The organism is Frigidibacter sp. (assembly GCF_030695035.1).
GTDB lineage: Bacteria > Pseudomonadota > Alphaproteobacteria > Rhodobacterales > Rhodobacteraceae > Frigidibacter.
Genome location: NZ_JAUYTT010000010.1, coordinates 56,564 through 113,177, shown reverse-complemented (window position 1 = coordinate 113,177; position 56,614 = coordinate 56,564). Strand labels below are relative to the sequence as shown.

Here is a 56,614-nt window from a genome sequence, read left to right as displayed (position 1 = left end):
CCTGCGTGGCCGGATCGGTGCCGGCGCCCACCACCAGCGCCGCCATCCGCGCGGTCAGCCCCGCGACAAAGGCGTCATGGATCCCCGCCTGCACATAGAAGCGGTTGGCGGCGGTGCAGGCCTCGCCCGCGTTGCGCATCTTGGCGATCATCGCGCCGTCGAGCGCGGCCCCTAGATCGGCATCGTCGAACACAAGGAAGGGCGCGTTGCCGCCAAGCTCCATCGAGCAAGAGACCACGGTCTTGGCAGCCTCGGCCAGCAACGTGCGGCCCACCCCGGTCGATCCGGTGAAGGACAGCTTGCGCACCCGTGGATCGGCCAGCATGGCGCTGACCACCGGCCCGGGCTGGGTGGTAGTCAGCACGTTGACGACGCCGGGCGGCACCCCGGCCTCGGCACCAAGCCGGGCCATCGCATAGGCGGTCAGCGGGGTCTCCGAGGCAGGCTTCAGGATCACCGTACAGCCAGCCGCCAGCGCCGGGCCGATCTTGCGCGTCGCCATCGCGGCCGGGAAGTTCCAGGGCGTGATCAGCACCGCAATGCCGATGGGGTCATGGTCGACAAGGATGTGGTGCGCGCCGGACGGGGCATGGCGGAACTCGCCGGGAATGCGCACCGCCTCTTCGGCATACCAGCGGAAGAACTCGGCGGCATAGGCGACCTCACCCCGCGCATCGGGCAGCGCCTTGCCGTTCTCCAGCGAGATCAGGCGGGCAAGGTCTTCGGCATGGTCGGTCATCAGCCCGAACCAGCGGCGCAGGATTTCCGCGCGCTGGCGCGGCGGTGTGGCGCGCCAGCCGGCCGCGGCGGCCTCGGCCGCATCCACGGCGCGCATCGCATCCTCAACCGAAGCATCGGGCACCTCGGCCAGCACCCCGGCGGTCGAGGGGTTCGTTACCGGGATGCCGCCACCCGGCAGCCAGTCGCCGCCGATGAAGAGGCCGCGGGCGTGCAGGCCCGGATCGGCAAAATCGGCGCGGGGGGAATCGAGGGTCATGTCCGGTCCTTCCGGTTACTGGATCAGGCTGCGGTCGCCGGTGAAGGCGGCGTTCAGCAAAAGCGTCATGTCGCCGCGGCCTATCGGGCGGGGGTTGTTCTGGATCAGCCTCTCGATCCCGCAGGATTGCTCGGCCACCCAGTCGATGCGGTCCTCGGCGAGGCCAAGCGCCGCCAGGTTGGGCGGAATGCCGATCCGCCCGAACAGCGCGGCGATGGCGGGGATCACCTCATCGGCCGAGGCCATGCCGATGGCCGCCGCAATCTGCGCCAGCTCGGGGCCGATCTCCGGGCGGTTCCATTCCATCACATAGGGCATCAGGCAGGCCACGCCCTGCCCGTGCGCGGTATGGGTCAGCGCGCCCACCGGATACTGGATCGCATGAGCCGCCGCCGTGCCCGCCACGCCAAAGGCCAGCCCCGCGAAGGTCGCGCCCTGCATCACCTGCGCGCGGGCGGTGGCATCACCGCTGGTGCAGGCCACCTCCAGCCCTTGCCACAGCAGCGAGATTGCCGTCAGCGCGAACTGGTCCGACAGGGCGTTCTTGCCGATGAACACCCGCTCTTGGCTCAGCGAGGCCGTCACCTCGCGCCGGGTGGCGGTGAAGGCCTCGATGGCATGGGTCAGCGCATCGGCCCCGGCAATGGCGGTCAGCCCCGGCGGGCAGGTCAGCGTCAGGTCCGGATCGCAGATCGCCGCGATGGGGATCAGATGGGGGCTGGAGATGCCAACCTTCAGGCTGCGGTCGGCATCCGACAGCACCGCAACCGGGGTGACCTCGGACCCCGTTCCCGCCGTGGTCGGAATGGCGATCAGTGGCAGCACCGGGCCGGGCACCTTCAGCTCGCCATAGTAATCCTGCGGCCGCCCGCCATGCGACAGCAGCAGCGCCACACATTTCGCCATGTCGAGGCAGGATCCGCCGCCGATCCCGATCACCAGATCGGGCGCAAAGCCCCGCGCTGCCTCTGCCGCCGCAACCGCAGTCTCCACCGGCACATCGGGCAGCGTGCCGCTTTCGACGCGGAGCGTCAGGCCCGATGCCTCCAGATCCGCGACCATCCCGAGGAAATCCGCATCCGCCGCAAGCCGCGCATCGGTGACGATCAGCGCCCGCCGTCCCAGCCGCGCGGCGATGGCGCCAAGCGCCCGGCGCTGGCCGGATCCGAAAAGCAGCTCTCGCGGGGCCCTGATCGTGCCGAAATAGTCCATGTTTCCGTTTCCTCCGGTTCGGTTTCAGGCGGCCCGCAGGGTCCGCAAGTCGTTCAGCAAGCTGCCTTGTATGTCGATGCCGTCCCGCTGCGCCCTCGCGCGGCGGGCGCGCATCCCGGCGGCTGGCGGCGCCTCCAGCAGGTCCACCGCCAGCCGCCGCAGGACTTGCTCAGCAACCCGCATCATAAATCCTATATCAGATCGTATATGATATTGTGTTTGACATTCGATATCGTATTTGCGAGTCATTGCCTCGTGTCAAGTCGAAGATGCAGGAGTGGTTGAATGGGTATCGCAGCGGATCGCACAGCAGATAGGGCGCAGTCCGTGCGCCCGGCCAGCGTGGTGGATGGGGTCTATGACAACATCTACGAACGCCTGATGTCGCTGGAGATTCCGCCCCGCGCCCGCATCCCGATCGACGTGATCGCGCGTGACCTGAACGTCTCGCAGACCCCGGTGCGCGAGGCGCTGTCGCGGCTGGAGCGTGAGGGGCTGGTAGCCAAGGCGCATCTGATCGGCTACTCGGCCGCCCCGCAGCTGTCGCGCAAACAGTTCGACGATCTCTACACCTTCCGCCTGCTGCTGGAGCCGGAAGGCGCGCGGCTTGCGGCCCTGAACATGACGGCGGAGTCGCTGAAGTTCCTCGAGGATGCCGCGGCCGACATGGGGCACGGCGAACAGCCGGTGGACCGCACCAGCCGCTATTCCCGCTTTGCCCGCGCCGACGGCCATTTCCACGACGCGATCCTGACCGTCGCCGGGAATGAGGTGATCCGCTCCACCCTCTTCAACCAGCATGTGCATCTGCACATCTTCCGCCTGATGTTCCACACCCGCGTCACGCAAGAGGCGCTGGAGGAACATGAAAGCCTGCTGGCCGCCTTCCGCGCCGGTGATGCCGTGGCCGCCGAGGCAGCGATGCGCGAACATATCCTGCGCTCGCAGGGTCGCCTTCTGTCCGCCTTCGAATGACGATGGCCGAGGCCCTGCCCATACCCGGCCCATCGCCCGTGCAGCCGGCCCTGCCGCTGCCGGCGATGCAGGCCATGGGCCTGTGCAAGGCCTATGGCCCGATCACGGTGCTTACCGATATCGCGCTCGATATCCGGGCGGGTGAGGTCCACGCGATCATCGGCGAGAATGGCGCGGGCAAGTCCACGTTGATGAAGCTGCTGTCGGGGCATGTGCTGCCCACGGCGGGGCAGCTGACGATGGAAGGGCAGCCGGTCGAGTTTGCCGATGCCGTTGCGGCCGAGGCGGCGGGTGTGGTGCTGGTGCATCAGGAAATCCTGCTGGCGGGCGACCTGACCGTTGCCGAGAACCTGTTCCTTGGCCGCGAGCTGACCCGCGGCCCGATGGTCGATGACCGGGCGATGAACCGCCGCGCGGCCCAGATCCTCGCCTCCATCGGCGCCCATTGCCATCCGCGCGACCCGGTCGGCGGGCTGCCGCTCGCGCAGCGCCAGCTGGTACAGATCGCCCGCGCGCTGCTGGAGCCGCGCAAGGTGGTGATCTTCGACGAGCCGACCGCCGTGCTGGCCAATGACGAGGTTGCGGCCCTGCTGGCCGTCGTGCGCGGGCTGCGGGATCAGGGGGCCGCGGTCCTTTATATCTCGCACCGGCTCGATGAGGTGGAGGCGCTGGCGGACCGCATCACCGTGCTGCGCGATGGCCGGATGATCGGCACCTGGCCTGCCCGCGGCCTGTCGCAACGCGACATGGCCGAGCTGATGGTGGGGCGCAAGCTGGACATGCTCTATCCGCCCAAGCGCCCGGCGGCGGCAGCTGATCCGCTGCTGAGGGTGGAGGGCCTGTCGGTCGATCACGGCGCAGTGCAGGGCAGTTTCGCCGTCCGTCCCGGCGAGGTTCTGGGCATCGGCGGCATGATCGGATCGGGCCGGACCGAGATGTTCGAGGGGCTGATGGGCCTGCGCCCGGCCACCGGCAGCGCCGTGCTGAACGGCGCCGCGATGGCGCATCGGTCGGTCGGTGCGTGGCAGGCGGCGGGGCTGGTCTACCTGACCGAGGACCGCAAGGGCAAAGGCCTGCTGCTGGACGAACCTCTCGGCCCCAACCTGACCCTTCAGGCGCTGGTCGAGGTGCATCCCCGCCTGACGCTGGACCGCAAGGCCGAGGGCGCAGCCGTGGGCAAGGCGGTGGCGGACTATGACATCCGGGTCCGGTCTGTACATCTGGATGCGGGGCAGCTGTCGGGGGGCAATCAGCAAAAACTGTTGCTGGCCAAGGTAATGCTGACCGATCCTCAAGTGGTCATCATCGACGAGCCCACCCGCGGCATCGATATCGGCAACAAGAACCAGATCTACGATTTCATCGACCAGCTGGTGCGTACCGGCAAGGCCTGCATCGTCATCTCCTCCGAATTGCCAGAGCTGGTCGGCCTGTCCGACCGCGTGCTGGTGATGCGGGGCGGGCGGATCGTGGCCGAGCTGACGGGCGATCAGATCACCGAGCAGAACGTCGTCTATGCCGCCACCAGCGGCGAGGGACACGGCCCACAAGGAGCCCAGCCATGACAGCCGCCGTCGCATCCGAAAGCGCGGGGCCGCGCCGCATCCGCCTGGCCGACATGGGGCCGTTCATCGCGCTGGCCGTCGTGATTCTGGCGGGGGTGATGATCAATTCCAGCTTCCTCAGCGGCACCAACATCGCCAACGTCGTCACCCGCTCTGCCTTCGTGGCAATCATCGCGGTGGGGGCGACCTTCGTCATCTCCTCGGGCGGGCTCGATCTGTCGGTGGGCTCGATGATGGCCTTCGTCACCGGCATCATGATCCTGGCGATGAACCGGCTGGAGCCGTCGATGGGCGGCTATGCCATCGTCGCCGGCGCGGGGATCGGGCTGGTGGTGGGCGCGCTCTGCGGGCTCTTGAACGGGCTGATCGTGACGGTTGGCAAGATCGAGCCCTTCATCGCCACCCTTGGCACGATGGGGATCTTCCGCGCGCTGATCACCTGGATGTCGGATGGCGGGTCGATCCCGATCGAGCGCACGCTGCGCGAGCCCTATCGCCCGGTCTATTTCGGCAATGTCATGGGCATCCCGGTGCCGGTGCTGCTGACGCTGGTCGTGGTTCTGGTCGGGGCCTTCGTCCTCTACCGCACGAAATACGGCCGCCGCTGCATGGCGGCTGGCTCGAATGCCGATGTCGCGCGCTTTTCGGGTGTCTCGGTGGCGAAGGTCCGCACGATGGCCTTCGTGATCCAGGGGCTCTGCGTCGCCATCGCCGCCATCTGCTACATCCCGCGCCTTGGCGCCGCGACGCCCACGACCGGGCAGCTGTGGGAATTGCAGGTCATTACCGCCGTGGTGATCGGCGGCACCGCGCTTCGCGGTGGCAAGGCCCGGGTCTGGGGCACCGTTGCCGGTGCGCTGATCCTCGAGGTGATCGCCAACCTCATGGTGCTGTCGAACATGGTGTCCGAATACCTCGTCGCTGCCGTTCAGGGGGTGATCATCATTCTGGCCATGCTTGCGCACCGGTTCATCAAATAGCCGCCGGGAGGGGCGGAGATTTTCAAAAGGGAGGACTACCAATGACAACCATCACAAGACGGGCCCTCGGCCTTCTCACCGCCGCCAGCTTCACGGCGCTGGCCGCCACCGGGGCCCTGGCGCAGGAAAAGCGCGTCATCGCCGTGTCGATCCCCGCCGCGACCCATGGCTGGACCGGCGGCGTGGTCTATCACGCCGAGCAGGCCGAGAAGGAGATCGAAGCCGCGTTCCCGAATATCGACGTGATCGTGAAGACCTCGCCCTCGGCCACGGCCCAGGTTTCGGCGCTGGAAGACCTTGCCGCCGCGCAGACGCTGGACGCGCTGGTGATCCTGCCCTTCACGTCCGAAGAGCTGACCGGCCCGGTGGAGCAGGTCAAGGCCGCCGGCACGTTCATCGCCGTGGTGGACCGCGGGCTGACCGATCCGGCGATCCAGGATCTGTACGTCGCCGGCGACAACATCGCCGTGGGCGCCAACACCGCCAAATGGCTGGCCGAAAAGCTGGGCAATGAAGGCAAGGTCGTCGTGCTGCGCGGCATCCCGACGGTGATCGACGATGAGCGGATCCAAGGCTTCACCGACGTCATCGCGGCCACGAACATCGAGATCCTCGATATCCAATATGCCAACTGGAACCAGGATGAAGCCTTCACCCTGATGCAGGATTATCTGGCGAAGTATCCGCAGATCGACGCGGTCTGGGCCAATGATGACGACATGTTGCTGGGCGTGCTCGAGGCGATCCGGGAATCGGGCAGGACCGAGATCAAGTATGCCCTCGGCGGCAACGGCATGAAGGACGTGATCGAGATGGTGATGGCGGGCGATCCCGTCACCCCGATCTCCACCCCCTATCCGCCGTCGATGATCAAGTCGGCGATCTACATGGTGGCCGGCCAGTTCACCGGACAGGCGCCGATGCGCGGCAGCTTCAAGCTCGATGCGCCGCTGATCACGCCCGAGAATGCCGATCAGTTCTACTTCCCCGACTCGCCGTTCTGATCCCTTGGGCGCCCCTTGCCGGGCGCCCCTTTCTGCCATCTCAAAGGAGAAGCCAAATGCCTGGCAAGAAGATCCTGATGCTCTGCGGTGAGTTCACCGAGGAATACGAAATCTTTGTCTTCCAGCAGGGGATGGAAGCGGTCGGGCACACCGTCCACGTCATCTGCCCCGACAAGAAGAAGGGCGAGATGATCCAGACCTCGCTGCATGATTTCGAGGGCCACCAGACCTATATCGAGCGCTTCGGCCACCTGGCCGAGATCAACAAGACCTTCTCGGAGGTGGTGCTGGACGACTATGACGCCGTCTATTGCGCGGGCGGGCGCGGGCCGGAATACATCCGCACCGACAAGCGCATTCAGGCGATGGTGCGGCACTTCCACGAGACGGGGAAGCCGATCTTCACCATCTGCCACGGGGTGCAGATCCTCGTTGCCGTCGATGGCGTGATCCGCGGCAAGAAGGTCGCTGCCCTTGGCGCCTGCGAGCCCGAGGTGATTCTGGCAGGCGGCACCTATATCGACGTGAAACCGCATGAGGCTTTCGTCGATGGCACAATGGTCTCGGCCAAGGGCTGGACCGGGCTGGCGGCGTTCATGCGCGAATGCATGAAGGTTCTGGGGACGCAGATCACTCACAGCTGAGGCTGCTGGCCCGGCGTCAGCCCGGCCTACCAACAGAGGGCACGGAAGCGTTCCGTGCCCTCGGCCGACCCGTCCTAGTGGTTATGCCGCGGCAGGGTCCGCGCAATCCCGCGGAAGTCGTCGGCGCCCTCGATGATCGCGCCATCCGACAGCTGCGTCACCGTCTGGCGATAGAGCCGCTGCCAGGGCGTCGCATCCGCCGGGATCGGCGGGGCCGGCTCGCTCTTGCGCCGTGCGATCTCGGCGTCACCCACCAGCATGTCGCAACGGCCCTTGTTGAAGTCGATGCGGATCACGTCGCCGCTCCGCAGCAGCGACAGCCCGCCGCCCACCGCGCTTTCGGGTGAGGCGTTGAGGATCGAGGGGCTGTCGGCGGTGCCGGACTGGCGCCCATCACCGATAGTAGGCAGCGACTGGATCCCGCGCTTCAGAAGCGCATCAGGCGGTTGCATGTTCACCACCTCGGCCGAGCCCGGCCAGCCCACGGGGCCCGCGCCGCGGATCACGAGGATGGTGCGCTCGTCGATGCCGAGTTCGGGATCGTTGATGCGCTTGTGGTAGTCTTCGGACCCGTCGAACACCACCGCCTTGCCCTCGAACACGCCCTCATTGCCCGGCTCGCTCAGGTAGCGGTCCCGGAACTCGGCGGACACCACGCTCATCTTCATGATGGCGAAATCGAACAGGTTGCCGCTGAGGACCAGGAAGCCCGCCCGCTCTCGCAGCGGCTGCGCGAAGGGCAAGATCACCTCGCGGTCCGTGGCCTCGCGCCCCTCAAGGTTGTCGCCCATGCTCTGCCCGGTTACCGTGCGGCAGGAGGGGTCGATCAGCCCGGCCTGCAGCAGCTCCCACATCACCGCGGGCGTGCCGCCGGCGCGGTGATAGCGCTCGCCGAGATAAACCCCTGCGGGCTGGACATTCGCCAGCAACGGAATGTCGAGCCCGTGGACCTGCCAGTCTTCGGGATGCAGCTCCACCCCCGCATGTTTCGCCATCGCCGCCAGATGTGGCTGCGCATTGGTGGACCCGCCAATGGCCGAATTGACACGGATGGCGTTCAGGAAGGCCTCGCGCGTCAGGATGTCGGAAGGCTTGAGGTCCTCCCACACGATCTCCACCGCCCGGCGCCCGGTGCGATAGGCCATCTGGCCGCGCTCGCGGTAGGGCGCGGGGATCGCGCCGCAGCCGGTCAGCGACATGCCAAGCGCCTCGGCCAGCGCGTTCATCGTGGAGGCGGTGCCCATCGTGTTGCAATGGCCGACCGAGGGGGCGGATTCCAGCGCCGCCTGCAAGAACTCCTCGCGGTCGATCTCGCCCGCCGCATATTTCCGCCGCATCCGCCAGATCACGGTGCCCGATCCGACCAGATCGCCATCATGCCAGCCATCCAGCATCGGCCCGCCGGACAGGACGATGGCCGGAATGTCCACGGTGGAGGCCGCCATCAGCGCGGAAGGCGTGGTCTTGTCGCAGCCGGTGGTCAGCACCACCCCGTCCAGCGGGTAGCCGAACAGCACCTCCACCAGCCCCAGATAGGCCAGGTTGCGGTCCAGCGCGGCAGTCGGGCGCTTGCAGTTCTCGAAGATCGGATGGGTCGGAAACACGATCGGAATGCCGCCCGCATCGCGGATGCCGTCGCGCACCCGCGTCACCAGATCCATATGCACCCGGTTGCAGGGCGTCAGGTCGCTGCCGCTTTGCGCAATGCCGATCACCGGCTTGCCGGAGCGCAGCTCCTCGGGCGTGATGCCGTAGTTCATGAACCGCTCCAGATAGAGCGCGGTCATGTCGAGATGGTCGGGATTGTCGAACCAGTCCTGCGAGCGCAGACGGCGTTTGGGGGGGTGGGCCATGATCTATGCTCCGGTTTTCGGGTTCTGCGCTTCAAGGTGAAGCAGAAGGGCACTGTGATCCAACTCTGCGCCGCCGGTGGCGACGAAGCCAGCAAAGGCCTCGCGCACGTCAGCAGTCAACGGAAGGGTCAGGCCAAGGTCTGCGGCAAGGGCCAGCACCGTGTCGAGGTCTTTCAGCTGCAGCCGCGATGGCCCGCCCGGCTCGAACCGACGCTCCACCATGCGGGCGCCATGCAGGTCGAGGATCCGGCTTTCGGCAAAGCCGCCGCGGATGGCATTGCGGAAGGCGGCACGCGAGGCGCCGCCCGCCTCGACCAGCACCATCGCCTCGGCCAGCGCGCCGATGGTGACGGCGACGATCTGCTGGTTGGCCAGCTTGCAGACCTGCCCGGCCCCGCTTGGCCCGACATGGGTGACGCGGCCGAGCGCGGCGAAGACATCGGCGAGGCTGTCCACAACGCCCGCATCCCCGCCCGCCATGATCGCCAGCGTGCCGGCCTCGGCCCCAACCGTGCCGCCGGAGACCGGCGCATCGAGATGGGCAATGCCGCGTTCGGCCAGCTTTTCGGCGTGGGCGCGCGCCAGCTTCGGCGCGATGGATGAGGTATCCACGACCACTGCGCCGGCCTTCAGCGCCTCAGCCGCGCCTTGGCCGAACAGCACCTCGCCGACTGCGTTGCCATCGCTGAGCATCGTGAAGACGATCTCTGCGCCCTGCACCGCCTCGGCCGCCGTCATCGCCACACGGGCACCGTCCACGGCCAGCGCCTCGGCCTTGCTGCCGTCGCGGTTCCACACGGTCACGGCAAAGCCAGCGCCCAGCAGGCGGCGCACCATCGGCGCGCCCATCAGGCCGGTGCCGAGAAAGGCTATGGCGCGCGTCACAAGGCACCCCCGAGTTCGTCTTCGATATGGACGCGGATGATCTCGTCAAAGCTGCTCTCTGCGGTGAACCCAAGCGCGAGGGCGCGCGTCGCCTCGAACCCCGGGGCCCAGCCGTCGCACATGCGGGTTATCATCGCATCCGGCTCGCGCCGGATCAGCGCAACCGCCTTGTCACCAGCCACGCGGCGCAGCGCCTCGATCTGCTCGCCCACCGTGGCCGACAGACCGGGCATGGAGAGGTTGCGGCGCGGGCCGACACCCTCCACGTCAAGCGTCGCTGCGTGCAGCAGGAAGCCCACCGCCGAGCGCGGCGAGACATGCCAGTGGCGCACCGTGTCGGGCACCGGCAGCACGGCCTCTTGCCCCACCAGCGGCTCGCGCAGGATGTTGGAGAAGAAGCCCGAGGCCGCCTTGTTCGGCTTGCCCGGGCGGATGCAGACGGTGGGCAGGCGGATGCCGATCCCATCGAAGAAGCCGCGGCGCGAATAGTCGGACAGCAGCAGCTCGCCAATGGCCTTTTGTGTGCCGTAGCTGGTCAGCGGCGTGGTGTGGAAGTCATCCGGGATCGGGTAGGGCAGCGGCGCCCCGAACACCGCGATTGACGAGGCGAAGATCACGCGCGGGCGGTAGCCGTCCTCCTGCGACGCAAGGCGGATCGCGTCGAACAGGAAGCGCGTGCCATCGAGGTTGATGCGGTAGCCCTTGTCGAAATCCAGCTCTGCCTCGGCCGAGACGATGGCTGCCAGATGGAAGATCATGTCGGGGCGGGCAGCGACCAGCGCCTCTGCCTCGCCGGGAGTTGAGAGATCGGCAGCGCGAGTATCCACTTGGCCGGCAAAGCCCCGCAGCGGCTCGGGGGCGATGACGTCGAGCAGCGTCAGCCGGTCGATCTCGTGACCCGCGATTGCACCATCCGCTACGATCCGCCCGATGAGCTTGCGCCCCAGCATTCCGGCGGCGCCAATTATGGCTACATGCATACCATTCCCTCCCTCGGGCAAAGCAGCCTCCCCGGCCGCCTCGAAACAACTTGTAGGGTTGTCTGATAACCTTGTATCGATGTTTTGAAAACAGTAAACTGGCGAAATCTCTGTGGGGCGGCGGTGACCGGACCGCATTGGCCTGCCAGATCCCGGTTGCCAGATCGGGTCGCTGCCGCGAAGCTGTGACCCGTTCATGAAGGATAAGTGATGTCATTCCAGCAGCTGTCGCGCACCGAGCATCTGCCCAAGCGCATCGCCGAAGAGATCGGCCGCGGCATCGCCGGGGGGCGGTTCGCATCGGGTGACAAGCTGCCGACTGAGCATATCCTTGCCCAGACCTTCGGCGTCAGCCGGTCCGTCGTGCGCGAGGCCATCGCGCAGTTGCGCAACGAAGGCATGGTGGAAACCCGCCAGGGCGTCGGCGCCTTCGTGACCGACCCGCAGCGCCGCGCGACGATTCGGGTCGAGCAGGCGAGCCTTGCTGACCCGGTCAGCCTGCGCAACTTCTTCCAGCTGCGCCTGCCGCTGGAGATCGAGGCCGCACGCCTTGCCGCACGGCACCGCACGCCCACTGAGATCGCGGCACTGGACGAGGCGCTGGACGGCATGGTGAAGGCGCGCGACTGGCTGGACGAGGGCGTGAAGGCGGATCTGGCCTTCCACCGCGCGCTGGCGGCCGCCACGCAGAACGAGTTTTACGCCATCTTTCTGGGCTATATCGCCGAGAAGACCAGCACTTCGATCAACACCTCTTTCCCGCGCGAGATGGGAGCCGAGATCGTCAAGGTCACCATCGGCGAACATGCGGCGATCCATGGCGCCGTGGTCGCGGGCGATGCGCCGCGCGCTGGCGAGGCGATGCGCCAACACCTGATCAATTCGGCGGCGCGGCTGGGGATCACGCTCGAAACCAGCTGACACGGGCCAAAGGTTAATCGCAGCGCTGGACAGGTCCGCGCGGCGCCGGTATAGACATTTCACGGATTTAGTTGTCAGACATCCGACAAGCAGGTTTCTGGGGAGGGACGCATGGCCGAGACGCAGGGATTGACCGCGCGAGACATCCTGCCTGAAGACAGCGCCACCGCGCTGCTGGTCGGCCGCGTCTGGTCAAACGCTGCGGGCGGCCCCTGCCCCGTCTTGCTGCAAGGCGGCCGCGTCCTTGACCTTTCGAGCCTCGCCCCGACGCTCTCGGCGCTGCTGGAGCTTCCGGGCCTGTCCGATCTCGCTCGCCTTGCCCAAGGCTGCGCCGACCTTGGCCCACTTGATGACTTCCTGTCCGGCACGGCCGGGCAACTGCTCGCCCCGGTGGACCTGCAGGCCGTGAAGGCCGCCGGCGTGACTTTTGCCGACAGCATGCTGGAGCGGGTCGTGGAAGAGCATGCCAAGGGCGATGCCGGCCGCGCGCAGGAGATCCGCGCGCGGCTTGCCCCCGCCCTCGGTGACAGCCTGCGCGGGGTTGAAGCCGGGTCTGCAAAGGCGGCCGAGGTCAAGGCGCTGCTGCAGGGCCTTGGCCTGTGGTCGCAGTACCTTGAGGTCGGCATTGGCCCGGATGCAGAGATCTTCACCAAGGCCCAGCCAATGTCGTCCGTCGGCTGCGGGGCGGATATCGGCATCCACCCCAAATCCGAATGGAACAACCCCGAGCCCGAAATGGTTCTGGCCATCACCTCGGATGGCCACATCGTCGGCGCCACGCTTGGCAATGACGTCAACCTGCGCGATTTCGAAGGCCGGTCGGCCCTGCTGCTGTCGAAGGCGAAAGACAACAACGCCTCTTGCGCCCTCGGCCCGTTCATCCGGCTGTTCGATGCGGGCTACACGCTGGATGACGTCAAGGGCGCCGAAATCGCGCTGCGGGTGGAGGGAGAAGACGGCTTCGCACTGGACGGCCTCAGCCCGATGCGCGCGATCAGCCGCAGCCCGGAAGAGCTCGCCGGCCAGCTTCTGAACCGCAACCATCAATACCCCGACGGCGCGGTGCTGTTCCTCGGCACGATGTTCGCGCCGACCAAGGACCGCCGCGGCCCCGGCCTCGGCTTCACGCATGAGATTGGCGACCGGGTCGAGATTTCCTCGCCGCGCCTTGGCCGCCTGGTGAACTGGGTGCGCCGCACCGACGAGTGCCCGGAATGGACCTTCGGACTTGGCGCCCTGATGGCCAACCTTGCCCGGCGCGGAGTGCTACGCGCCGATTGAAACCGCGATCAAGGGGAGGGAACAGTCATGGCCGACAACAGCAGCTCACCCCGCCGCGCGGACCCGGCCCGCCCCGCGATCCGTGCTTTCGCGCGGCATCAGCCGGCAACCCAGATCGACATTGCCCGGCTCGGGCCGCTGCCCCCTCGCCGCCGCCGCGATCATCTGCACGGCGCCCTGCCCCATCTCGTAGCACGGCGTCTTGATGGACGAGAGCGAGGGCGCGCTGGCGGCGGCATATTCGATATTGTTGTAGCCCATGATGCCGAACTGCCCCGGCACCCGGATATGCCGGCGCTGGCATTCGAACAACGCACCAAGCGCCATGTCATCGTTGTTGCAGAAGACGGCATCCGCATCCGGCGCCATCGCCAGGAACTCACCGAACATCCGGCTGCCCTGCGCGACCGAGGTGGGCTGCGGCGAGGTCAGGATCAGCGCATCATCGAAGAGGTTCGCCTCGGTCAGCGCGTCGATATAGCCGTCGAGGCGCTTCTGGCTGCGGGGGTCCATCCGCGCGCCGATGAAACCGATGCGGCGATAGCCCTGATCGACCAGATGCCGCGTGGCCGTATAGGCCGCCCGGCGATGGTCAAAGCCGATCATCATGTCCACGGGATCGGCGCTGACATCCATGATCTGCACCACGGGGCAGCCAAGGCCGGACAGGATCGCCCGCGTCTCGGGGGATTGATCGACGCCGGTCACGATCAGCCCCGCGGGGCGCTGCGCGGCGAAGACCTTCAGCAGCTCCTGCTCCTTGCTGTCCCGGTAGCGGGTATTGGCGATCTGCACATGATAGGGCGTCTCTTCCGCGGCATCGTAGATCCCGCGCAGAACATCCACGAACACCAGGTTCGAGATCGAGGGAATCAGCACCCCGATGGTCGAGCTGGTGGCCGAGACAAGCGCCCGCGCCGCCTCGTTCGGGGAATAGCCAAGGGCTTGAACCGCCTCGGAAACCCGGGCCCGCATCTTGGCGGACACCCTGTCGGGCGTGCGCAGGGCGCGAGAGGCCGTCATAACGCTAACATCGGCAAGGGCGGCGACATCCTTCAAGGTTACAGACCTGTAATCACTACTTATTTTCTTCATTTTACCCCCATGCCCTGCGGCAGCCGATACGCGAGCAGTTGACAATGTTATACGTTACCAAATATGAACCACCCAAGGGACATCGGCAAGGGAGGAGACCTTCCGATATCCGGAACAATCGCCGCACCCGTGCCGCGATGCCCTTTGCGGGAGGAGACCCGATCATGAGCCTGGCGCTTTGGACGGAAGGTGTTCGCACATGACCAGATTTTCCGACACCGCCGTGAAGCTTGTCGAACTCGTGCTGGCCGCGCTGCTGGCGGGCATGGTTCTCATGGTCGCGACCAATGTGGTCCTTCGCTACGGCTTCAACAGCGGCATAACCTTCTCCGAGGAAATGTCCCGCTATTTCTTCGTCTGGCTGACCTTCATCGGCGCCGTGCTGGCCTTCAAGGAGCATGGTCATATCGGGGTCGAGACCATCGTGCGGCTGTTCGGTCGGCGCGGGCGTGTCATCTGCATGTTCATCTCGAACCTGATCATTCTGGGCTGCGCCGGCGCGTTCTTCCACGGAACATGGGTCCAGCACCCGATCAATGCGACGATGAGCGCTGCGGTAATCGATCTGTCGATGATCTGGGTCTATGGCATCGGCTATTTCACCGGCGGCGGCGTCGCCCTGATCGCGCTGGTGCGCCTCTTCCAGATCCTCACCGGCCGCGTGACCGAGGCCGAGATCGCCCGCTTCGTCGGCGAATACGAAGAATCCACTCCTGAAGGGCGCGCATCGTGACCATTCTCGTCTTCCTCGGCACGCTGTTTGCCACCCTTGCGATCGGCGTTCCCGTCGCCTTCGCGCTGATGGCAACCGGCATCGTGCTGATGTCCTACATGGGCATCTTCAACACCCAGATCATCGCACAGCAGATGATCACCGGCGCCAACACCTTCACACTGCTGGCGGTGCCATTCTTCTTGCTGGCAGGCGAGCTGATGAATGCGGGCGGCCTGTCGCGCCGCATCGTGGACTTTGCGGTCACCTGCTGCGGCCATATCAAGGGCGGGCTCGGCTATGTGGCCGTCATGGCCGCGATCATCATGGCCTCGATGTCCGGTTCTGCCGCGGCCGACTCCGCTGCACTGGCCGCCATCCTTGTGCCGATGATGCGCGAGGCCGGCTATAACGTGCCACGCGCGGCGGGCCTGATGGCTGCCGGCGGCATCGTGGCGCCGGTCCTGCCGCCCTCGCTGGCCTATATCATCTTCGGCGTCGCCGCCAACGTGTCGATCACCGGGCTGTTCCTGGGCGGCATCGTCCCCGGCCTGATGATGGGCGCAGCGCTGGCGCTGATGTGGGGCTTCGTCGCCCGCAAGGAAACCGTCATCCCCCTGCCGCGCAGGTCTGGCAAGGACCGCCTGAATGCAGCGGGCGCCGCGATCTGGGCGCTGTTCATGCCGGTCATCATCCTGGCCGGTATCCGCTTCGGCATCTTCACCCCGACCGAGGCGGCGGTGGTCGCAGCGGTCTATGCCCTCTTCGTCGGCGGCGTGATCTACCGCGAGCTGACCTGGCAAAGCCTCTACCGCGTCTTCGTCAATGCCTCGAAAACTACGGCCATCGTGATGTTCCTCGTCGCCTCGGCGCTGGTGACATCCTGGCTGATCACCTCGGCGAACATCCCCAACGACCTGATCGGGCTGGTAGAGCCGCTGATCGAAAGCCCGCAGCTGCTGATGCTCGGCATCGTCGCGCTGCTGCTGGTCGTGGGCATGGTTCTTGACCTTGCCCCGACCATCCTGATCTTCGCCCCCGTCCTGATGCCGGTCACCCGGGCCGCCGATATCGACCCGGTCTATTTCGGCATCATCTTCGTGATGACCACCTGTATCTCGCTGATCACCCCGCCTGTCGGTGTCGTGCTCAACGTGGTCAGCGGTGTCTCGCGGGTGCCGTTTGGCAAGGTGGCGCAGGGCGTGTTGCCCTTCATCGCCTCTCAGCTCTTCGTCCTCGCCTTGCTTCTTATCTTCCCGCAGATCGTGCTGGCCCCGCTGGCCTGGATGCGGTGACCCGACACTCTCAAAATAACCCGCAAAATCGGAGGAGTTTGCACATGAAGACCCTTATCACCACCTCAGTGGCCGCCGTCTTGGCCCTTACCGTCGCCATCCCGGCCAGCGCCGAGATTTCCGAACGTACGATCCGCATCGCCAATGGCGTGGCCGAGGATCACCCGGTCGGCGACGGCGTCGAAGCAATGAAGGCGTGCGTGGAAGAGCGCACCGGCGGCGCCTGGACGATCAATGCGTTCTGGAGCTCGTCGCTTGGCGATGACCTGCAATCGGCGCAGTCGCTGCGCTCGGGCACGCTGGAAATGGTCGTCTCCTCGACCTCGCCGCTGGTCGCCATCGAACCGGCGCTTGGCGTGTTCGACCTGCCCTTCCTGATCTCGAGCGAGGCAGAAGCCGACGCGCTGCTGGATGGCGAGTTCGGCAAGATGATGTCCGACAAGATGACCGCGCATAACCTTGTGAACCTGTCCTATTGGGAAAACGGGTTCCGCAACCTGTCGAACTCGCTGCGCCCGGTCGAGAAGCTTGAGGACTTCAGCGGCATGCGCGTGCGCGTGATGCAGAACAACATCTTCCTCGACACGTTCCAGACGCTTGGCACCAATGCAACGCCAATGGCCTTTGGCGAGGTGTTCACCGCCCTGGAAACCGGCGCCATCGACGCGCAGGAAAACCCCTATGTGACCATCGACACCTCGCGCTTCTACGAAGTGCAGGACTATGTGTCGAACACCCGCCACGCCTACACGCCGTTCATGATCCTGTTCTCGAAGCCGATCTTCGACACCTATTCGGAAGAAGAGCAGCAGATCCTCTATGATTGCACCGCCGCCGGTCAGACCGTTCAGCGCGAATCCGGGCGGGCCCTGTCCGAGCAGTCGCTGCAGCGGATCAAGGATGCCGGGCTGGAAGTGAACGACATCTCGGAAGAGGCCATGGCCGAAATCCGCGAAGCCGTTGCCGGCGTGTACGAGCGCGGCGCAGACTCGATTGGCGCCGACGTCATCGAGCAGGTGCAGGCCGAGCTGGCGACCATCCGCGGCCAGTAACTCTGCCCCGTTGAACAGAGGGGCCGGGGCCATGTGCCCCGGCCCTTCCGGTTCAGGAGCTCCCGGACCCATCACGATTATTGTCGGCACATGCGAGGGCGCCGAGCCCTCGATGCCGCCTATGACGGACGCACAGACATGAACCATCCCGTCACCACCTTCCGCGGCATCGCGATCAGCCCGGCCCGGCTTGGCATGATGGTCATGCTGCTGGCAATGTTCCTGTTCGTCGCCAATGACGCGATGGGCAAATGGCTGGTCTCGACCTATTCGGTCGGGCAGGTGCTGCTGCTGCGCTCTGCCGTGGCCCTGCTGATCCTTGCGCCCTTCCTGTGGCGCCTGGGACTGGCGCCCATCCGCCATGTTCAGCGCCCGCTGCTTCAGCTCGCCCGTGTGGTATTTTCCACCGCCGAGGTGTTCTGCTTCTACTGGGCCGTCTATTACCTGCCGCTGGCCGATGTGATGACCTACTGGCTGGCCGCCCCGATCTATGTGGCCGCGCTCTCGCCCGTCTTGCTGGGCGAGAAGGTGGGCGCCCTGCGGTGGGCCGCCATCGCACTCGGCTTCGTCGGGGTGTTGGTCGCGCTGACGCCCTCGGGCGAGGTGCATCCCTTTGCCATCGCCGTGTCGGTCATCGGCACCCTCGCCTTCGCGCTGATGATGCTGACCGGCCGCAGCCTGCGCGGCACGCCCGACACGGTGCTGGTCTTCTTCCAGATCCTCGGCGCGCTGGCCGCGGGACTGGTCCTGGCCCCGGTGGGCTGGGTGACCCCGACGGGCTCTGACCTGCTGCTTCTGGGCACACTCGGCGTCGTTGCGATGCTGGGCCATATCTGCGTCAACCGAGCGGTCAAGCTGGCAGACGCGGCAACGGTGGCGCCGTTCCAGTACACCCTGCTGCCTTGGGCGGTGCTGATGGGCTGGATGTTCTTCGGCGACCTGCCGACCGCGACGATGCTGGCGGGCGCGGCGATCATCGTGGTGTCCGGCCTGATGATCTTCGCGGCCGAGACGCGGGGGAAGACCCCGGCACCCAAGGGATGAGCGAGGGGCAGCACGGGGCCTGTTATGCCCTGCTGCCCCCAAGGCCCAGGTCAGGCGCGTTTGATCAGCCGTATCACGAACAGCAAGATCACCGCCCCGATGGTGGCGTAAACGATGGAGCCGGCAATGCCGCCGCCGATATTCAGGCCCAGACGGGGCAGGATGAGGCCGGCCACAAACGCGCCGACGATCCCGATGACGATGTTGCCAAGCAGGCCATAGCCATAGCCCTTGACGATCAGCCCTGCGAGCCAACCGGCCACGGCGCCAACAAGGAGAATGATGAGCAGACTTTCGAGCGCCATTTTGGGTCCTTCCCATTGAGCGTAAGCCCCGCCGAAAACCTCGGGGCAAACGGGCCGCAGGGACGCCGCAGGATGCGGCCTGACCCCTGTGGACCGGGCCGTGCCTAGGGCATGGGCCGTCCGGAGCTATCGCATATTATCCGCCAAAGGGATAGCGACTCGCCGCCGGTTCAGAACCCGCTGACCCTTGGTAGCCACGTGGACAGGACCGGCACGAAGGTGATCAGCAGCAAGGCCGTGGCGAGGGCCAGAAAGAACGGCGGCATTTCCTTGATCAGGGTCGAGGGCTTCAGGTTGGCGGTGGAGGCGACGACGAAGATCAGGCTGCCGACGGGCGGGGTGCAGAGCCCGAAGGTCAGGTTCACGATCACCACAATGGCGAAGTGGTTGGGGTCGATGCCAAGGGCAAGGCTGATCGGGGCGAGGATCGGCACAAGGATCATCACGCCGGGCAGCGGGTCCATGAACAGGCCAAAGACCAGCAGCAGCAGGTTCACCGCCAGCAGGAAAACGATGGGCGACAGGTCCCAGGCGATGATGGTTTCGGCCAGGAACTGCGGCAGCCCCTCGATGATCAGCACCCAGGCGAAGGCACGGGCCGCGCCGAGGATCAGCAGCACCGCCCCCGCGACCAGCGCCGCGCGCAGGATGATGGCGGGCAGGTCGCGGATGCGCAGCGAGCGGTAGACGAACATCCCCACGAACAGCGCGTAGAACACCGCGATCACCGAAGCCTCGGTGGGGGTGAAGATGCCAAAGCGGATGCCCCCCACGATCAGCAGGATCAGCAGCAGTGCCGGGATGGCATGGACAGCAAGGCGCAGGATCTCGGCAAAGGGCGGCATCGCATCGCCGCTGACATAGCCGCGGATATGGCTGACACGGGCATTGGCGATCATCACCAGCGCGGTGATCAGCAGGCCCGGCAGCACCCCCGCCATGAACAAGGACCCAACGGAAACCTCCTGATCCTGCATCGCATAGATGATCATGGTGATCGAGGGCGGGATGATCGGCCCGACAACCGCGCTCGCCATCGTCAGCGCGCCGGCATAGGGGCGGTCATAGCCGCCCTTTTCCATCATCTTGATCATCATCGAGCCGGGGCCGGCCGCATCGGCCAGCGCGCTGCCCGAGATCCCCGCGAACATCGCCGAGCTGAGCACGTTGGCATGGCCGAGCCCGCCCTTCAGATGCCCGACCAGCGATTGCGCCAGACGCAGGATCGCCAGCGTCACGGCGCCCCCGGTCATGATCTCTGCCGCCAGAATGAAGAACGGCACGGCCAGCAGCGGGAAGCTGTCGAGGCCGGTGAACATCTCCTTCACCACCACAAGGCTGGGATAGGAGGACCCGAAGTTCAGCGCGACGAAGACAGAGATTGCCATGGCGAAGGCCACGGGCACGCCGAGCGCCAGCAGGATGAACAGGGCCGGAAACAGGATTTCAGCCACGGGCGCCTCCGGGCATGGGGGCGGAGGCGTGCGCGTCATCCATCGGCTTGAAGGCGCCGGCGGTGATGAAGGGCCGGGCGATCAGCAGCAGATGCACGATCAGCAGACCAAAGCCCACGGGCATGGCGGCATAGACATAGAGGAACGGGATGCGCAGCGCGGGCGTCACCTGGAACTGCATCCGCTGCGCGTATTGGACCCCGACATGGACCATGAAGCCGAAGAAGATCAGCAGCCCGACCACGAGGCAGGCGCGCAGGATCTTTTGCCCCAGCGCCGGCAGCGCATCCTGCAGGTTGGTGATGGCGACATGGCCGCCGATGCGCAGGATCAGGCCGGCACCGCCGAAGGTCATCCAGATCATCAGGTAGCGCGCCGCCTCATCCGCCCAGGACAGCGAATGCGAGGAGGTGTAGCGCAGCGTGATGTTCGCGCCCACGATCAGCGCCATCGCCGTCAGCATCAGGATCAGGGCCCAGCTGTTCAGCGTGACGAAGAGGGTTTCCAGCTTTTTCAAGGAGTGGCCTCTGGAAGGGGGCCGGCGCCATTGAGGCGCCGGCGTCAGTCGTTACTGGAAGTTGACGATCGAGTTGACGAAGTCTTCGCCATAGGTCTCGTAATAGCCGTCATAGGCGGACTGGATCGAGGTCTGGAATGCGGCTTTCTCTTCGGCCGAGAGGGCGTTCACTTCCATGCCGCGCTCTTTCAGCGTCTCGACGCCATTCGCCTCGACATCATCGACATAACCGCGCATCGCGCCCACGGCCTCGGTCGCGGCCTTCTCGAAGGCGGCTTTCTGCGTGTCGTCCAGCCCATCCCAGAACGGCTTGGACACCAGCAGCATCGCCGGCGAATAGACGTGGCCGGACAGCGTGAGATACTTCTGCACCTCGTTCAGCTTGGCCGAAACGATCACCGACAGCGGGTTTTCCTGCCCGTCGATCACGCCCTGCTGCAGCGACGAGATCACCTCGGGCCAGGCCATCGGCGTCGGCGCGGCGCCCATCGCGTTGAAGGCGGCCAGGTGGACCGGGTTTTCCATGGTGCGGATCTTCAGGCCCGCCACGTCTGCCGGCGTCTGGATCGCATTGCGGTTGTTGGTGATGTGGCGGAAGCCCTGTTCACCCCAGGCAAGGCCGACGAGGCCCACATTGTCGAACTCGGCCAAGATGTCCTGGCCGATGGGGCCGTCCAGAACCGCGCGGGCATGGGCCAGGTCGCGGAACAGGAACGGCACGTCAAAGACGCCGGTCGCGGGCACGAAGTTCGCCAGCGTGCCCGATGACACGATGGTCGCCTCGATGGTGCCAAGCTGCAGGCCTTCGATGACCTCACGCTCGCCGCCCAGACCCGATGAGGGGAAATGGGTGAAGGTGAACTGGTCGCCGGTTTCGGCGGTCACGACCTCTTCGAACTTGTCGGCGGCGACGCCGTAATGGCTGTCAGGCGCCAGCGCGTAGCCGATCTTGACTTCGGTCTGCGCGGCGGCCGGAAGGCCAAGCGCGACGAGGGCACCGGTCGCAGCCAGCGCACGGAAATGAAGTTTCATGGTAGTCCTCCCCTTTGGTTTTAACTTGCTACAGGCGCCCCATTTGGGTTGCAACCCGTTCGGGACAGGGCGTCTCGCCTCAGGGCTTGCGGAACAGCGTGACCAGTTCCGGCACATAGGCCTGGGCATGGCCGCCCTCGACTGCAGCACCAAGCGCCGCCGACACAGCGTCGGCAATGATCTGCTGCCCGCCCGCGTCTGCCGCCATCGCCCGGTAATAGTCGATGTCCTTCTGCGCATTGCCCACGAAGAACGGCAGGCCCTCCCGGTCCCCGGCCACGATATAGGGCGCCAGCCGGTCCAGCGCCGCGCTGGCACCGCCGCCGCCCGCCAGCACATCGACGAAAATCTGCGGGTCGACATCGGCATCCGCCGCCTGCGCCGCCGCCTCGGCCAGCAGCGACATGAAGCCGATGGAGACATAGTTGTGCAGCAGCTTCAGCCGGTGGCCATGCCCCAGCGGGCCGACATGCTGGACGGAGGCGGTGAAGGAGGCCAGCACCGGGCGGACCTTCTCCAGCACCTCGGCCTCGCCGCCGACCAGCAGGTTCAGCGTGCCGTCATGGGCGTGCTTCGCCGTGCGCGTCATCGGCGCATCCAGATATGCGCCGCCCGCGGCCGCGATGATCGCCCCCATGCGCAGGGTCGAGTCCGGCAGGGCAGTCGAGCAGTCGACGACCACGGTGCCGGGGGTGATTGCGGTCCCCAGACCATCCTCACCGCCCACGATGGCCTCCACCTGCGGCGAGCCGGTGACGCAGAGGATCACCACCTCCGACGCTGCAGCAACCTCGGCCACGCTCGCGGCAGGGCGGCCGCCAAGGCCGGTGATCTCGTCCACCGGCTGGTTGCCGGGGTGGTCGAGGAAGGTCAGCCCGAACCCGCCCCGTGCCAGCACATTGCGGGCGATCCCGTGGCCCATGAGGCCAACGCCGATAAGTCCGACACGCATGGTTCTCTCCCTTTGATTTTCGTCGCCAGCAAGCGGCACGCCCCTGCCCCGCGTCAGTCGGTGTTGATCCAGATCGCCTTGGTGTCGAGATATTCGTCCAGATGCTCGGTTCCGCCCTCGCGGCCATAGCCGGACATCTTGACCCCGCCAAAGGGCACCGCCGGGTCGATGGCGTGGTACATGTTGACCCAGACCGACCCCGCCTTGATCCGATGCGCCAGCTTGTGCGCCGTGCCCAGATGCGTCGAGAACACCCCCGCCGCGAGGCCGTAGGGCGTGGCATTCGCGCGTTCTACCACTTCGTCCAGCGTGTCGAAGGGCAGCGCGGAGATGACCGGGCCGAAGATTTCCTCGCGGGCGATGGTCATGTCATCGGTCACGCCGCCGAACACCGTGGGGTGGATGAAATGCCCGCCCTCGAGCCCGGCTCCCTCGGCCCGCAAACCGCCCGTCAGGACCTCGGCACCCTCGTTCGGCCCGGCAGCCAGATAGCCCGCGATCCGCTCCGCCTGACGGGCCGAGATGATCGGGCCGACATCGGTGCCCTCGTCGATCCCGTGCCCGATCCGCAGCTTCGCGGCAAAGTCAGCGACCCGCCGCACGAACTCGTCATGGATCTCGCGCGCCACGAACAGGCGCGAGCCGGCAATGCAGATCTGCCCCGAATTGGCGAAGACCGCCATCGCCGCAACCGGCACCGCCTTGTCGATATCGGCATCGCGGCAGACGATGACCGGCGACTTGCCCCCCAGCTCCAGCGACACGCGCTTGAGGTTGCCGGTCGCCGCGCGGGCAATGGCCTGGCCCGTGGCGGTGGACCCGGTAAAGACGATCTTGTCGACGCCCGGATGCGCGGCCAGCGCCGCCCCCGCCTCGGCCCCGAGGCCGGTGACGATGTTCAGCACCCCGTCCGGCAGCCCGGCCTCTTGCATGATCCGCGCGATCATCAGCACAGTCAGCGAGGCCTCTTCCGACGGTTTCAGCACCACCGTGCAGCCGGTCGCCAGCGCCGGCGCGATCTTCCAGACCGACCCGGCAATGGGCGCGTTCCACGGGATGATCGCCCCAACCACGCCCACCGGCTCGCGCACGGTCTGCGAGTAGATCTCGCCGGGGAAAGAGTTCGGGATGGTCTGGCCGTGAATGCTGACCGCCTGCCCGGCATAGAAGCGCAGCATCCCCAGCACCCGGCGGCTGTTGGCCAGCGTGCGCTGGATCGGCATCCCCATGTCGAGCGTGTCCGACAGGCAAAGCCGCTCCCACGCCGCCTCGAACCCGTCGGCGATGCGCAGCAGCAGCGCCTGCCGCTCGAAGGGGGTGAACCGGGACCAGGGCCCCTCGAAGGCCTTGCGGGCCGCGGCGACGGCGGCGTCGACATCCGCGGCATCGCCCTGCGGGACGCTCGCCAGCAGCGAGCCGTCAGCCGGGTTGCGGGCGTCCATCACCTTGCCAGAGCGAGCCTCGCACCACGCGCCACCCACGAACATCGGGCGGAAGCTGCCGTCATACAGCTCTGCCGCCAACGCTTTCCAGTCTGTCATCTCGTCTCCTCCGGCTTAGGGCGCGGGTCGCCCCGCGCTCTGGTCCCGGGGGATACCTAAGCCAGTCGGCGGGGGCCCCGCAACCTCCCGCGGCCGCTCTCAGCCTCCCAGCATCATGTCCGCCACGTTCTCGGCAATCATCATCGTCGGGGCATTGGTATTGCCCGCAATGATCGACGGCATGATCGAGGCATCGATCACCCGCAGCCCCTCCACCCCGCGCACCCGCGCCTGCGGATCGACGACAGAGGCCGCATCCGCCCCCATTCGGCAGGTGCCGACCGGGTGATAGATGGTCTCGGCCCGGGCGCGGATGTCAGCGATCAGCTCTGCATCCGACACCACCCCCGGCCCCGGCAGCACCTCGGCCCGGATCTTTGAGGCGAGCGCGGGCGCGCCCATCACGCGCCGGGCGATCTTCAGCCCTTTCAGCAGCACCCCGATATCCTCGGGATGGCCCAGATAATTCGCCTCGATCCGGGGCGGAGCCGTGGGGTCCGCGCTGGCCAGCCCGATACGCCCGCGGCTTTGCGGCAGCAGGTCGCAGACATGCAGCGTAACGCCATAACCCCAGGAAATCTGCCGGCCGTGATCGCGCAGATAGGCGGGCAGGAAATGGAACTGCAGGTTGGGCCGGTCGCGCCCGGCATCCGAGCGCACGAAACCCCCAGCCTCGGCGACGTTCGAGGTCAGCTCGCCCGTGCCCCTGGTGGCGAAGCGCCACGCGGCCCGCAGGGCGCGCGGCAGGAAGCTTGGCGCGAGCCCGATGGGTTCGCGGCCTCTGGTGCAGGACATCACCGTGATGTCGAGATGGTCCGCCAGATTCTCCCCGACCTCGGGCGCATCGTGCACCAGCTCGATGCCGTGCCGTGCCAGCTCTGCCGCCGGGCCGATCCCCGACAGCATCAGCAGTTGCGGCGACTTCACCGCCCCCGCCGCAACAATCACCTCGCCGCCCTCCCTCAGCAGCAGGTCGCGGCCCCGGAGCCGCACACCAATGGCGCGGCGATCCTGAAACAGCACGCGTTCCACCTGCGCGCCGGTCTCGACCGTCAGGTTCGCCCGGGAGCGTATGGGCGCCAGAAACGCCCGCGCGGCGCTCAGCCGTCGGCCATTGCGCTGCGTCACCTGATAGAGGCCGACGCCCTCCTGGCTCTCGCCGTTGAAATCCCCGTTCTCGGGAAACTGGCACTCCACCCCCGCCTGCACGAAAGCGCGGCTCATCGGGTTCACCTCACGCAGATCGCTGACCGTCAGCGGCCCGTCCGTGCCGTGATGCGCATCCGCAAGGCCCGTGTTCCCCTCCATCCGCAGGAACAGCGCGCGGGCCCGGTCCCAGCCCCAATGCGGCCCTGCGGCGGCGGCCCAGCCTTCATAATCCGCCGGGTGCCCGCGCATGTAGATCATCGCATTGATCGAGCTCGACCCGCCCAGAACCTTGCCCCGCGGCCAATAGAGCCGGCGGCCGCTCAGCGCCAACTCGGGCGCTGTGTCGAAGGCCCAGTTGATGGTCCTGTTGCGCGCCATCGCGGCAAGGCCGAGGGGCATGTGGATCAGCGGGTTGCGATCCCGCCCGCCCGCCTCGATCAGGCAAACGCGTGTGCCCGGATCGGCGGACAGGCGGTTCGCCAGCACACATCCGGCCGACCCCGCCCCGACGATGATATAGTCGAACATGCGCTACCCCAAGAACCGCTTCACCAGCCCGATCAACCGTTTCACCCGCGCCGTATAGGGCGGGAAGACCAGCGGCAGGGCCGATCCGTGATTGGTCAGGATCGCCCGCTCATGGCTGAAGGCGCGGAAGCCATACTCGCCATGCGCCGCGCCGATGCCCGAGTGATTCACGCCGCCGAAGGGCAGCCCGGTATGGGTGAACTGCGCCACCGTCAGGTTCACGCCGACGCTGCCCGAGCTGGTGGCGGCGATGATCCGCTCCGTGCCCGCGCGGTCCTTGTCGAAGACATAGAGCGCCAGTGGCTTGGGGCCGGCGTTGATCTTGGCGATCACTTCGGCGATGTCGTCATAGGCGATGACCGGCAGGATCGGGCCGAAGATCTCCTCGGAGGAGATCCGCATCTCGGGCGTCAGCGCCTCGATCAGGGTCGGGGCCATGCGGCGGCCTTGCATCTCTCCCCCGAGCGTCAGTTGCGCCCCTTTGGACAGCGCATCGCTCAGCAGCCCCGACAGCCGCTCGGCGTGCCGGTCACTCACGATCTGCGCCAGATGCGGGCTTGCCCCGGCCTCGCCATAGGACTTGGCGATCCGTAAGCGCAGGGCGGCGGTGAAGTCATCCTTGACGGAGCGGTGGACGAACACATGATCCGGCGCGATGCAGGTCTGGCCGGCATTGGCGAACTTGCCGAAGGTAATCCATTTGGCAGCCTGCGTCAGGTCGGCCTGCGATCCGACGATGGTCGGCGACTTGCCCCCCAGCTCCAGCGTCACCGAGGCAAGCGTCTTCGCGGCGGCGGCCATCACGATGGACCCAACGGCCGGGCTGCCGGTGAAGAAGATATGATCAAAGGGCAGCGCCAGCAGCGCCTCGGACGCCTCCACCCCGCCCTCGACGACCGTCACCAGGTCCGGCGAGAACGCCTCCCCCATCATCCGCGCGATCAGCGCCGAGGTGGCTGGCGTCATCTCTGACGGTTTGAGGATCGCGCTGTTGCCCGCCGCAAGAGCCGAGACCAAAGGCCCGAGGCACAGGCTGAACGGATAGTTCCACGGCGCGATGATCAGGCACACGCCCCGCGCCTCGGGCCGGATGCGGGCGGAGGTGCCCAAGGTAGCAAGCGTCGGCAGGGGCCGCCGAGGCCGCATCCAGCGGCGCAGGTTGCGCCTCGCGTGCCGCAGTTCCTGCATCACCGGCAGCAGCTCGGTCAGGATCACCTCGGCTTCGGGCTTGCCGAAATCCGTCGCCAGTGCCGCGACAACGGCCGCCTCATTGCGCCGGATCGCCTCGGCCAGCCGGTCCAGCGCGCCCCGCCGCTCCGCCACCCCGAAGCTCATCCGTCGCGCAGCAGTGCCCGCGGCCTGCGCGGCAAAAGCGGTCGCAGCCCTTTGCGCAGTGGTGCCTGGCTGGTCGATCATCCTGTCCCCTCCCTGCCGGCGCCTCATCCCCTCCGCGCCGGATCTGGCCCGCCCCGTCAAGACTGGCGGGCGACCTCACCGCCATCTCTCAACGCAAATTGTCAGCCGTCAATCGCCCAGAGCGCTGCCGTAGCGGCATGAGGGGCGACCGGACGCAGCCCGACCCACGGCGCATCCGCTTTGCAGCTGCGCCGCCCCTTTGCTGTTCAGCCCTTGCTGCGCGTCATGCCCCCGGGCAGCGCGATCCCGACCCGGTGGCGGCAGAACCTGCCCTGCGGCGCCAGATGGTCCACGATGACCTTCGCGGCATCCTCATAGTAGATCGTCATCCGCGGCACCGACCGGGAAAAGGCAAGGCTCGAGGCAATCCACGGCAAGACCCCCAGCAGCGCCGGCCGCGGCACCGGCCAGATATCGGCGGACAGGACCAGCCCCTCGGTCGCGCGGCCGTCCGCTGCGTCGATCATCGGGCCGGGGCAGAGCACCGACCAGTCCATCCGGCTCTGCTTCAGCACCGCGAAGTTCTGCTGATGCTTGCGGTAGATTTCGGGCACCTTCGGCAGATCGACCGTCATCTTCGCAGTGCCCGGCACATCCAGCAAGGCAGCACCGGCCAACATCCAGAACCGGCCTCCCTCGCCCAGGGCGCGGTCCGCGGCCTTCACCACCCGGGTCACCAGTGCGACGAAGTCTGGCGCCGTGACATAACCCGCCGCATTCACCACCGCATCATGGCCCTGCATCGCTTGGGCAAGGCTCTCGTCGCTGTCGAAATCGACCGGGGCGACGAGAACCCTGCCCACAAACTCCGCCGGCAAGCGGCTGGCATCGCGCAGCCCCGCCGTCACCTGATGCCCCTCGGCCAGCGCCCGCGCCGCGACCCGGCGGCCGACATTGCCATTCGCTCCCAGAATGCAGACCTTCATCTCAAGCTCCTTCGCTCTCCTGCACCGGCAAGCGCCCTACCCGCGCGCGCGGCTGAACCTGTCTTGACGCCGACCATATCTGAACTATTTTATACTTTACTGTAAAACAAGGTCAACGAATGTCTGCTGCCTCCCCTGCCGTTACCCTCAGCAACAAGCGCATCACCGACGCGGCCATCCGGCTTTTTGCCGAACGCGGGGCCGAAAAACTGTCCGTCAGCGATCTTGCGCTGGCGGCGGGGGTGACGCGGGCGACGATCTACAACAATTGCCGCAACCCGGCGCAGCTGTTCGGGCAGATCGTGCAGCAGATGGCCGAGGACCTGCAGGGCGAGATTGCCACCGCGACGACGCATGTCGCGGACCCCGCCGAACGGCTGACAACCGGGATCTGCCATTTCCTGTCGCGCGCGCATGACGAGCCGGACTGGGGCGCCTTCATCGTCCGCTTCGCGCTGACCACCGCCTCGCTGCGGCCCATGCTGCTGGGTCAACCGGCGCGCGACATCGCCGAAGGGATCGAGATGGGCCGCTTCACGATCGAGCGCGAACAGATTCCGGCGGTTCTGGCGATGGTCGGCGGATCGGTGCTCTCGCATATGGCGCTGATCCTCGACGGGCACTGCTCGTGGCGGCGGGCGGGAGCCGACCTGGCGGAGTTCATTCTGCGCGCGCTTGGGCTGGACCGTGATGAGGCCCGCGACATTGCCCGGCGCGATCTGCCGGCATTGGGGACCTGAGAATATCGCTGGTGCAGAAGCGCCAATGTGCTGCGAGCCGGGCGGCAAAGCCGCGCACCATCTCTATCCTGACTGGCACAATACCGCATTCTGCGGGGCGAGGGACACGGTGGGAAGCTCCCTCGCCCGGCGCGGGACCGGCGCTCCGAGCGGGCGGCGTCTGACTTGGCTAGCGCGTCTGCGCCCGCGTCCAGACCACCGCCTCACCCAGCACCTGCCGCAAGGCGCTGTCGAAACCGCGCACCACGTCTGTGGTATCATCCGTCTGCACCCGCGTCGTTGCCGCAAACCGGCGCGTGGCGATGATGCGTCGGTCGGATTCGCGGATCAGCGTCATCATCGCGCTGACGCGGATGTCGAGCGGTTCGGCCTCGGCCCCCGCAGGCTCGGCGTGGAACTCCTGCAGCTCGGTCATCAGCGTGTAGTCCGGCATCAGCCCGGCACCGGTGCGCCCGACCAGCCGGAAGCCGCCAAGGTTCTGGAAGGACGTGACCAGCAAGGTCTGCACCAGCGCCGGGGCGGGTTCGGACCACTGGGCATCGGGCAGATACTGCGCCTGAAAGGCCACCGGCTTGATCAGGATCCGGTCATTCGCCAACGCCCCGGCAGAGCTTGGCAGCTCCACCACCAGATGCCCGCTGCCCGTGGCGGGCGCCGATGCGGCGGTGGCAGGCGACAGGGTATAGGCATCGCGGGCTGCGCTCGCCTCCGACACGGCGGTGAAGGCGCCGCAGCCGGAGAGCAGGCTCAGCGCCAGGGCAAGCAGGGCGGGACGGATCGGTTTCATCGCTGTCATCTCCTGTATTCCGGGGTCTGGGTGCCCAGCAGGAAGCGCCCGGGGTCGCTGCCGATCCGCGAGGTGAGGGCATTGATATTGGCCACCAGCGCCCGCGCGTCGGTGGCAAGCGCGCTGAACTGCGGCAGCCCCTCACGCGAGAAGCTCTCGAAGCCGGAGACCGATCTGTCGAGGCTGGCGATGGCGGCGCGAAGCTGGTCCATCACCGCCGGCACGTCATCCTCCAGCACGGCATTGGCGCTGGTGAAGGCCGCCTGAACCTCGACCAGCGCCGCATCGACCCGGACCAGCGACGCCTGCGCCGAAGCCATGACCGATTCCGTCTGCGTCGCCATCGTGTCGATCCGGGCGGTGGCCTGTTCGACATTGCGCAGGATCTCGGTGATCGCGGCGCCGTTCTCGGGCGTGGTGAAGCCGCGGATATCGCGCATCAGCAGGATTGCCTCATTCAGCAGGTCGGGCATTCCGGTGATCAGATCCTGCATGACCGAGGGCCGCGACGCGATCAGCGGCACATCCGCCGGGGGAACCCGGACCAGCCGCTCTGCCGCCATGCTGCCGCCCTCCAGCGCCACATAGGACACGCCAGTCACGCCCTGCGAGGAGAGGGTCGCCACGGTGTCGGTGCGGATCGGGGTGCTGGCGTCAATCTCGATCCGCACCCGCACCAGCGAGGGGTCTTCCTCGTCCAGCGCGATGGTCAGCACCTTGCCGACGGTCACGCCATTATACTGCACCGCGCTGGCAAGGCCGAGGCCGGCGACGCTGTCGAAGACGATGTCGTATTGCGCATAGGTCCGGTCGATCTGGACCTTGGCGAGCCAGAGCGTGAAGCCGAGGATTGCCAGAACGCTGGCAAGGGTGAAGACCCCGACAAGGATATATCTTGCGCGCGTTTCCATCAGCTGGCCTCCGCCGGCGGCTGCGCCGCATGGGCACGGGGCCCGTGAAAATAGGCGTGAACCCAAGGTTGATCGACGCGAAGCATCTCGGCCATCGTGCCGGTGACCAGCACCTTCTTTTCGGACAGCACCGCGATCCGGTCGCAGGTGGCGTGGAGCGTGTCGAGGTCATGGGTGACCAGAAACACCGTCAGCCCCAGCGCCTTTTGCAGCGCGGTGATCAGCGCATCGAACTCCGATGCGCCGATGGGGTCGAGGCCCGCGGTGGGCTCGTCCAGAAACAGGATCTCGGGGTCCAGCGACAGCGCGCGGGCGAGCCCCGCCCGCTTGCGCATCCCTCCCGACAGGTCCGAGGGCGACAGATCGCCGGCCGAGGCCGGCAGGCCCACCATCGCAATCCGCAGATCGGCCAGCGCCCGGCGGGTTTCGGCGTCGATCCCCAGCCGCTCGCGCATCGGGGCCGCCACATTCTCGCGCACTGTCAGCGAGGAAAACAACGCACCATCCTGAAACATCACGCCCCAGCGGTTCTGTACCGTGTGCAGGTGGGCGGCATCGGCGGTCAGCACATCGGTGCCCAGAACGGTGATCGTGCCCTCCGCCGGGTGCTGCAACCCGACGATGGTGCGCAGCAGCACCGACTTGCCGCTGCCCGAGGCGCCGACGACGCCCAGAACCTCGCCCCGCATCACATCAAGGTCCAGGGCTTGATGGACCACCGTCTTGCCGAAACGGTTGGTCAGCCCCCGGATGGTGATGATCGGCTCTGCCATCAGATCCCCCACAGCGCGAAGAAGATCGAGAACAGCGCGTCCACGACGATCACCAGAAAGATCGCCACCACGACCGAGCGTGAGGTGCGGCTGCCGAGCGATTCCGTATCACCCTTGACCTGCATCCCCTGATGGCAGCCCACCACCCCGATGATCATCGCAAAGACCGGCGCCTTGGTGAGGCCGATCAGCAGGTGCGACACGTCGGTGTTGTTCAGCAGCTGGGTGCGGAACATGCCCGGCGAAATCCCAAGCTCCACCCAGGCCATCAGCCCGCCGCCGACAAGGCCGGAGATATTGGCGATGAAGCCAAGCACCGGCAGCATGATGACCAGCGCGAGCACGCGCGGCAGCACCAGCAACTCTACCGGATCAAGGCCCAGAACCCGCATCGCGTCGATCTCTTCGCGCATCTTCATCGAGCCGATGGCGGCGGTGAAGGCCGAGGCGGAGCGCCCGGCCACGATGATTGCGGTCAGAAGGATGCCCAGTTCGCGCAGGATCGAGATGGCGATCAGATCGACGACGAAGACCTCGGCCCCGAATTGCTTGAGTTGCGAGGCGCCCTGGAAGGCCAGCACCACGCCGATCAGGAAGCCCATCAGCGCAACGATGGGCACGGCGTTCAGCCCAGCCTGATGCATGTGATGAACCAGCGCCGTCAGCCGCAGCCGCGCGGGATGCAGGATCGTCCAGCCAAGCCGCGCCATGACGAGGCCCAGAAAGCCGATGCTTTCGCCGACGCCGACCGCGACGCCGCTGACGGCTTTGCCGGTGTTGGCAAGCGTGTCGCCGGCCTGATGATGCACGCGGCGCGGCTTTGGTGCCGGAACAGCCGCCGACAGTGCGTCGGTCACCGTTTCCAGCAGCAGGGTCTGCGCAGCATTGGCTCCGGTGAGGGTGCCGCCCTTGCCCGCGCCCGCCCGCTGCCATGAGGTCAGCAGCCAGGCACCCGCCGTATCCAGCACCGTCACGCCCGACAGGTCGAGCGTCCGGGCTCCGGCATGGCTCTCAAGCAATGCGCGGGTCTCGGTCAGGCTGGCCAAGGTCACAGGCCCCTGCAGGGCAAGCGGTTCGGGGGCCTGTGCCCCCGCCGTCATCCGCCAACCTGAACCGAGCTGAGGCCGCTCAGAATCCCGGTGGCGCTGAGGATCCACAGGATCACGGCGATCACGACGACGATGTTCAGGATGGATTTAATCTTCCGGTCCATCGGGATGTAGGTGTTCACCAGCCACAAGAGGACACCGACGACAATCAGGGTGATGACAAGATCAAGAAGCGGCATGGGGGCATCCTTGTTGGGGCGGGCGCGGCAGGCGCGGTCAGCCGGTTTGGTGCGAATAATAACCCGGCGCGCCAGATCTAACACTGATCGGTGTTAGCGTCTGCAGCATAAGTGCTGGTTGCTTCACGCCCGAAGCCGGACCGTCAGGTGGCGCAGCGCGCCCTGCGGCAACCCGAGGATCAGGCGCCCTTCTGCAATCTCCAGCGGCACCCCGTCCAGATCCGCCGCCGCAATCCCGTGGCCGGTGTGGCCCGGGTTGGTGATGGTGATCTGCAGGCGGGTAGTGCCGAGGGTGAGGGTCGCCTGCATTTGCGGCCAGCCCTTCGGGAAGCAGGGGTCCAGCGTCAGGCTGTCCCCCACCCGCGTCAGGCCCAGAAGACCCTCGATCCCGGCGCGGTACATCCAGCCGGCGGAGCCGGTATACCATGTCCACCCGCCGCGCCCGTCATGCGGCGGCATGGAATAGACGTCGGCGGCGACCACATATGGCTCCACCTTGTAGCGCGCCGCCGCCTCGGGCGTCAGCGCGTGGTTGATCGGGTTGACCAGCGCAAACAGCGCCCCCGCCGCATCGCCGTTCCCCAGCCGGCACTGCGCCAGGATCGCCCACATCGCGGCGTGGCTGTATTGCCCGCCATTCTCGCGCAGGCCGGGCGGGTAGCCCTTGATATAGCCGGGGTCGAGCGGGGTCTGGTCGAAGGGCGGGGTGAACAGCAGGGCAAGGCCGGGATCTGGCCGCACCAGATGCTCGGTCATGCTGGCCATCGCGGTCGCGGCACGGCCCGGGTCCGCCGCACCGGACAGCACCGCCCAGGATTGCGCAATGCTGTCGATGCGACATTCGTCCGATGTCGCCGATCCCAGCGGTGTGCCATCGTCAAAGGTGCCGCGGCGATACCAGGCTCCGTCCCAGCCCTCGGCTTCGATGGCTTTCAGCACGGCATCGCGATGAGCGCGCCAGCGAGCGGCGCGGGCGGGGTCGCGGGCATCGGCAAGGGGGGCCAGCCGGTCGATGGTGGCGATCAGCAGCCAGCCGAGCCAGACAGAGGTGCCCTGCCCGCCCTCGCCCACCCGGTTCATCCCGTCATTCCAGTCGCCAGTGCCGATCAGCGGCATCCCGTTGGCGCCGGTGAGCTCGATGGCCTGGTCGATACCGCGGGCGCAATGCTCGAACAGGCTGGCATGGCTGTCGGACACCGCAGGCTGGAAGAAGTCGTCATGCGCGCCGGGGGGGACTGCCGGGCCGTCGAGGAACGGGATCTGCTCATCAAGGATCCCGGCATCCCCCGACACGGCGATGTATTGCGCCACGCCATAGCCCAGCCAGACCCGGTCATCCGAGATCCGGGTGCGCACGCCCTGCCCCGAATGCGGCAGCCACCAGTGCTGCACGTCGCCTTCCGGAAATTGCCGGCCGGCGGCGCGCAGCAGATGCGCCCGCGTCATCTCGGGCCGCAGCGCCGTCAGCGCCATCCCGTCCTGCAGCTGGTCGCGGAAGCCATAGGCGCCGCTGGCCTGATAGAAGCCGGCGCGGGCCCAGATCCGGCAGGCGAGCGTTTGATACAGCAGCCAGCCGTTCAGCAGGATATCCATGGCGCGGTCGGGCGAGGTGATTTGTACGGCGGACAGCAGATCGGTCCAGTGCTGGCGGACGGCGGCAAGCGTGGCTTCCGGATCGGCGGCGCGGTGGCGCTGGATCAACGCCTGGGCGGCCTCGGCCGAGGCCGCCTGCCCCAGCAGGAAGATCACCGTCACGCTCGCGCCCGGAGCCAGAGTCACATGGCGCTGCAAGGCGGCGCAAGGGTCCAGCGCCGGGCCGGTGCGGCCCGAGAGCGGCTTGGGCCCGATGCCCAGGGGGGCCGCCATGCTGCCGGTGTGGCCCAGAACCTCGCCCCGGTCAGCGGTGCGGCTGGTGGTGTCGGCCCCCAGATCGGCGAAGGCAACGCGGCCGGGAAAGGCGGTGGCGAAGGGGTTGCGGGCGAGGATCGCGCCCTGATCTTGCCAGGTGATAATGTGCGGCGCGGTGGCGCTGCGCGAGGTGCCAAGCACCCATTCGGCATAGGCGGTGACCGACAGCCGCCGCGGGGTGTTGCCGGTGTTGCGCAGGGTCAGCCGGGTGATCTTGACCGGGTCATCCGTAGGCACGAACTGCACCATCTCGGCCACGATGCCGTGGGCAGTATGCTCGAACCGGCTGTAGCCAAACCCGTGCCGCGCGACATAGGTGCCGCGGCTGCGGATTGGCAGCGCGGTCGGCGTCCAGGTCGCGCCGCTGTCCAGATCGTGCAGATAGATCGCCTCGCCCGCCGGGTCGCAAACCGGGTCGTTGGACCAGGGCGTCAACTGGTTCTCGCGGCTGTTCTCAGCCCAGACGGATCCACTGCCCTCGGCCGAGACCTGAAAGCCGAAGCCGGGGTTGGCGATGACGTTGATCCAGGGGGCGGGAGTCGTCTGCCCGTCGCGCAGGACGGTGACATATTCGCGCCCGTCTTCGGCAAAGCCGCCGGTGCCGTTGAAGAACTCCAGCGCCGGCGGGGGGCCAGCGTCGGCGGGGACCGGGGCGATCCGCGCAATCGCCACAGGCGGCGCAGGCACGATGGGCAGCGCCTCGATCTGGTCGCCGATGCTGCCGCGATTGGCCAGCAGTACGATCCGCGCCACCGACAGCAGCAGCGCCCGCTGATCCACCGTCACCAGATCGGCGCGCAGGGTGTGGATCGCGCCGCGCGGCCCGCCCTGATGCACCTCGCCGCGCAGGCGCGACTGGGCCGAGCGGACGGCGATGTCGATGACGATCTGCATGTCCTGCACGTAAGAGGAGGCGCGGTCGTTCAGGATCACCAGATCCACGTCGAGCTGCCGCATCCGCAGATACTCATGCGCGGCCAGCACCTCATGCAGCGCGGCGGCGTCTTCGGGTTCGCTGATCCTGAACAAGATGATCGGCAAATCGCCCGAAATGCCCATGGCCCAGAGCGCGGATTGCGGCCCCGCCGCGGCCTCGATCTGGCGCGGGGCGGCGCGCAGGCGCGGATCGCCGCGCAGGATCATGCCGCCGAGGCGCTGGAAGTCGGCGGCGGCGGCCGGGGTGATACCCTGATGGCGCAGCTGCACCTGGCCTTGCGTCCAGGACAGGGTCACGGCCCGCTCAAAGGACGACGGGTCGCGGTGGCGGTCCACAAGGTCCAGCAGCGCCTCGGGTGTGGCGGCGATCGCGGTCCAGAACGTGACCCGCGCCACGCCGCCCGAAGGCACGATCACCCGGCGGCGGAGGGCGAAGACCGGGTCCAGAACCGTGCCTGTGGTGCCGGAGAGCGGACCGCTGGCCATAGCGGCAGCGCCGATGCTGCCGCCGCGGCCGATGAAGCGGGCGCGGTCGGTTTCGTATTGCAGGGGTGCGGTTTCCTGCCCTTCGACCACGGCGATATGCGCCGCCCAGACCTCATGGTCGGTGGTAGACCGGCGGCGGCGCGTGGCGATGATCGCGCCAAGCTCGGGCATGAAATCGGTGACCACGAACAGCTTGGAGAACGCCGGATGCGCCAGATCGGCGGCAGGCGGGGCCAGCACCAGTTCGGCATAGGAGGTGAGGTCGATCTCGCGCGCATGGCCGCCGGTATTGGTCAGGGTGACGCGGCGCGCCTCGGCATCGTCCTCGGCAGAAACGACGACCTCGGTGGTCATGGACAGCCGCTGGCCGTGATGGGTGAAGGAGGCGAGATGTTCCGAGAACACCGCGCGATGATGCCCCGCCCCCACGCCGGTGGGCTGCACGCCCGCCGACCAGAGCGCGCCGGATTTCACATCGCGCGCGAAGATGAACGAGCCCAAAGCCGCCCGCGTCGCATCTGCCCGCCAGCGGGTGACGGCCAGATCGCGCCAGCGGCTGTAGCCCGCGCCCGTCGGCGTCAGCATCACGCCATAGCTGCCGTTGGACAGCAGGTGCCCGGTCGGCGCCTCGGCCTCTGGCGCATCGAAGCGGCGCAGGGCGGGTGCGCCCGAGGGCTCGGCCTCGGTCACCGGCACATCCTTGGCGCGTGGCGGGGCGACGGTGGCATCGCGCGGCACCCGTTCTTGCAGCAAGAGGTCCACCGCCTGGATCATCGGCTCGGCATGGAACCGCGTGCGCAGCCGCCCACCCTGCAAGATGTTGGCGATGGCGGTGATTGTCATGCCCTGATGATGCGCCATGAAGCTTCGCACAAGCACATGGCCGGCCCCGGCGGGCAGCCGCGCGGGCGTGAAATCCACCGCCTCGTAGAAGCCATACCGCCCCTCGGCCCCGAGGGCGGCGAGTTGTTTATAGTTCTGCAAGGCGGCGCGCGGATCGACCATCGCCGCCAGTCCGGTCGCATAGGGGGCGACAACCCGGTTCGCCGCCAGCCCCCGCTTCAGGCCCAGACCCGGCACGCCGAAGTTGGCGTATTGATAGGTCATCTCCAGATCGCGGGCGTTGTAGGAGGATTCCGAGATGCCCCAGGGCATCCCCTGCGCCGCGCCATAGGTCACCTGTCGGCCCACGATCAGGCGGTTGGTCTGCTCCAGCACCGAGCCGACGGGGGCGCGCATGATCAGCGAGGGCATCAGGTATTCGAACATGCTGCCCGACCATGAGATCAGCGCCGAGCCCGCACCGATGGGCGTGGCAGCGCGGCCCAGCCGGAACCAGTGCCGGGTGGGCGCATCGCCCTTGGCGATGGCAAACAGGCTCGCCAGCCGCGCTTCGGAGGCCAGAAGGTCGTAGCAGTTCGGATCGCGGGTATTGGTCGAGACCGAGAAGCCGATGGAGAGCAGCTTTTTCTCGGGGTCCAGCAGGAAGGCGAAGTTCATGTCCATCGCCAAGGCGCGGGCGAGGTCCTCCATCGCCGCCAGTCGTGCCGCCGTGCCGCCAGCCGCATCCTCGAGCGCCCCGGCGATGCAGTCCCGCGCGGCGCCGCACCAGAAGGCCAGATCGGGATCGCTGAGGGTCTCGGCGATTTCGGTGGCCTCGCTCGCAAGCGGCAGCAGGTCCGCGAACGGGTCTTGCCGCGCATTGGCGTTGGCGAGGCGGTCCAGCAGCGTGGGGATGGCGGCGGTGGCGGGGGTCAGCGACAGGCGGGCCAGCGCCAGCGCGTCGGCAAGGCCCTCGCGGCGGGCGGCGTCATCCACCGGCCCCGCCTGCCATTCGTGGCAGGCCTGCGCCACGGCGATCAGATGCCCGGCCAGATTGCCGCTGTCGACCGAGGAGACATAGGCCGGGTCCAGCACCCGCAGGTCCTGCGTGTCATGCCAGTTGTAAAGGTGTCCGCGGAAGCGGGGCATCCGCGTCACGGTGTGCAGGGTCTGCTCCAGCCGGGTGAGGGCGGCAGTCTGGCCGATCCAGCCCATATCGCGCGCCACGGTGGCGGAGAGGAGGTAGAGGCCGATATTGGTAGGCGAGGTGCGGTGGAAGGTGACGGGGGTGGGGATTTCCTGAAAGTTGTCCGGGGGCAGGAAATTGTCGGCTTCGGTCACGAATGTCTCGAAGTATCGCCAGGTGCGGCGGGCGATCAGGCGCAGGGCGCGGGCCTCGGCCTCGGGCAGCGGGCGGGCGGCGGATTGCACCAGCGGGCGGCTGATGCGGTGGGCGATTGCGGGGGCGGCGAGCCACAGGAGGGCGAAGGGCACGGCGAGGGGCCAGACGGCGGGGTTGAGCGCGATGGCGAGCGCGAAGGTGCCAAGCCCCAGCGCCACGCCGCCCGCCATGCGCCGGTATTGCGCGACCATGCCGGGGCGGGCGCCGGCGCCTGTGGCCGCGGCGGTAACCCATTGCAGCAGGTGCTTGCGGCTGACCGCCAGCCGGAAGGCCGTGCGCCCGGCCGCATCCACCATCTGCCACGCCGTCTCGGCCAGCAGCGCGATGTTGAGCGCGATCTGCGCCGCCGCCCGCCACGTATCGGCCAGCAGCGCCGCGCCATGGCTGCGCGAAGTGATCCCCGCGCGGCCCGGCAGCACGGCGAAGGGCAAGCCCACCAGATGCGGCAGCGCCAGCATCCCCAGCACCGCGACGGTCCAGGCCGCCGCCACCGGCAGCGGCATCAGCCAGCCCGCGAACAGCGCCGCCAGCGTCAGCGGAGCCACCACGGCGCGGCGCAGGTTGTCGAGCATCTTCCAGCGGCCAAGCGCCGTCAGGCCAGAGCCGCGCCGCACCAGCCAGGGCAGAAGCTGCCAGTCGCCCCGCACCCAGCGATGCTGGCGGCGGGCGGCCACGTCATAGCGGGCGGGAAATTCGTCAACGACGTCGATATCCGAGGCAAGCCCGGCGCGGGCAAAGACCCCCTCGAACAGGTCGTGGCTGAGCATGGTGTTGTCGGGCACCCGGCCCGCAAGGCTGGCGGCAAAGGCATCGACATCATAGATGCCCTTGCCGGTGAAGGAGCCCTCGCCGAACAGGTCCTGATAGACGTTCGAGATGGCAGCCGCATAGGGCTCTATCCCGCCGGGGCTGGAGAAGACCTGCTGGAAGATCGAGCCCTCGGCCCCGGTCGGCAGCGCCGGCGTGACCCGGGGCTGCACGATGCCATAGCCGCGGGTGATGCGCTGGCGGGCGGAGTCAAGCTCGGCCCGGTTCAGCGGATGCGCCATCTTGCCGATCAGCCGCGCCACGGTATCGCGCAGCAAGCGGGTGTCGGCATCGAGGGTGATCACGAAGCGCACATCCTGCGGCACGCCGGGATGCGGCAGGAAGCTGGTACCCGTGCCGCCGCGCAGCAGGCGGTTCAGCTCATGCAGCTTGCCCCGCTTGCGTTCCCACCCCATCCAGACGCCTTCGGCTGGATTCCAGAGGCGGCGGCGGTGCAGGAACAAGAAGCGGTCGCCGTGGTCGGAGGGGTAGCTGGCGTTCAGGCTCGCCATCGCCGCGGTGGCCTCGGCGATCAGGGCGGCATCTTGGGGCGTAGTTTCGGTGCCTGCATCGGGGCCGTCCGACAGCAGCGCATAATGCAGAGCGCCGCCAGTGGTGGAGAGGTGATGGACCTCCAGTTGTTCGATCTGCGCCTGCAGGTCGGCGCGGTCACTGAGCAATACCGGCACCGCGATAAGGGTGCGCAAGTGGGGCGGGATGCCAGTGGACAAGTCCAGCCCCGGCAGCAGCTTGGGCCGCACGGTGCGTGTGACGGCGAGGTTCACGAGAGCTGTGCCCGCTTCGGTGGCTGTGAGGAGGCCGGTCACGGCCAGCACACCGAGGGCGAGGCCCTCCGCGCCCGTAGCCCACAGGGCCAAGGCGAGAACAGCGGCAGAGACGAGCGCAATAGCCCCGAGATAGCCGGCAAGACCCAGCGTCCCAAGCGCGCGGCCAAGCCGCATCCACAGGCCGGGCCTGAACCCAACCACCTGCTCGAGAGCGGGCCGCCCCGGGCCGATCAGACCGAAGCCGGGCTCGGCGTCGTGCTGCGCGGCAAAGCCCAGCGCAGCGTCGGCAACTGCAATCTCCGACAGGTCCGACCCGCGCGCCAGCACCTCGATCTCTGTGCGGTAGCTGTTGCGGGTGGCGAAATCCATCTCGGCGAAGGCGGAGCCACCCCGCAGGCGGGTGTCGATCAGGCTGACTTCCTCGAAGAAATCCGCCCAGTCGAGCTCTGACGCCAGCCTCATGCTGGTGACGATATTGCGCATGGTGACGTTCGACGCGCCCTGCCGAAGCTGCGCATTCTGCACCACGGTCTCGATGGACGAGCCCTGCCGGTGCAGGCGCGCGCCAAGCCAGGCTTGCAGCGGCGTATCCTCGGGGTCAAAGCCGCGCAGGCGCTTGGCGATCTGGGCGGCGATGATCTCGTTCAGCGGCGCATTGGCGAGGCTGGCGGTGGCGGCGAACAGCACCTCTTGCGGGGTCTGGTCCGGGGTCTTGCGGGCGGCAAGCACCTTGTCCACGATCTCGTCGGCCACAAGCCGCAGTTCGTTGCCTTGGGTGATCTGTTCGGCAAGGCGGCGCATGTTTTCCAGCAGCACAATGCGCAGGGTGATCGCCACCGCCCAAAGCTCGCCGATCGAAAGCGGGCTGACCTGCTGGTAGGATTGCACGAACTTGGCAAGGACCGGGCCGGAGAGAAGGCTGTCGGTATGGGCGACATAGGCCCAGGCGAGGCCGAAGACGCGCGGGTAGCCCGCGAAGGGGCCCTCGGCCAGCTTGGGCAGCTGCCGGTAATAGCCGGCGGGCAGATCATCCTCGATCTGGCGCAGCTGCTGTTCGACGAGGTGGAAATTGTCCAGCAGCCATTCAGCCGCGGGGGCAATCGGTCGCCCCGCCTGCAGGGTCTGCGCGCAGGAGCGGTAGGCACCCAGCAGGAAGACCGCGTTGTCCTTGACGCGCGCCGTCAGCGGGCTGACCCGGGCGCGGGGATGGGGCGCGACGGTCTGCGCTGCGGCCAGCGTCAGCGCGTGATGCTCCAGCCGTTCGGTGCCGAACAGTTCGGACCGGATCACGGTCGTGTCTTGCCAAAGGTCCGGCGAGGATCGCCACCTGATCGCCCGGATCAGGCGCGCGATCCGGTCGGAGGCCGTGCCCCTTGCGCTCACGCGACCTGACGCGGGGAGGACGAGATTTCGGCCGGGATGCGCTCGGAGTTGGTCACAGGCTCATCTGCTGCGGCCGGGCCCGGCTGCGGCGCGGTGCCGCTGATCCCGGCCGCCGGGCGTTCCGGTCGCACGCGGCGCGTCATGGCCGCCCAGTTGGTTTCAATCTGATCCCAGTTCATGACGTTTCCTTTCAGGCAATGGCAGTCACCCAAGCGACGACATGCCCCCGCAGTTCCGTGGCGCCGATGTCGCAGGCCGGGAAAAGAACAGGAGTGCTTGCGCAATATTGGGCGCGCCGGGCCGCAGGCGGGTTAGCACAGATCAGTGGGGCCGGGTTTGCCGGGCGCCTGCGCCAGACTCCGCCGATGAGGGGGTCAGCGGCGCCGGACGGAATTTCCGCCCGCCAGAATGCCGTTGATCAGGGCCGCGACGGCCTCGTGCAGCGGCCCGTGGCCATCCTCACCGACATCATTGGAATGCGCGGCGGCGGCATCGCGCAGGATGCCGACGATCTCATGCTCGGGCAGGATGTTGCGGTCGTTGAGGGCCAACAGCAGCGATTCGCATATGGCAAGCGCTGCAGTTCCGGACACGTCATGGATCATGGGCATTGGTAGGCCTTTTCTGGGCTGGGGAGGGTGCAGGCGGATTGGCCACGGCCTCCAAACCCAAGGTCACTGTCGCACGATTGTGGTATCGTGAACTGAGGCAGATCAGTCCCGTCGCCCTCATTCACGATTAAAGGTCGTTGAGACGGCCGCAGTTGCGTGATCCCGTCCCCAGAGCCCTGACCCCGAAGGAGCGCCCGCATTGTCCCTCCAGCAAAGCCCGTTCGCGCGCAAACTCGGAGCTTTCGTAGCCCTGTCAGGGGAGGAGCTGTCGGCGCTCGACCGGTTGCACAGCCGGCGCAAGACGTTTCCGGCCGGGCGGGACATGGTGCATGAGGGGCAGGTCAACCAATCTGCCTATATCCTCGCCTCGGGCTGGGTGTGTTCCTACAAGCTGCTGTCGGGTGGCACGCGGCAGATCGTGGATTTTCAGATCCCCGGCGATTTTCTGGGCCTGCGATCCGTGCTGTTCCGCACGGCAGACCACAATATCGAGCCCGTGACCAAGGTCGAAGCGTCAGAGGTGCTGGTCGAGGATCTGCTGGCGACCTTCGGCAAGACCCCGCGCCTTGGCACTGCCGTGCTTTGGGCCGCGTCGCGCGACGAGGCGATGGTGGTGGAGCATCTGGTGGGCATCGGCCGGCGCGACGCCAGGGAACGCACGGCGCATTTCCTGCTGGAGCTGGGGGCGCGGCTGAAGCTGGTGGGGCTTGGCACCGCGCTCGGCTATGCCTGCCCGCTGTCGCAATATATGCTGGCAGACGCGCTGGGGCTCAGCGCCGTACATATCAACCGCGTGCTGCGCGAACTCCGCGAGGACGGGCTGGTGACCTTCCAGCACGGCAAGGTCGAGATCCATGATCTTGATGGGCTGGTGCTTCTGGCGGATTTCGACAGGCACTATCTCGATCACGATGGTCCGCTGCTGAAGTGACCGTGTCGCGCGTCTCATGGTCCTCATGGTTTGTCCGCGCCCCTGAATTTCCGACTGAAATACTCTTGTTATCCAGATTGCGCGCCGCTAAGGGATCCAGACTCTTTTCGTCGGAAAATGGATGCAGACCATGTGGAACAAGAGCCTTGGGGCGCTGAGTGCAGTTATGGGAGCGTGTCTCTGCGCGCCCGTGCAGGCCGAGCCGACGAGCTATCCCCTGACACTCGAGAATTGCGGCCAGCAGGTCACCTTCACCAAGGCGCCCGAGCGGGCAGTGCCGCTGGGACAGAACAGCGCCGAGATCCTGCTGCTTCTGGGGCTAGAGGATCAGATGGCAGCCACAGCCTTCTGGCCGAACAAGGTTCTTCCGGAACTGGAAGCCGCCAATGGCAAGGTAGAGGTCCTGACCGTCGAGTTTCCGACGCTGGAAGCGGTGCTGTCCAAGCAGCCCGACTTCGTGCCGGCAATGCTGGTCACGCTGATGGGCCCCGACAGCAAGGTCGCCAAGCGCGAGGATTTCGAGGGGCTCGGCATTCCGACTTACCTCTCGCCCAGTGCCTGCTCCACCTCGCAGACCGCCAATGATGCCTATGGCAGCCGCGATGACCTGTGGACCATGGACCTCCTCTACAAGGAAATCGAAGACCTCGCGCAGATCTTCGACGTGGCGGATCGTGGGCAGGCGCTGGTCGCGGATTTTCAGGCGCGCGAGGCGGCGCTGCGGGCAGAGTTCGGCAAGTCCGAAGACCTGACCTTCCTGTTCTGGTTCTCCAGCCCCTCGCCCGCCGATGACGCCTATCTTGGCGGCGGCAATGGCCCCTCGGGCTATATCGCGGACATCCTTGGCGGGTCGAACGCCGTCAAGACCGAGGCGGAATGGCCGACCCTCGGCTGGGAAGGCATCATGGCCGCCAACCCCACCGTCTTCGTGGCCGCGCAAGTGGACCGCAACCGCTGGGATCTGGACAATGCCGCGGCCAAGATCGCCTACCTCACCTCGGACCCGACGGTCAGCCAGATGGAGGCGGTGAAAGCGGGCCGGATCGTGGAGATGAGCGGGGCGGCGATGAACCCCAGCATCCGCACGCTCTATGGTGCCGAACAGATTGCCGCGCAACTGAAGGCGCTTGACCTGCCGTGACACGCTCTGACGACGCAGGGGGCGGGGCCGGCTGGCTCGCCCTTTTCCTGACCCTCGCCCTTGTCGTTCTTGTCTTCGCGGTCGCCCTGGCGACCGCGATTGGCGATTATCGGATCGGCCTTGGCACGGTGTTTCTGGCGGTGACCAACGGGCTTGGCCTGACCGGGGCAGAGATCCCGCCCATCGAGGAAAGCATCGTGTGGGACCTGCGCCTCAGCCGCGCGCTGGTCGCGGCGCTGGCCGGGGCGGGCCTCGCGCTCTGCGGGGCAATCTTGCAGGCGCTGCTGCGCAATGCGCTGGCCGAACCCTTCGTGCTTGGCGTGTCGGCCGGCGCCTCCACCGGCGCGGTCTGCGTGATCGTGCTTGGCATTGGCGCAGGCGGGCTATCCTTGTCGATGGGCGCCTTTGCGGGGGCCTTCGCGGCCTTTGCCCTTGTCGCGCTGCTGTCGAATGGGGCGACCAGCGGCCCGAACCACACCATTCTTGCCGGTGTCGCAGCCTCGCAGCTGTTCAACGCGCTGACCTCCTACATCGTCACCACCTCGGGCAATGCCCAGCAGGCGCGCGACGTGATGTTCTGGCTGCTTGGCAGCTTTGGCGGGGTGCGCTGGCCCGATGTCTCGCTGCTGGTCCTCGTCGTGGCGCTGAGCCTCGCGATCTGCCTGTGGATGGCCCGCTCGCTCGATGCCTTCACCTTCGGGGATGAGGACGCGGCGGCGCTTGGCGTCCCCGTGGCGCGCATCCGCCTGATCCTGTTCGGGGTGACGGCGCTGCTGACGGCGACCATCGTCAGCATGGTCGGCGCCATCGGTTTCGTCGGGCTCGTGGTGCCCCATGCGGCGCGCTACGTCGTCGGCCCGATGCACATGCGGCTGCTTCCGGCCTGCGCGGCAGTCGGGGCGGTGTTCATGGTGCTGGCCGATATCGTCTCGCGCGTCATCGTCGCGCAGCAGACAGTGCCCATCGGGGTGGTGACGGCGCTGGTAGGCGTGCCGTTCTTCGCCATCATCCTTTACCGCTCGAGGCCCAAGACATGAGGCATCGCACATGACGGTCGTCGCCAGCAATCTGGTCTGGGGCGTGCGGCGCAAGACCATCCTGTCCGATGTCTCGCTGTCCGTCGCGCCGGGCGAGACGCTGGGGCTGATCGGCCCGAACGGGTCTGGCAAGTCCTCGCTGCTGCGGCTGCTGGCCGGGCTGAAGCGGCCGTTGTCGGGCCGGGCGCTGATCCACGGGCAGGACATCGCCACCGTGCCGCGCCGCAAGCTGGCGCAGCAGGTGGCCTTCGTGCAGCAAAACGCGGCCACCGACACCAATGTCTCGGTCCGCGACGTGGTGCGGCTGGGGCGCACGCCGCACCGATCTGCCCTGTCGGGCTGGTCGGCCGCGGATGAGGCGGCCGTGTCCGGCGCGCTCGCCTCGGTGGGCATGGCCGGCCACGCGGCGCAGGCCTGGCAGACGCTGTCGGGCGGCGAGCGTCAGCGCGTCCATATCGCGCGGGCGCTGGCGCAGGCGCCCCGGGTGATGTTCCTCGACGAGCCCACCAACCATCTCGACATCCAGCACCAGATCGAGATCCTGCGGCTGGTGCGGGATCTGGACCTGACCAGCATCGTGGCCCTGCATGACCTGAACCTTGCGGCGATGTTCTGCGACCGGATCCTGGTGCTGCAGGCCGGCCGCGTCGTGGCCTGTGGCAACCCAAGCGACGTGCTGACGGAAGATCTGCTGCGGCGGGTGTTCCGGGTCGAGGCGGAAGTGAGTCTTTCGGCCGATCCCGCCCGGCCGCATATCCGCTTCCGGGCGGGCTAGCCCCGAAACGCCCGGAAAACCGACACGGCCGCATCCCAGAGGTCGAACACCCGGGCCAGCGCATGTTCCCGCGCAGCAAACGGCCGGTCCCGGCTGCCGCCGATCTCCGCGTCCAGCGTGTCCAGAAGCCGCATCAGCCTGCGGCGATGAATACCCAACCGCACCTGCACCGGATCGGCGATGACGCCGGCAAAGGCAGCGATGACCGACCCCAACAGCATGAGTCCCGCAACCGTGGCAGCAATCAGCGCGGGGGACGGTCCGACCGGAAACACGCCATACCAGACCCCGCCGAGCGAGGCGCCCAGCGGAAACTCGGCAACAGCGGTGCCCTGCGACACCGCCCCCGCAACACCCGGGGCCATCGAGATCATGCCAGGGGTCAGCGCCTGAAACGCGATGGCACCTATGGCCAGCGTGATGAGGCCCGTCGTGAACTCGGCAATGGAGGACCTCGTGCCGGTGTAGTCCCCGATCGCGCCGGTGATCCGGTCCGCCAGCCCCTGCGCCTCGGCAACCGAACCCTGATTGCGGATCATCGCGCGAAACTGCGGCGCCGCAAGGATCGCACGGGACATCGCAGCGCGGTCCGGGATCGCGCTGCCTGCGGCCAGCGGAACGTCCAGAAGCTCGCCCAGGATCGCGGCCTCCACCCGCGCCGACACCGCGGTGCGCAGCAGCAGGCGCCGATCCGCAAGCCAGTCCGCGGCCCGTGCCCAGCGCAGCTTCCGGCAGATCCATGCCGAGCCCCTCGCAAGCAGCAGGACCGGGGACAGCATGACGTTTATCGGAGCCCTGAGGATATCGAGGCCAAGCGCCGCCCCGTGCAGCCGCAAGGTGCCCGGCCATGTGAAATGGCGGCGCACGAAGGCATCAACAAGCCTGCGCCGCTCGTCCTCCACCAAAGATGCCGCCAAGTCTGCGACGGGCATGGAAGCGGTGCGCGGCGCCAGACGCAGCGCCTTCACAATGCGGCTTCCCCGACTGATGGGTATCCGCGTCATGTCAGGCTCAGAACGGTCATCAGGATCAGGGTCGCCCCCCGCGCAAGATCAGCCTCCGTGCCCGGCCCGTCATGGCGCGCGGCTGATCGCCAGACACCAACCGTCGCCACAATATTGTAGGGTACCGAAAGCCCGTAGCCGACGATCAAGGCGGGCCAGGATTGGTCGAAGGTCAGCAGCACAAGGAAAAGCAGGCTGGTCGTAACGTTCACCAACAGGCCGCCAAAGACGGCCCAGGTCCAGACTGCGCTTCTAAGGGGCAGGTCGCCCCGCCACAGGGCCATCAGGTTTTTCATAACTGGGATATGGGATCCGTCACGGCCCTGCACCAGCCCGCCAGCGCAAGTCTGGCGGGTGGAGAATTGGCCTGCTGCGCCTACGCCGCGAATTTGCTTTTGGGCATGACGGCCGGCAGGAACGTCTCGGCAGAGGCGCGCCCCCACCGCTCCAGCCAGGATTGCAGCTCGGGGTGAGAGTTGCCCTCGATCAGGAAGCCGTTTGGCAGGTCCGGGAACACCTCGTTGCCGTCCTGAAACTCATTGTCCTTGGCGCGGATCATGAAGTGATAGGGCAGGAACTCGGACGGGTGCGACAGGCCGGCGGCGCCCGCCAGCTCGCCCAGCGCATGCAGCGTGTTGCGGTGAAAGCGGGCCACACGGTCGCTCTTGTCTCCGACATCGATCGCCGCCATCCGCTTGGGATCTTGCGTGGCGATGCCGACCGGGCATTTGTTGGTGTGGCAGGACTGCGCCTGAATGCAGCCGATGGCGAACATGTAGCCGCGCGCGCTGTTGCACCAGTCTGCGCCAAGGCCCATGGCGCGGGCGATGTCATAGGCTGTGACGATCTTGCCGGCCGCGGCGATGCGGATGCGGCCCCGGATGCCCGCCCCGCGCAGCGTATTGTGGACGAAGTGCAGCCCTTCCAGCATCGGCATCCCGACATGGTTGACGAACTCAAGCGGCGCGGCGCCGGTGCCGCCCTCCTTGCCATCGACCACGATGAAGTCGGGGGTGATCCCGGACTGGAGCATGGCCTTCACGATGCACATGAACTCGCGCCGATGACCGATGCAGAGCTTGAAGCCGACGGGCTTGCCGCCCGACAGCTCACGCAGCTGCGCGAGGAAGGCCAGAAACTCCAGCGGCGTCGAGAAGGCTGAATGCGCGGGCGGCGAGATGCAGTCGACCCCCATCGGAATCCCCCGCGCCTCGGCGATCTCGGGCGAGATCTTCGAGGCGGGGAGCATCCCGCCATGGCCGGGCTTGGCGCCCTGGCTCAGCTTGACCTCGATCATCTTCACCTGCGGATCGTTGGCCTGCACGGCGAAGCGTTCCGGCGAGAAGGTGCCGTCATCGTTGCGGCAGCCGAAATAGCCCGACGCCACCTGATAGATCAGATCGCCGCCGCCCTCGCGGTGATAGCGGCTGATGCCGCCCTCGCCGGTGTCATGGGCAAAGCCGCCCGCCTTGGCGCCCCGGTTGAGCGCCGAGATGGCATTGGCCGACAGCGCGCCAAAGCTCATCGCCGAGATGTTGTAGACCGAGGCGTCGTAGGGCTGCGTGCAATGCTCGCCGCCGATCCGGACCCGGAAGTTGCTGTCCGCGATGACCTTGGGGACAATCGAATGGGTCAGCCAGGTGAAGCCCGAGGAGTAGACGGATTCCACGGTACCGAACGGCCGCTTGTCCTCGACCCCCTTGGCGCGCTGATAGACGAGCCCGCGCATCTCGCGGCTGAAGGGCACCTCGTCATGGTCGGATTCAAAGAAATACTGCCGGAACTCCGGCCCGACGCTCTCGATGAGGAAGCGCAGATGGCCGATGATCGGGTAGTTGCGCAAGATGGAGTGATGGGTCTGGCGGGTATCCCGGATCCCAAGCGCCAGCAGCGCCGCGGCCAGAACGAAGACCGGCACCATCCAGGCGGTCCATATCAGCATCAAGATGCCAGAGATCAGGGTCGTCGCGGCCGCGATGGCAAGGGGCGCATAGCGCAGGTTGCGGGTCGGCAGGCTCATGTTGCGCGTCTTTCAGATGTTTTTCGCATGCATCATAGCAGCCTCGTATCCAGAACACAGGATGCCGGATGTTTCGGGAATGTGAAATTTTTCTGCGGGCGTCCCCTTGATCGTATGCTGCCCACACCGCGGCTGATCGTCTTTACGGGCGGCTCGGCCGCGATGATCGGGCACGCTGTTTCGGGCCTTGGGCTGGGCTTGAGCTTCCGCAACCGGCTGGATCCGCACTTTGCCAGCGGCGCGCAGGTGCCGGTGCTGCGCGACTGATGGCCCGAGCTCGAGGGACCGCATCTCTACGACCAACGCCGCCGCCCGCCCGCGCCGTTGCGGGCGTTTGTGGATGTTGACCGGCCAGGGCCGATAACGGTGGGCGTCTGCCGTCATCCCCGCGGCGATAGCCGAGCCGCCCTCTCCCGCACCATGCCAAGGAAGGCCGTGAACCCGGCCGAGAGGTTGCGCCGGCCGGGGTAGTAGAGGCTGAAGCCTGGCCGCGGCGGGGTCCAGTCGTCCAGCAGGCGGATCAGCCGGCCGCTGGCGATATCTTCGGCCACGTCCTGCTCGATAAAGAAGCCGATGCCGGCGCCGTCCAGCACAGCAGCGCGGGCGATGTCGGCCTCGTCCAGCGTCAGGCGGCCCTTGGGGTCGAACTGGACAGGATCGCCCTCCCGCTCGAACTGCCAGCGCAGCAGGGCGCCGTTGGGCAGGCGGCCCCGGATGCAGTCGCACGCCGGAAGGTCGGCCGGGGTCAGTGGCCTTGGATGCGCCTCCAGCCACGCCGGCGCGGCAACGACGGCGTAGCGCTGCGGTTTGCCAAGCGACAGCGCGATCATGTCGCGCGGTACCAGATCGGCGGGGCGGATGCCCAGATCGAAGCCCTCGGCCACGATATCGACCAGCCTCCCTTCAGTCACCAGATCCACCTGCATCTCGGGATGGCGGCGCAGGAACGCCAGGACCAGCGGCGCAATCTCGCGCCCCGCCTGAACCGAGGCGTTGATGCGCAGCAGGCCCGAGGGCGTGTCGCGCTGCGAGCGGGCGTTGTCCATCGCAGCGCGGATCTCGGCCAGCGCCGGAGCAACCCGCTCCACAAAGTCCCGCCCGGCATCCGTCAGCGAGACGCTGCGGGTGGTCCGGTTGAAGAGCCGAACGCCAAGCGTGGCCTCGAGCCGGCCGACGGTATGCGACAGCGCGGTGGTGGACATGCCAAGCTCCAGCGCCGCCGCACGGAACGAGCCGCGGCGCGCTACGGCCAGAACCGCCTCCAGCCCCTTCACCCCGGCCTCCTGCATTGTCCCGATCCTGTCATCTCCAGATGCCGGATTATCCCGATTATCTACGCGAGGGTCGAGCCTTATCTTCCTGTCATCAAATGAAGGAAGACCCGCATGCACCTCCCCGCCCCGATCCACACCTATTTCACCGCCACGGCCCCACAGGATGGCGAGGCCTTTGCCGCAGCCTTCGCCGCCGATGCCATCGTCCATGACGAGGGCCAGGACCACCGCGGGCCCGAGGCGATCCGGAACTGGTGGCTTGCGGCCAAGGCCAAATATCGCCACAGCGCCGAGCCGCTGGACGTGACGGAGGTTGCCGGCAAGAGCGTGGTCCGCGCGCGCGTCACCGGCGATTTCCCCGGCAGCCCCGCCATCCTGACCTTCACCTTTGGTCAGGCGGATGACCGGATCACCGATCTGGAGATCGGCTGATGACCGGCTTTCTGACGCTGCAGGGCAAGCGCGCCCTGATCACCGGCGGCACCCAAGGCGCTGGCGCCGCCACGGTCGTGCTGTTCCGCGAACTCGGTGCACAGGTGCTGACCACTGCGCGCAGCCGCCCCGTGGAGATGCCTGAAAGCATGTTCATCGCCGCCGACCTGACCACCGTTCAGGGCTGCGAGACCGTGGCAGAGGCGGTGCGCAGCCGGCTCAGCGGCGTGGACATCATCGTCCACATGCTCGGCGGCTCCTCCGCTCCAAGCGGCGGTTTCGCGGCCCTCGGCGAGGCGGAATGGCAGGCAGAGCTAAACCTCAACCTGCTGCCCGCGGTGCGGCTGGACCGGGCGCTTGTGCCGGGGATGGTCGCGCAAGGCGCGGGCGCGGTGATCCACGTCACCTCGATCCAGCGCCTGCTGCCACTGCCCGAGGCAACCACCGGCTATGCCGCCGCCAAGGCCGCGCTCTCGACCTACAGCAAGAGCCTGTCCAAGGAGGTCTCGCCCAAGGGCGTGCGGGTGGTGCGCGTGGCGCCAGGCTGGATCGAGACGGAAGCCTCGGTGAGGCTGGCCGAACGGCTGGCGCAGGAGGCGGGCACCGATGTCGAGGGCGGCAAGAGGATGATCATGGAGGCCCTCGGCGGCATCCCGATCGGTCGGCCTTCGACACCGGCGGAGATTGCCAACCTGATTGCGTTCCTCGCCTCGGATCGGGCCGCGACCATCACCGGCACGGAGTATGTGATTGATGGAGGGACGGTACCGACTGCGTGAGAGGGCGGCGGCGGGGCAGCACTCGGCGCGTTGCTCACACGCCGCCCCGCCCCAACGGCGGTTCACGGCAGAACCACCTACCGGTTGGGCAGAGCGACCGAGTTCTTTGCAGTGTCACTGCCCATATAGACCGCAAGGATGCGCACCGGGCCACTGCCCGTATTGCTGCCGTTATGCGGCCAGTTGACGGCTTCGAGAAGCGCATCCCCGGCCACGTAGACGCGAAGGCCCTTGGTGCCGTAATCGACCGTCAACTCCCCCTCCAGCACCTGGGCGAAGAAAGGGACCTCGTGTTGATGCCATCCGGTCGAAACGCCCTCTTCCAGATGCACGATGACGGCCGTCACTGTGGCCGTCCCCCCAGGATACACCAAAGGCTGACCGATCACGTCGGTCGAGGTCTGCAAGATCGGCTCGACCGTCGGCATCATGCGCTGCGGCTGTTCGGCGGGTGCCATGCTGCAAGCGAAAAGCAAGCTGCCGGCCAAACCGCCAGCCAGCCGCAACCTTGCCCATCTCGTCGTCATCAGTGCCTCTCCCCCTCGTTCGCCCCCGCTGCCATGCTACAGGGTCTCCGCCGGGCTACACACGCCAAAATCACGCCCTGCCTCCGAAAGCATCAAGCGGACAAGCAGCTGTTTCCGCGCAGCCGAAGGCCACGATCCGGTGTCCGGCGGCGGGCGTTTATGGACGCGCTTTAGGGAGTTGAACCACCGAGCATCATGGTTTCAGGACCAGAGCAGCGCATCGCTCCTACGACAATGGCCCTTTACGGCTTCTTGCCCGGAATGATGATGCGAGGACATCATCTTCGGTCACATCGGTCACGCGCTCGGTACCGTGGGCATGGGCTACATCCTTACCACCGCATCCAGCGCGGCTTTCGGGGTGTGGGAATGGAGCTTGGCCACACCAAAGGCCAGATGACGGCAGTTCATGATAGCTGGTTCCAAAATGTAGTACGAATTACAAAATTTCTCAAAATGTCATCAAAGTTACAATTTGATCGCCCAGTATCCCTCGTGTGCCACCCCCCGGCGCCTGCTGCCACTCTCACCCAGCCACATCACGTAGGATCCCATGTCCAATCCCATCTCCCCCATGCGGCGGAACCGCTTCCGCCCGCTCTCCTCGGTGCGCGCCCTGCTGCTGTGCGGCGCCGCCACCCTCACCCTGCTGCCCAGCCTCGGCCATGCCGAAACCGATGGCTCGCTGCGCGTCCTGACCTTCAACACCTGGGGCGACCAGTTCCGCAACAACCTCGACGCCATCATGCCGCTGTTCACCGATGGCGGCTATGATATCATCGCGTTTCAGGAGCTTGGCAGCACCGCCTATCTCAGCGGCCTGCAGCAACGGCTGCGCGACGCGGGCATGGGCGAGTATACCTACGTCAAGAGCGGCGACACCGGCATCCTGACGCGCGTTCCCGGCGCACTTGGCGCTAACACCCTTGGCGACTCCGTCGCCTATGTGACGACCGATGCCGCGGGCGGCACGCCCGAGACGGTGTTCGGCTCGGTCCATCTAAACTATTATGACACCTCCGACGCCCGCCTGAACGAGATCGCCGGGATCACCACCTGGGCGAAATCCACCAACCGCTCTGTCGTGCTGGTCGGCGATTTCAACGCCGGTGACGTGTCCGAGCGCGGCCTGAACCGCGCCAGCCAACAAAAGCTGATTCTTCAGAACTACCTGCGGTCCGGCAACGCCTTCTACGGCACGCTGCTGGAGCAATATGCCGTCGATCCCGAAGCGATGACCAAATTCATCGCCGAGCACTCGGGCGAGCGGCTGTCGCTGGACGACATCCCCGACGACCTGTTCGCAGATGAGATGTACCCGGTCGAGGACAACATTCCCGTCTCGATGAACAAGCTGAAACGCGACTTCATCTTGCTGCAGACCGAAGAGAAGCGGGAGCTGTTCGCCCCCCACGAGCTCGGCGATGGCAAGACCACCTGGACCTCGGTCGAAGAAGACCACACCAATACCTGGCCCAGCTGGGACCGCGTCGTGATCGACCATTTCATCGCCTCGCGCCCCTTCGGCAAATGGTGGAAGATCGTCGATGACGCTGCCGACGACTATACCGGCGTGCTGGACCAGACCGACGTGACCGACAGCGGCAAGGCCTTCTCCGACCACGAGCTTGTTGCGCATGATCTGGCTTGGGTTGGCCCGAAGCTCGACTATTACGACAACGCCGAAGGCACCGAGGAAACCCGCCTTGTCTGGAGCGAGGAGGCCACTGTCTTCGAGGAGCACGAGGGCGAGTTCTACCTGACGCGCAACAACATGCGCACCGACGTCTATCTGGGGCAGGTCTCGGACGAGAACGGCAACCCGATCCTCGACTGGCTAACCGAAGACGAGAAGAAGACCCTGCTGGACTGCACCAGCACCGATGCGCGCCTGCAAGACGCCATCATCGACTACTGCATCGACGATCACAGCTTCATCTCGGAAACGCTGGTGGCCGATGGCGGCACCGTGCGCGTCGATGAAGACGCCGCCCTTGGCAATTCGGACGCGGCACTGCGGCTGAACGACGGCGGGCTTGCAGTTTCGGGCACCGCCATGACCTCGCTGAACCGCGAAGTCAGCCTTGAAGGCACCGGCGGCTGGCTGGATATCCGCGAGGCGAATGCCACCGTGTTCGCCCTGCAGGATATCTCGGGCACGGGCGCGCTGGACAAGCGCGGGAACGGCACCTTGGTTCTGGAGGCTGACAACAGCTACACCGGGGCCACGCAGGTCAGCAAAGGCCTGCTGGTCGTCAACGGCTCCATTGCGAACTCGCAGCAGGTGACCGTCGGCGACGGCGCGGCCATCGGCGGGTCCGGCACGGTCGGCTCGCTGACCCTTGGCAGCGGCGCCACGCTGGCAGCCGGCAACAGTATCGGCGCCCTGACCGTCGACGGCGATCTGGCCTTTGCCGCCGGGTCGTCCTTCGAGATCGAGGTGAATGCCGCGGGCGAGTCGGACGTGGTGAATGCCACCGGCAACATCGCCATTGCGGGTGGCTCTGCCTTCGCGCTGGCAGCGCCGGGCGACTACAAGCCCTTCACCGACTACACCGTGCTGACCGCTGGCGGCACCGTGACCGGGCAGTTCGACAGCGTCACCTCGTCGCTGGCCTTCCTCGATGCCTCGCTCAGCTATGGCACCAGCGACGTGTCGCTGACGCTGGAGCGGAACGACACCGCCTTTGACCAGGTGGCAAAGACCGCCAACCGCCGGGCAACCGCCGGCGGTGTGGAAAGCCTCGGCTACGGCAATGCGCTCTACAACGAAGTGGTCATGCTGGATGCCGGCACTGCGGATACCGCGTTCGACGATCTGTCGGGCGAGCTTCATGCCGCGACGCTGACGACGCTGGCCGAGCAGAGCAACACCCTGCGCGGCGTGGCCCTGGGCCAGATGCGCAACTTCGCCGGTGGCGACAAGGCGCAGTTCTGGATGCAGACCTATGGCGGCGCTTCGCAGGCCGAAGCGGATGACCTGCACCAGCTGAACTCGTCGAACTTCGGCACGCTGGTCGGCGTGAACGGGATGCTCGACAGCGGCTGGACCTATGGCGCGATGGCGGGCTACGGCCAGTCCGAGGCGCGGCTCAGCGGCGCGGACAGCGACGCCGATACGCAGGACGTGAACCTTGGCGTCTTCGGGGGCCGGGCCTTCGGGGCTGCGCATGTCACCGCGGGCCTGACCTGGACCAACAGCCAGATCGACAGCACCCGCGGCGTGGATTTCGGTGGCTTTGCCGACACTTTGACCGCCGATTACAGCGCCAACACCACACAGGTCTTTGCCGAGCTCGCCTATGACTTCGCCATGGGCAGCACGGTTCTGCAGCCCTATGCCGGCATCGCCCATATCGCGGTGAAGACCGACGGCACGACCGAAGACGGCGGCGCCGCTGCGCTAAAGATCGCCGGCAACGACTATGAGGCCACGATCACCGAGCTTGGGGTGCGGGCCGAAAGCCTGCTGACCCAAGGTGCGACGCCGATCCGTCTGTCGGGCGAGCTTGGCTGGCAGCATGTGCTTGACGCCAGCAACCCGACCGCCGACATGGCCTTTGCCGGGGGCTCTTCCTTCGGGATCGACGGGGCCGGTCTACCCGAAGATCTGTTCAAGGTGAACCTCTCGGTCGCGGCCGAACTGACCGAGCAGACTTCTCTTCAGGTCGGCTACACCGGCAGCTTTGGCGATGCGGGCCACGGCAACAGCCTTGGCGCAACGCTGCGGGTCAACTTCTGAAGCCACTGAACGCTGAAATGGGCTGCGGCAGGAGACTGTCGCAGCCCATTTTCTTGCAAGATGACCGGCAGGCGGTAAAACCACTGGATGAAAAGGTGACATGGTAGCGCGACACATGGAAATCGAAGACAAGAAGAGCTTCCGGCACCGGCTGCTGATGGAGCAGATTGTGGCGCAGCGCTACATCTCGCTGGATGAGGTGTCGCGCCGCTTCGCCGTCACTACCCAGACAGCTCGGCGCGACATCATGGAGCTGGAAAAACAGGGCAAGCTGCGGCGCCTGCATGGCGGCGCGATGATCGCCAATTCCATCGAACCCAGCGAGCTGCGCAGCCGCCGCGTCCGCAATGCCCAGGCCAAGGAACGGATCGGCGCCTGCGTCGCTGATCTGATCGACGATGGCGCCTCGGTCTTCCTCGACACCGGGTCAACCTGCGAGGCGATCGCGCGGGCCATCGTCTGCCGCAAGAACCTGCGCGTGGTCAGCTACAGCCTGCGCATCGCGGCCTATCTGAGCGAGGTCACCGATTTTATCATCGCCGTTCCGGGCGGCTTTGTGCGCCATGTCGATGGTGGCGTCTTTCAGGAAAAGACGCCCTCGTTCATCTCGGGTTTCAAGTTCGACATGGCCATCGTCTCGGTCTCGGGCGTGGATGACGAGGGCGATCTGTGCGACGACGATCAGGGCGAAGTGGAGGCAGTGCGGTCAGCAATGGGCCAAGCGCAGAAGGTCCTTCTGGCAGTGGACAGCAGCAAGTTCGGGCATCGCGGCCATGTGCGCCTTGGCTCACTGAGCGAGATTGACCTGCTGGTGTCCGATGCAGAACCGGCCGAGCCCATCGCCGCCGCAGCCCGTCTGGGCGGGGTCACCTTCCACCGGGCCTGAGCAGCTGGCCGTACCGCTGAGCAGCTTCAAGATCGCCGCGCCTGAGCCGCCAGCGGTCTTGCCAGACGTGTGGCGGCCGCGACGCCGTCAATCACCGCGAGGCTGGTCC

Annotated in this window: 51 protein-coding genes (2 of these 51 cut by a window edge); 21 read left to right on the top strand and 30 right to left on the bottom strand. The window is 66.9% G+C overall.

From position 1 onward, the window contains the following. The 3 genes in view from Q8S30_RS09685 to Q8S30_RS09675 are tightly spaced (at most 24 nt apart) and all read right to left on the bottom strand, a layout consistent with a single transcriptional unit that may run on beyond the window. Positions 1-997, bottom strand: partial view of an NAD-dependent succinate-semialdehyde dehydrogenase gene (locus tag Q8S30_RS09685; protein ID WP_305665820.1) — the 5' portion only. The gene continues 467 nt to the left of window position 1, outside the view; only the first 997 of its 1,464 coding nucleotides appear in the window; its start codon is at positions 995-997; its stop codon lies beyond the left edge, outside the window. A gap of 15 nt (positions 998-1,012) precedes the next feature. Continuing rightward, complete coding sequence (locus Q8S30_RS09680) at positions 1,013-2,209, bottom strand: iron-containing alcohol dehydrogenase (RefSeq protein WP_305665819.1); 1,197 nt, start codon at positions 2,207-2,209, stop codon at positions 1,013-1,015. Positions 2,210-2,233: 24 nt separating this feature from the next. After that, positions 2,234-2,392: a hypothetical protein gene (locus Q8S30_RS09675; protein ID WP_305665818.1), complete on the bottom strand. Its 159-nt coding sequence runs from the start codon at positions 2,390-2,392 to the stop codon at positions 2,234-2,236. 102 nt (positions 2,393-2,494) lie between these two features. Between Q8S30_RS09675 and Q8S30_RS09670 the strand changes: the two genes are divergently transcribed. Genes Q8S30_RS09670 through Q8S30_RS09650 form a run of 5 tightly spaced genes read left to right on the top strand, consistent with a single transcriptional unit; the run spans position 2,495 to position 7,377 of the window. Continuing rightward, positions 2,495-3,184, top strand: coding sequence for a GntR family transcriptional regulator (locus tag Q8S30_RS09670; protein ID WP_305665817.1), 690 nt, complete (start codon positions 2,495-2,497; stop codon positions 3,182-3,184). 2 nt (positions 3,185-3,186) lie between these two features. After that, positions 3,187-4,749, top strand: a complete 1,563-nt coding sequence (locus Q8S30_RS09665) for a sugar ABC transporter ATP-binding protein (protein ID WP_371135501.1) — start codon at positions 3,187-3,189, stop codon at positions 4,747-4,749. Further along, positions 4,746-5,729, top strand: a complete 984-nt coding sequence (locus Q8S30_RS09660) for an ABC transporter permease (RefSeq protein WP_305665816.1) — start codon at positions 4,746-4,748, stop codon at positions 5,727-5,729. Before Q8S30_RS09665 ends, Q8S30_RS09660 begins: the two co-directional genes overlap by 4 nt. 41 nt (positions 5,730-5,770) lie before the next feature. Beyond that, positions 5,771-6,733 (top strand): substrate-binding domain-containing protein, encoded by a 963-nt coding sequence (locus Q8S30_RS09655; protein WP_305665815.1) that lies wholly within the window; start codon positions 5,771-5,773, stop codon positions 6,731-6,733. 56 nt (positions 6,734-6,789) lie between these two features. Continuing rightward, positions 6,790-7,377: a DJ-1/PfpI family protein gene (locus Q8S30_RS09650; protein ID WP_305665814.1), complete on the top strand. Its 588-nt coding sequence runs from the start codon at positions 6,790-6,792 to the stop codon at positions 7,375-7,377. A gap of 74 nt (positions 7,378-7,451) precedes the next feature. Here Q8S30_RS09650 and Q8S30_RS09645 read toward each other — a convergent pair whose 3' ends face one another. The 3 genes from Q8S30_RS09645 to denD are packed head-to-tail and all read right to left on the bottom strand — an operon-like array spanning position 7,452 to position 11,095. Beyond that, a complete protein-coding gene (locus Q8S30_RS09645; RefSeq protein ID WP_305665813.1) occupies positions 7,452-9,230 on the bottom strand; it encodes an IlvD/Edd family dehydratase in 1,779 nt (592 codons plus the stop codon). Between the two features lie 3 nt (positions 9,231-9,233). After that, positions 9,234-10,115 (bottom strand): NAD(P)-dependent oxidoreductase, encoded by an 882-nt coding sequence (locus tag Q8S30_RS09640; RefSeq protein ID WP_305665812.1) that lies wholly within the window; start codon positions 10,113-10,115, stop codon positions 9,234-9,236. Further along, positions 10,112-11,095, bottom strand: coding sequence for a D-erythronate dehydrogenase (gene denD, locus Q8S30_RS09635; RefSeq protein ID WP_305665811.1), 984 nt, complete (start codon positions 11,093-11,095; stop codon positions 10,112-10,114). Before denD ends, Q8S30_RS09640 begins: the two co-directional genes overlap by 4 nt. Positions 11,096-11,305: 210 nt before the next feature. Here denD and Q8S30_RS09630 point away from each other — a divergent pair, with 210 nt between their 5' ends. Both Q8S30_RS09630 and Q8S30_RS09625 read left to right on the top strand, forming a co-directional pair. Continuing rightward, positions 11,306-12,016: a FadR/GntR family transcriptional regulator gene (locus Q8S30_RS09630; RefSeq protein ID WP_305665810.1), complete on the top strand. Its 711-nt coding sequence runs from the start codon at positions 11,306-11,308 to the stop codon at positions 12,014-12,016. 111 nt (positions 12,017-12,127) lie between these two features. After that, a complete protein-coding gene (locus Q8S30_RS09625; protein ID WP_305665809.1) occupies positions 12,128-13,297 on the top strand; it encodes a fumarylacetoacetate hydrolase family protein in 1,170 nt (389 codons plus the stop codon). 45 nt (positions 13,298-13,342) lie between these two features. Here the strand turns inward: Q8S30_RS09625 and Q8S30_RS09620 are convergent, their stop codons facing one another. Next, complete coding sequence (locus tag Q8S30_RS09620) at positions 13,343-14,392, bottom strand: LacI family DNA-binding transcriptional regulator (RefSeq protein ID WP_305665808.1); 1,050 nt, start codon at positions 14,390-14,392, stop codon at positions 13,343-13,345. A gap of 199 nt (positions 14,393-14,591) precedes the next feature. Between Q8S30_RS09620 and Q8S30_RS09615 the strand changes: the two genes are divergently transcribed. The 4 genes from Q8S30_RS09615 to Q8S30_RS09600 all read left to right on the top strand — a co-directional run bounded on the left by Q8S30_RS09615 (position 14,592) and on the right by Q8S30_RS09600 (position 18,495). Further along, complete coding sequence (locus Q8S30_RS09615) at positions 14,592-15,125, top strand: TRAP transporter small permease (protein ID WP_305665807.1); 534 nt, start codon at positions 14,592-14,594, stop codon at positions 15,123-15,125. Continuing rightward, the gene (locus Q8S30_RS09610; RefSeq protein WP_305665806.1) at positions 15,122-16,399 is read left to right on the top strand and encodes a TRAP transporter large permease; all 1,278 of its coding nucleotides are present in this window, start codon (positions 15,122-15,124) and stop codon (positions 16,397-16,399) included. The genes Q8S30_RS09615 and Q8S30_RS09610 overlap by 4 nt, the downstream gene beginning before the upstream one ends. A gap of 44 nt (positions 16,400-16,443) precedes the next feature. Next, positions 16,444-17,451, top strand: coding sequence for a TRAP transporter substrate-binding protein (locus Q8S30_RS09605; RefSeq protein ID WP_305665805.1), 1,008 nt, complete (start codon positions 16,444-16,446; stop codon positions 17,449-17,451). Positions 17,452-17,589: 138 nt separating this feature from the next. After that, on the top strand, positions 17,590-18,495 hold the full coding sequence (locus tag Q8S30_RS09600) for a DMT family transporter (RefSeq protein WP_305665804.1): 906 nt from the start codon (positions 17,590-17,592) through the stop codon (positions 18,493-18,495). Positions 18,496-18,545: 50 nt separating this feature from the next. On the opposite strand, the gene Q8S30_RS09595 is transcribed toward Q8S30_RS09600, so the two are convergent. From Q8S30_RS09595 to Q8S30_RS09555, 9 genes are all read right to left on the bottom strand, one after another. Further along, positions 18,546-18,800, bottom strand: a complete 255-nt coding sequence (locus Q8S30_RS09595; protein ID WP_305665803.1) for a GlsB/YeaQ/YmgE family stress response membrane protein — start codon at positions 18,798-18,800, stop codon at positions 18,546-18,548. Between the two features lie 170 nt (positions 18,801-18,970). Next, positions 18,971-20,254, bottom strand: coding sequence for a TRAP transporter large permease (locus tag Q8S30_RS09590; RefSeq protein WP_305665802.1), 1,284 nt, complete (start codon positions 20,252-20,254; stop codon positions 18,971-18,973). Beyond that, on the bottom strand, positions 20,247-20,771 hold the full coding sequence (locus tag Q8S30_RS09585; protein WP_305665801.1) for a TRAP transporter small permease: 525 nt from the start codon (positions 20,769-20,771) through the stop codon (positions 20,247-20,249). Before Q8S30_RS09585 ends, Q8S30_RS09590 begins: the two co-directional genes overlap by 8 nt. Positions 20,772-20,822: 51 nt before the next feature. Next, a complete protein-coding gene (locus Q8S30_RS09580) occupies positions 20,823-21,803 on the bottom strand; it encodes a TRAP transporter substrate-binding protein (protein ID WP_305665800.1) in 981 nt (326 codons plus the stop codon). A gap of 79 nt (positions 21,804-21,882) precedes the next feature. After that, positions 21,883-22,755: an NAD(P)-dependent oxidoreductase gene (locus Q8S30_RS09575; RefSeq protein WP_305665799.1), complete on the bottom strand. Its 873-nt coding sequence runs from the start codon at positions 22,753-22,755 to the stop codon at positions 21,883-21,885. Between the two features lie 53 nt (positions 22,756-22,808). After that, complete coding sequence (locus tag Q8S30_RS09570) at positions 22,809-24,296, bottom strand: aldehyde dehydrogenase (RefSeq protein ID WP_305665798.1); 1,488 nt, start codon at positions 24,294-24,296, stop codon at positions 22,809-22,811. Positions 24,297-24,395: 99 nt separating this feature from the next. Then, positions 24,396-25,973 (bottom strand): GMC family oxidoreductase, encoded by a 1,578-nt coding sequence (locus tag Q8S30_RS09565; RefSeq protein WP_305665797.1) that lies wholly within the window; start codon positions 25,971-25,973, stop codon positions 24,396-24,398. Positions 25,974-25,976: 3 nt separating this feature from the next. Further along, complete coding sequence (locus Q8S30_RS09560) at positions 25,977-27,389, bottom strand: aldehyde dehydrogenase family protein (RefSeq protein ID WP_305665796.1); 1,413 nt, start codon at positions 27,387-27,389, stop codon at positions 25,977-25,979. A 206-nt stretch (positions 27,390-27,595) separates the two neighbouring features. Beyond that, positions 27,596-28,315 (bottom strand): NAD(P)-dependent oxidoreductase, encoded by a 720-nt coding sequence (locus Q8S30_RS09555; RefSeq protein ID WP_305665795.1) that lies wholly within the window; start codon positions 28,313-28,315, stop codon positions 27,596-27,598. A gap of 119 nt (positions 28,316-28,434) precedes the next feature. Here Q8S30_RS09555 and Q8S30_RS09550 point away from each other — a divergent pair, with 119 nt between their 5' ends. Next, positions 28,435-29,055, top strand: a complete 621-nt coding sequence (locus Q8S30_RS09550; protein WP_305665794.1) for a TetR/AcrR family transcriptional regulator — start codon at positions 28,435-28,437, stop codon at positions 29,053-29,055. A 169-nt stretch (positions 29,056-29,224) separates the two neighbouring features. Here the strand turns inward: Q8S30_RS09550 and Q8S30_RS09545 are convergent, their stop codons facing one another. From Q8S30_RS09545 to Q8S30_RS09510, 8 genes are all read right to left on the bottom strand, one after another. After that, positions 29,225-29,842 (bottom strand): ABC-type transport auxiliary lipoprotein family protein, encoded by a 618-nt coding sequence (locus tag Q8S30_RS09545; RefSeq protein WP_305665793.1) that lies wholly within the window; start codon positions 29,840-29,842, stop codon positions 29,225-29,227. Positions 29,843-29,847: 5 nt separating this feature from the next. Next, the gene (locus Q8S30_RS09540) at positions 29,848-30,753 is read right to left on the bottom strand and encodes an MlaD family protein (RefSeq protein WP_305665792.1); all 906 of its coding nucleotides are present in this window, start codon (positions 30,751-30,753) and stop codon (positions 29,848-29,850) included. After that, entirely contained in the window at positions 30,753-31,526 is a 774-nt protein-coding gene (locus Q8S30_RS09535; protein WP_371135482.1) for an ABC transporter ATP-binding protein, read from the bottom strand. The genes Q8S30_RS09540 and Q8S30_RS09535 overlap by 1 nt, the downstream gene beginning before the upstream one ends. Then, on the bottom strand, positions 31,526-32,626 hold the full coding sequence (locus Q8S30_RS09530) for an ABC transporter permease (protein ID WP_305665791.1): 1,101 nt from the start codon (positions 32,624-32,626) through the stop codon (positions 31,526-31,528). Before Q8S30_RS09530 ends, Q8S30_RS09535 begins: the two co-directional genes overlap by 1 nt. Then, a complete protein-coding gene (locus Q8S30_RS09525) occupies positions 32,623-32,814 on the bottom strand; it encodes a Thivi_2564 family membrane protein (RefSeq protein ID WP_305665790.1) in 192 nt (63 codons plus the stop codon). Before Q8S30_RS09525 ends, Q8S30_RS09530 begins: the two co-directional genes overlap by 4 nt. A 123-nt stretch (positions 32,815-32,937) precedes the next feature. After that, complete coding sequence (locus tag Q8S30_RS09520) at positions 32,938-41,253, bottom strand: GH36-type glycosyl hydrolase domain-containing protein (protein ID WP_305665789.1); 8,316 nt, start codon at positions 41,251-41,253, stop codon at positions 32,938-32,940. A gap of 89 nt (positions 41,254-41,342) precedes the next feature. Next, on the bottom strand, positions 41,343-41,489 hold the full coding sequence (locus Q8S30_RS09515) for a hypothetical protein (RefSeq protein WP_305665788.1): 147 nt from the start codon (positions 41,487-41,489) through the stop codon (positions 41,343-41,345). Between the two features lie 231 nt (positions 41,490-41,720). After that, the gene (locus tag Q8S30_RS09510; protein ID WP_305665787.1) at positions 41,721-41,957 is read right to left on the bottom strand and encodes a hypothetical protein; all 237 of its coding nucleotides are present in this window, start codon (positions 41,955-41,957) and stop codon (positions 41,721-41,723) included. A 199-nt stretch (positions 41,958-42,156) separates the two neighbouring features. Between Q8S30_RS09510 and Q8S30_RS09505 the strand changes: the two genes are divergently transcribed. From Q8S30_RS09505 to Q8S30_RS09490, 4 genes are all read left to right on the top strand, one after another. Next, positions 42,157-42,888 carry a Crp/Fnr family transcriptional regulator gene (locus Q8S30_RS09505; RefSeq protein WP_305665786.1) on the top strand — a complete coding sequence of 244 codons (732 nt, stop codon included), beginning with the start codon at positions 42,157-42,159 and terminating at the stop codon, positions 42,886-42,888. A 130-nt stretch (positions 42,889-43,018) separates the two neighbouring features. Beyond that, positions 43,019-44,029 (top strand): ABC transporter substrate-binding protein, encoded by a 1,011-nt coding sequence (locus Q8S30_RS09500; RefSeq protein ID WP_305665785.1) that lies wholly within the window; start codon positions 43,019-43,021, stop codon positions 44,027-44,029. After that, positions 44,026-45,066, top strand: a complete 1,041-nt coding sequence (locus Q8S30_RS09495; protein WP_305665784.1) for an iron ABC transporter permease — start codon at positions 44,026-44,028, stop codon at positions 45,064-45,066. Before Q8S30_RS09500 ends, Q8S30_RS09495 begins: the two co-directional genes overlap by 4 nt. Before the next feature lie 10 nt (positions 45,067-45,076). Next, positions 45,077-45,841, top strand: coding sequence for an ABC transporter ATP-binding protein (locus tag Q8S30_RS09490; RefSeq protein WP_305665783.1), 765 nt, complete (start codon positions 45,077-45,079; stop codon positions 45,839-45,841). On the opposite strand, the gene Q8S30_RS09485 is transcribed toward Q8S30_RS09490, so the two are convergent. From Q8S30_RS09485 to Q8S30_RS09475, 3 genes are all read right to left on the bottom strand, one after another. Beyond that, positions 45,838-46,773 carry a DUF6635 family protein gene (locus Q8S30_RS09485; protein ID WP_305665782.1) on the bottom strand — a complete coding sequence of 312 codons (936 nt, stop codon included), beginning with the start codon at positions 46,771-46,773 and terminating at the stop codon, positions 45,838-45,840. The genes Q8S30_RS09490 and Q8S30_RS09485 overlap by 4 nt on opposite strands. Positions 46,774-46,841: 68 nt before the next feature. Next, positions 46,842-47,129, bottom strand: coding sequence for a hypothetical protein (locus Q8S30_RS09480; RefSeq protein ID WP_305665781.1), 288 nt, complete (start codon positions 47,127-47,129; stop codon positions 46,842-46,844). A 92-nt stretch (positions 47,130-47,221) separates the two neighbouring features. Further along, positions 47,222-48,865: an FMN-binding glutamate synthase family protein gene (locus Q8S30_RS09475; RefSeq protein ID WP_305665780.1), complete on the bottom strand. Its 1,644-nt coding sequence runs from the start codon at positions 48,863-48,865 to the stop codon at positions 47,222-47,224. A gap of 114 nt (positions 48,866-48,979) precedes the next feature. Here Q8S30_RS09475 and Q8S30_RS09470 point away from each other — a divergent pair, with 114 nt between their 5' ends. Then, positions 48,980-49,132, top strand: a complete 153-nt coding sequence (locus Q8S30_RS09470; protein WP_305665779.1) for a hypothetical protein — start codon at positions 48,980-48,982, stop codon at positions 49,130-49,132. A 113-nt stretch (positions 49,133-49,245) separates the two neighbouring features. On the opposite strand, the gene Q8S30_RS09465 is transcribed toward Q8S30_RS09470, so the two are convergent. Beyond that, a complete protein-coding gene (locus Q8S30_RS09465) occupies positions 49,246-50,154 on the bottom strand; it encodes a LysR family transcriptional regulator (protein WP_305665778.1) in 909 nt (302 codons plus the stop codon). A gap of 96 nt (positions 50,155-50,250) precedes the next feature. Here Q8S30_RS09465 and Q8S30_RS09460 point away from each other — a divergent pair, with 96 nt between their 5' ends. Together Q8S30_RS09460 and Q8S30_RS09455 are read left to right on the top strand one after the other, a co-directional pair. Further along, positions 50,251-50,571: a nuclear transport factor 2 family protein gene (locus tag Q8S30_RS09460; RefSeq protein WP_305665777.1), complete on the top strand. Its 321-nt coding sequence runs from the start codon at positions 50,251-50,253 to the stop codon at positions 50,569-50,571. Further along, positions 50,571-51,350 (top strand): SDR family oxidoreductase, encoded by a 780-nt coding sequence (locus Q8S30_RS09455; protein ID WP_305665776.1) that lies wholly within the window; start codon positions 50,571-50,573, stop codon positions 51,348-51,350. Before Q8S30_RS09460 ends, Q8S30_RS09455 begins: the two co-directional genes overlap by 1 nt. Before the next feature lie 77 nt (positions 51,351-51,427). Here Q8S30_RS09455 and Q8S30_RS09450 read toward each other — a convergent pair whose 3' ends face one another. Then, entirely contained in the window at positions 51,428-51,808 is a 381-nt protein-coding gene (locus tag Q8S30_RS09450; protein WP_305665775.1) for a cupin domain-containing protein, read from the bottom strand. Positions 51,809-52,430: 622 nt separating this feature from the next. Here Q8S30_RS09450 and Q8S30_RS09445 point away from each other — a divergent pair. Continuing rightward, complete coding sequence (locus Q8S30_RS09445) at positions 52,431-55,619, top strand: autotransporter domain-containing protein (RefSeq protein ID WP_305665774.1); 3,189 nt, start codon at positions 52,431-52,433, stop codon at positions 55,617-55,619. A gap of 115 nt (positions 55,620-55,734) precedes the next feature. Continuing rightward, positions 55,735-56,505, top strand: coding sequence for a DeoR/GlpR family DNA-binding transcription regulator (locus tag Q8S30_RS09440; protein WP_305665773.1), 771 nt, complete (start codon positions 55,735-55,737; stop codon positions 56,503-56,505). A gap of 26 nt (positions 56,506-56,531) precedes the next feature. On the opposite strand, the gene Q8S30_RS09435 is transcribed toward Q8S30_RS09440, so the two are convergent. Next, positions 56,532-56,614, bottom strand: the end of a protein-coding gene (locus Q8S30_RS09435) for an aspartate/glutamate racemase family protein (RefSeq protein WP_305665772.1). 577 nt of this gene lie beyond the right edge of the window; the window shows 83 of its 660 coding nt (coding positions 578-660); its start codon lies beyond the right edge, outside the window; it ends in the stop codon at positions 56,532-56,534.

Coding starts and splice junctions, on each gene's coding strand:
- Q8S30_RS09650 (WP_305665814.1), top strand. CDS start 6,790: ATGCCTGGCAAGAAGATCCTGATGCTCTGCGGTGAGTTCACCGAGGAA.
- Q8S30_RS09560 (WP_305665796.1), bottom strand. CDS start 27,389: ATGATCGACCAGCCAGGCACCACTGCGCAAAGGGCTGCGACCGCTTTT.
- Q8S30_RS09660 (WP_305665816.1), top strand. CDS start 4,746: ATGACAGCCGCCGTCGCATCCGAAAGCGCGGGGCCGCGCCGCATCCGC.
- Q8S30_RS09600 (WP_305665804.1), top strand. CDS start 17,590: ATGAACCATCCCGTCACCACCTTCCGCGGCATCGCGATCAGCCCGGCC.
- Q8S30_RS09605 (WP_305665805.1), top strand. CDS start 16,444: ATGAAGACCCTTATCACCACCTCAGTGGCCGCCGTCTTGGCCCTTACC.
- Q8S30_RS09445 (WP_305665774.1), top strand. CDS start 52,431: ATGTCCAATCCCATCTCCCCCATGCGGCGGAACCGCTTCCGCCCGCTC.
- Q8S30_RS09540 (WP_305665792.1), bottom strand. CDS start 30,753: ATGGAAACGCGCGCAAGATATATCCTTGTCGGGGTCTTCACCCTTGCC.
- Q8S30_RS09440 (WP_305665773.1), top strand. CDS start 55,735: ATGGAAATCGAAGACAAGAAGAGCTTCCGGCACCGGCTGCTGATGGAG.
- denD (WP_305665811.1), bottom strand. CDS start 11,095: ATGCATGTAGCCATAATTGGCGCCGCCGGAATGCTGGGGCGCAAGCTC.
- Q8S30_RS09465 (WP_305665778.1), bottom strand. CDS start 50,154: ATGCAGGAGGCCGGGGTGAAGGGGCTGGAGGCGGTTCTGGCCGTAGCG.
- Q8S30_RS09630 (WP_305665810.1), top strand. CDS start 11,306: ATGTCATTCCAGCAGCTGTCGCGCACCGAGCATCTGCCCAAGCGCATC.
- Q8S30_RS09500 (WP_305665785.1), top strand. CDS start 43,019: ATGTGGAACAAGAGCCTTGGGGCGCTGAGTGCAGTTATGGGAGCGTGT.
- Q8S30_RS09665 (WP_371135501.1), top strand. CDS start 3,187: ATGGCCGAGGCCCTGCCCATACCCGGCCCATCGCCCGTGCAGCCGGCC.
- Q8S30_RS09510 (WP_305665787.1), bottom strand. CDS start 41,957: ATGCCCATGATCCATGACGTGTCCGGAACTGCAGCGCTTGCCATATGC.
- Q8S30_RS09490 (WP_305665783.1), top strand. CDS start 45,077: ATGACGGTCGTCGCCAGCAATCTGGTCTGGGGCGTGCGGCGCAAGACC.
- Q8S30_RS09615 (WP_305665807.1), top strand. CDS start 14,592: ATGACCAGATTTTCCGACACCGCCGTGAAGCTTGTCGAACTCGTGCTG.
- Q8S30_RS09550 (WP_305665794.1), top strand. CDS start 28,435: ATGTCTGCTGCCTCCCCTGCCGTTACCCTCAGCAACAAGCGCATCACC.
- Q8S30_RS09620 (WP_305665808.1), bottom strand. CDS start 14,392: ATGAAGAAAATAAGTAGTGATTACAGGTCTGTAACCTTGAAGGATGTC.
- Q8S30_RS09565 (WP_305665797.1), bottom strand. CDS start 25,973: ATGTTCGACTATATCATCGTCGGGGCGGGGTCGGCCGGATGTGTGCTG.
- Q8S30_RS09575 (WP_305665799.1), bottom strand. CDS start 22,755: ATGCGTGTCGGACTTATCGGCGTTGGCCTCATGGGCCACGGGATCGCC.
- Q8S30_RS09580 (WP_305665800.1), bottom strand. CDS start 21,803: ATGAAACTTCATTTCCGTGCGCTGGCTGCGACCGGTGCCCTCGTCGCG.
- Q8S30_RS09480 (WP_305665781.1), bottom strand. CDS start 47,129: ATGGCCCTGTGGCGGGGCGACCTGCCCCTTAGAAGCGCAGTCTGGACC.
- Q8S30_RS09515 (WP_305665788.1), bottom strand. CDS start 41,489: ATGACGCGCCGCGTGCGACCGGAACGCCCGGCGGCCGGGATCAGCGGC.
- Q8S30_RS09485 (WP_305665782.1), bottom strand. CDS start 46,773: ATGCCCGTCGCAGACTTGGCGGCATCTTTGGTGGAGGACGAGCGGCGC.
- Q8S30_RS09470 (WP_305665779.1), top strand. CDS start 48,980: ATGCTGCCCACACCGCGGCTGATCGTCTTTACGGGCGGCTCGGCCGCG.
- Q8S30_RS09595 (WP_305665803.1), bottom strand. CDS start 18,800: ATGGCGCTCGAAAGTCTGCTCATCATTCTCCTTGTTGGCGCCGTGGCC.
- Q8S30_RS09675 (WP_305665818.1), bottom strand. CDS start 2,392: ATGCGGGTTGCTGAGCAAGTCCTGCGGCGGCTGGCGGTGGACCTGCTG.
- Q8S30_RS09530 (WP_305665791.1), bottom strand. CDS start 32,626: ATGACGGCGGGGGCACAGGCCCCCGAACCGCTTGCCCTGCAGGGGCCT.
- Q8S30_RS09545 (WP_305665793.1), bottom strand. CDS start 29,842: ATGAAACCGATCCGTCCCGCCCTGCTTGCCCTGGCGCTGAGCCTGCTC.
- Q8S30_RS09450 (WP_305665775.1), bottom strand. CDS start 51,808: ATGGCACCCGCCGAACAGCCGCAGCGCATGATGCCGACGGTCGAGCCG.
- Q8S30_RS09460 (WP_305665777.1), top strand. CDS start 50,251: ATGCACCTCCCCGCCCCGATCCACACCTATTTCACCGCCACGGCCCCA.
- Q8S30_RS09655 (WP_305665815.1), top strand. CDS start 5,771: ATGACAACCATCACAAGACGGGCCCTCGGCCTTCTCACCGCCGCCAGC.
- Q8S30_RS09455 (WP_305665776.1), top strand. CDS start 50,571: ATGACCGGCTTTCTGACGCTGCAGGGCAAGCGCGCCCTGATCACCGGC.
- Q8S30_RS09535 (WP_371135482.1), bottom strand. CDS start 31,526: ATGGCAGAGCCGATCATCACCATCCGGGGGCTGACCAACCGTTTCGGC.
- Q8S30_RS09670 (WP_305665817.1), top strand. CDS start 2,495: ATGGGTATCGCAGCGGATCGCACAGCAGATAGGGCGCAGTCCGTGCGC.
- Q8S30_RS09475 (WP_305665780.1), bottom strand. CDS start 48,865: ATGAGCCTGCCGACCCGCAACCTGCGCTATGCGCCCCTTGCCATCGCG.
- Q8S30_RS09645 (WP_305665813.1), bottom strand. CDS start 9,230: ATGGCCCACCCCCCCAAACGCCGTCTGCGCTCGCAGGACTGGTTCGAC.
- Q8S30_RS09525 (WP_305665790.1), bottom strand. CDS start 32,814: ATGCCGCTTCTTGATCTTGTCATCACCCTGATTGTCGTCGGTGTCCTC.
- Q8S30_RS09625 (WP_305665809.1), top strand. CDS start 12,128: ATGGCCGAGACGCAGGGATTGACCGCGCGAGACATCCTGCCTGAAGAC.
- Q8S30_RS09570 (WP_305665798.1), bottom strand. CDS start 24,296: ATGACAGACTGGAAAGCGTTGGCGGCAGAGCTGTATGACGGCAGCTTC.
- Q8S30_RS09680 (WP_305665819.1), bottom strand. CDS start 2,209: ATGGACTATTTCGGCACGATCAGGGCCCCGCGAGAGCTGCTTTTCGGA.
- Q8S30_RS09555 (WP_305665795.1), bottom strand. CDS start 28,315: ATGAAGGTCTGCATTCTGGGAGCGAATGGCAATGTCGGCCGCCGGGTC.